Origin of the sequence: Thermogutta sp., from assembly GCF_039793925.1 — a bacterium.
Lineage (GTDB): Bacteria > Planctomycetota > Planctomycetia > Pirellulales > Thermoguttaceae > Thermogutta.
Window position 1 is genome coordinate 57,672 of sequence record NZ_JBAMME010000240.1, and the last position, 49,308, is coordinate 106,979.

Sequence of the window (49,308 nt, forward strand, 5' to 3'; positions counted from 1 at the left end):
CGCCGGTAGTCCTGCGGGTGTCGAAGGTTTTGTTCGATAGCCCCGCGGCAAAAGCTGGAATTGAGCCGGGGGATTGGATTCTGGCGGTCAACGGGCAACCGATCACAGAGGTGGAGGATTTTCTCACTGCCACGCTGCTGACTTCCCACCGGGAAATTCGTCTAACTCTGCGATCGCATCACGGGGAAGATCCACCCATTGAGAAAACGGTAACCGTGGAAGGGCCACCAATCAAACTGGGCGTGCAGTGGATGAAGGACGAGGCGGTGCCTAACGCGGTCATGATTACCCATGTCCTCAAAGGTACCCCCGCCGATTGGGCGGGATTGGAGCCGGGCGACTATATTTACAGTGTCAACGGGGATCCTGTTGACCCGGATCGATTCGAAGAAATGATTCAGGAAGCCACGCTCTCGATGACGCTGGAGGTCGAGCATCGAGGGAGAATTCGAGTTATTCAAGTGCCGCCTGCGGGTGCCAAGACGACCTCCTTGATGCCAGGTCTGGATCACGTGTTGGGTGTTCGGGCAACAGAAACAGCAATCAGCAATTTCTATCCGGGAAAGCGCGCTAGCCAATTCACGACTCTTTATTGCGATGGGACGAGCAACGTTGCTCTGAGTCCCTGATCTTGCGCCGGTTGAGGTTTGTCGTCCCGGTGGTTCCAGGGCCGGTTGCAGAGCGGAAAAAAGTGGTCTTACTGGTTTGTTTGATAAAACCGGTTTATCCCGAGTGCGCAGCAGCAAGTTCAGAACGTCCATCAGGTTGCCGCTCGGTGCGCTGTCCGAAAAAGCCCGGTCTTTGTGCTTTCCTCTTCAGTTGGCGATATGACTCGTACAAGGCTCACCGCCGTGATGTCCGTGCCGGGCGGTATTCTTCGAGACTTGTTGAAGGTCAATAAGTGCACACGCCGAGAGGTGAACTAGCGAGGATTGTCGGCACCACCGGGTAAGTGGTGGGGCAGTGTCAAAATTTGCCGCCGTGGGATGCCGGATGACCAGGAGCGCCAGCATCCCTGGGCGGGTAGTGCGTGTCGAAGTGCGGCGAGCGTCATCGCTGGAGTGATTGATGGTTGTGCGAATTCTTGGATGAAATCCCATGGTGCGGCCCCCGCTCTCCTCCGATTTGCGTGATTCAGACCGGTGGCAGGAAGGGGTGCCTTCACAAAATTCGTCGGAGGAATATTCCTCGGGAGACTTGTGGTTTCCCACTTTCGCTGATCTGTTCCCCAAAAAAAATCCATCTTGGAGTGTGGTGGCCATGGGAGCGGGGCTCACGGGGCTTCTTGTGGCTGCTTACCGGGGATTGGGATGTTCCCAACCACTTTGGATTTCGCAGCCCTTACCGGCGTTTGGGCTGGAAGGACCAGGGAATCTTGCCAGTTGGGTTTCCACGCTGGTCCTCACATGGACGGCGGTGGCCAGTTTGCTCATTTGGTGGACCCTTCATGCCAGTGAAACACCCCGGGGAGGGAGCTGGCTGCTCGCGGCTGTCTGGTGGTTCTATCTTGGACTAGACGAGTCGGCGGGCATTCATCTAACTGTTGGACCTATTCTCCATGAACTGTTTGGAGTGAATAACCCCGCATCCCCGTGGTGGTGGGTCGTTCCGTACTGTTTCGTCTTCTGTGCCCTTTTGACCCGTTTGACGATGGATTTGCGATACTCCGGGTGGGCTAGTTTCTGGATGACACTTGCGGTGGCGCTGTACGGCTGCTCGGGGCTCATTCAAACGGGGCTCATTCCCGATAATGCGGTCCCTGTCGAGGGAGTCATTGCTGAAGAAGTGGGGGAGTTGCTGGGACACTGGTGCCTGCTGTTGGCCGTGCTGAGCTTCGGCCGAGACACATTGTGCCGCATCCTCGAGGAATGCAATGACGTCGATCAAATCAGTGATTCCATTGATGAAGCCCCCCGTGACGAATCGCCGGAGGCCGCTGTGAGTGTTGCTCGAAGCCCTCAAAGCCTGCCGGGAGCCGACAACAGAACGCCGTCGGATTACCTAATCATCCATCCCCCTCACGGTCAGGGGCCACCTGTTGCAGTACCTCGAGAAGTGAAACGAGTCACGCGGAGAAGAGCTCGAACAACCAGCTCCTGTTCCGGCCGTCGATCCGATCTGGACCTGCCGCGGCCATTAGCGGGACCGCTTCCGCGATCCTCGCCGAGCAGCCGCACCTCGCCTGCCGAAGTGTCACCTTCTCCGCCGACGCAATTCCAATCTGGGGATGCTTCAGACCCACGCGCGGCGATGCCTTCCACGATATCCCCAGGTTCGACCAATGGCCCGATGAATGCCTTTCTGGCCGGGATGGCGTATGCAGAAGCACGGCAGGCAGGAGTGGTGACTCCTTCACCGACCGGCTCGACTCTGCCGAACACAACCGCTACGGTGGCACAGAAACGCCCCGGCCAGGTTGATGCCCGAGCAATTTCAGCGTCCGGACCCCTTGGCGGGGGTGCACCGTCCGTTTCGTCCCCGATTATGGGGAAGGCCGCTCATCAAACATACTCGCAGCCGATTGACCCCGCATCATCGTCCGGCAGTGGCACGAGTACATCCCCGACGAGCCAGGGCATGACGGGCCAATCGGGTTCCCGAGAAACTTCGGGTACGTCGACTTCTGTGCCCCAACTGCCAGCCCGACGGTTGACAAAGGAAGAAAAAAAGCGACTGAAGCAACTCTACAAGCAAAAGATGGCCCAAATCGAAGGCGATTAAATCTGCTACTTTGTGCAACTGTCCTAAGTCTCGTCTTTTATGCGGATTGCGTGGATAGTTTTTGCCTTGTGGGGTTTCCAAAAAGGGGCTAGAATTGCCTCCAATGTTAGTTTTTTTGCAAAACGGTGCTCTGGTAGCACTGGGTGTGATTATCTGCACATGCCACGGAGGGTGGAGTGTTGACGAGTTCTCGCATCTATTTCGGACTCGCTCTTGTTCTGGCGGGCAGCGTTTTCTTCGTAAATCTGGGTCAGGCTCGATTGTGGGATCGGGATGAGCCCCGCAATGCCGGCTGTGCCCGAGAGATGCTAGAAAGGCATGACTGGGTGGTCCCGGTTTTCAACGGAGAATTGAGGGACCATAAGCCGGTGCTGCTCTACTGGTTCATGATGCTGGCGTACAGCGTTTTCGGAATCAATGAGTTTGCCGCCCGATTTTTTTCAGCCCTTTTTGGACTGGGGACGGTGGCCATCACGTACGATCTGGGACGGCGTGCGTTTCGACCAGAGGTCGGGTTTTGGGCCGCTCTCATGCTGGCTACCTGTATGATGTTTCCGGTAGCCGCCCGTGCTGCCACTCCGGACTCAGTGCTCATTTTCTTTTCCACGGCGGCCTTGTGGCTCTACGCTCAGGGATACGTGCTGGCACCGTCGGGCGCCGGGGCAAGCCGCTCGGGAACTGGCCTGGTGTTGGCTAGTTATGCTTCGATGGGGTTAGCGGTACTCGCCAAGGGGCCCATCGGTTTTCTGCTTCCGGCGGGGATCATCGGCCTGTATCACATGGTCGAAGAGCCACTGCCGCGCGGGGACGGGCTGCCTCGTTTTGCACGATGGCTGGCTGGAATCCGGGAGTTGCTGCATCCTGCGCGCATTCTTGCTGCGGTACGGAAGATGTTTCTCCTTCCGGGACTTCTCGTGACGCTCGCGGTGGCCATGCCGTGGTATATTTGGGTCGGAATGCGAACCAACGGAGAATGGTTGAAAGGGTTTTTCTTAACGCACAACGTCGGCCGATTTCTTCATCCCATGGAAGACCATTCAGGGCCAATTTTCTACTATCCCTTGGTCCTATTTGCCTGTTTTTTTCCGTGGGCACTTTTTTTGATTTCAGCTTTGGCGCAGGGAATCAAGACGGCCCAATCCACAAAGCCGCCGGGAAGGTTTATGAGATTTCTGTTGATTTGGGCCGCTGTTTACATCGTCTTTTTCTCTTTAGCGGGGACCAAGCTTCCCAATTACATCACGCCTTCTTTGCCGGCTTTCGCGCTTGTGACCGCGTGGTGGCTCGATGCATGGCTGAGAGGATCCGAGAGCAATCGTCGTTCCCCTTATGCAGTGGCGTGGATCCTGACTGGGTCTGGGCTCGTCATAGCAGTGGCTATTCCCATAGCGGCCCACATTTTTCTACCCGGCGAGGAGATCCTGGGAATTCTTGGGCTGGTCTGGTTGGCAGGAGGAGTTGCCTGCTTGCTGGCACTGCGTCGCGGGCAAAGGCTGGGCTTCATGGTGGCGCTGGCTACGGCGGCATGGGTGTTTGTTGTGGGGCTTTTTGGAGTCGCGGCCGTACGAGTGTCCTGCCATCAGCGGTTTGATTATCTCGCCGACATTCTGCGCGAACTCCGAACCTCTTCGCAGGAGCCGGTCACGGTGGCCGCCTATGATTCACTGGAGCCAAGCTGGGTGTTTTACCTGGGACAGCCTATCCAGTTCCTACCCGCCTCACAGGGACCAGACCGAATTAGGGATTTGGCTAAGAGCGGGGATTTCTGCTTGCTCGTAACCCGAAAGCGCTACGAGCAAATCTGTGAAAAATTGGGGAGAGATCTCGTCCCCATCGCTGGGGTTCCCTACTTCCTCAAAAAGCACGAGGAGATCCTACTGTTGGGAACTTCGGAGGTTCTCGCGAAACTGGACCAGCCAGCCGCCAGGTCGGGGCCCGACCATACGGCAGAGGCCGCCCCAGCCGGAGGAACGGTACACCGTCGCTGATCGGACACACTCTGCTGGTGCGACCGCGTCCAAAGCGTGGGCAGCATCGCCTCGCAATATGAATCGGAAACGGCCGTTCTTTGATCAAATCTTGTCGATTGGGTAAACTAGAAAAGTAACCAGCTATTCTCATGGTTACAAGAAGTGATTGTCCACCCTCATCCTGGTTTCTGAGTGCCGGGTGAACCAACAAGATCAAGCTGAGGAAGGGCCAGCCGTTTTGGTGGGATTTCCTATTCCCGTAAACCAGGCGAGACGCGTTTGCGGCCAACATGTGGCAGCGGAGTGGGCCCTCCGCAGGCTTGGGTTGTGGCCTGTTGTTTTCTTTGTGGCGATGGGCGTGTTGGCCCTGGCAGCGGGTTTGCGTGCAGCCGTCGCGCAACAATCGACGAGTAGTGTCTTATCGGGTTGGATGACGGAACCTCCGATGGAGATCCCACAGCAGGTGCCGCCACCAGCAACCAGTCAGACTGGCCAGAGCGGCGCTCCTTCCTCGGCGAATGCACCCCAGAGCACTTCGGCAACAGAAACCGGCCAACCCGGGGCCGCGGCGGGAACATCGCCACCGGTTTCCCAGCCAAGCCCGCCCGCAGTCGAAGAAGTGAAGCCAGAGCAAATTTACCTGCGTGACTCGGACGGCAGCCTGAAGCTCATGCTGGGTTGGACAATGGCCCAATTCGAGGAACTGGTTCGCCTTCGTGACGCCCTCGAACAACGGTCTCGTCCGCCTGCCTATGCTCTGGAAGGGGTGAACATCACGGGCAAAGCTTTCGATCACTACGCAGAGCTTTTCATCGAGTGTAAAGTCCGTATTCTCACAGACACGCCGGTGCGGGTTCCCTTGGGACTGGAGCAGATTATCCTTCGAGAGATTCCGCGTCGGGCGGATGGAAGCCAGTTACTCATTTTTCGCAACCAAAATGATGGCGGTTATGTCGTGTTTCTTCAGGGGAAGAAGGACTCTCTTGAAGACATCACACTCCAAGCCTGGGTCCCTGTGGTTCAAAACGGGAACGATCGTCGACTTGTGCTCACTGTACCGGAAACCCCCGTCTCCGAGTTGGAGCTCGAGCTTCCTGTCGAAAACCCAGGCCTGACGGTCGGCCCCGGGACGACGCTGGTGGGAACAGAAACGACGGCTGCTAAGACCACCCGGGTGAAAGTTGCTGGTTTGGGACCAGGATTCGAATTGGCGTGGCATGGCGAAGCGACGCCAGAGAAGGAAAAACCGCCCATCCTGGAAAGTGCTGGGCTGGTCCTCATCCGCACGAGCGGGACAAATCTCGAGTTCGACGCGCGACTGACCCTTCGCACTTACACCACGCCGTTTGATCGAGTGCGCATCCGTTTGCCGCAGGGAGCGGCTTTGCTGCCCACGAACACTTCCGGCTATACGGTCACGGAAGTCAGTGGGAATTCAGAGGAAGGGGGCTTCGGCCGAGTGGTGGAAGTGAGTTTTCCAAAAAAGGTGACTGGGCCTGTGGAAGTCCGACTGAATGCCCGGCGGCCCGTGGATTCCCACGATTGGATGAATCTGGGCGGGTTCTCCGTCGAGAATGCCGTGCGCCAGTGGGGATACCTGGCAGTGGTGGTAACGGCCGACCAGACAATTATTTGGGGCAACTTAGTGGGTGTCCGTCAGATTGCGCGTCTGCCCAACACTCAAGAAGCGATCGAAGCCACAGGGAGTTTTGAGTATTATTCCCAGCCCTACACACTCGCCATCAAGGTGGTACCGCGTTTGAGCACGTTGTCCGTTTCGCCCCAATACCGGGTTGACTTCTCATCCACGGAACTGCTGCTGCAGGGTACGCTGAGTTGTGAAGTCCGCGGGGGAGAAGTGTCCACGATCGACTTGGACAGCTCTGGATGGCAGATTTCTGAAGTGACGCTTCGAGGGGAAGATCTCCCGCTCGTTCTCTCGCAGTCGGAAGGCTCTGTCACCACCATTGCCTTACCCCGGCGGATGTCGGGCAAATTCGAAATCAGCTTCAAAGCGCGCCAAGATGCGCCGCCACGAGGCGAGGTTTTTCGGTTGGCCTTTCCGCGCGTGAAAGCTTCCCGCATTCAGCCGGCGGAGCTGATCCTAGTGGCTGCACCGAACATTGATCTCCGACCTCATCCGCAGGAAAGTGAAGGAGTCATGACGGCGGCAGTATCTGAAAGCAATCTTGCCGTCCCCAACGTGTTTGCATGGCGGCTGACGAGCCCCGGTGCGACCCTGGTCGCGGAGTGGGATAGTCGGCCCCGAGAAATAACCGTGGAAATGGAAACACGAGTCCAGGTGCAGGGGAATCAGGCGGAGATAGAACAGCGGCTGCGGTTTCAGGTGGCCTATCAGCCGTGGGCCGAGCCGTGGCGGTTGACCATACCACGGGATCTGGATGGTAAAGTGGTGGCTCTTCTCGATGGTCGGCCGGTGGAAATCAAAAAGGCTGTGGGATCCCCATCTGCGAATTCTTCACTCGGGGCATTGCAGGACGATGGCGCTTCGGAATACCTGGTGACTCCGCTCACCCCAGTATTGGGCGTTGTTGAACTCGTGCTTCGGTACTCGTATCCTTTTCCCACGGCTGAGGCGGAATCCTTGAGCTGGCGGTTACCCCTGATTGAGCCGCGTGACGGCCACCTCTTGCGGCATCGTTTGACGGTGACTCTCCCGTCAGGATGGCGGGTGGAGCGCATTAATTCGCCGTGGGAGGCGCGATCTGACATCGTGCCAGTGGGAATCAAGTCCGCGACATTGGAATTCGAGACGAATGCGCCCGTGGGCGAGGCCGCTATTTTGCTGAGGGCTTCGGAGATCGCGGGCACGCGCTCAGTTGTTGTGGAAAGACTTCTCATCCAATCACGAATGGACCGTAATATGCGGCAGGACCGCTGCGTGATGGAATTCCGCACCGCCCGATCCAATCTGCTGATCCGGCTGCCCCGTACCGTTCGTGGAGATGTGGCACAAATTTGGCTGGACGGACGGGCGGTTCAGTCGCGGGTTTCGGGGCGTTCCGAAGTGATAATACCTCTTACAGGCACGGAGGGAGAAGCAGGCTCCGGTCAGGACACGGTGCATCATCTAGAGATATGGTACGAACTACCCCGGTTTCGCAGCGATTGGGGGCGGACGCGTCTGGAATTACCACAGATTGAAGATCCCGTACTTTTGCGGTGGATGTATTGGGAAATTGTCCTTTTGCCGGATGAGCATATTGTGTGGACTTCGTCGCCGTTGACGATGGAATATCGCTGGAGCTGGTTGGGGTATTTTTGGGGACGGGTCCCTTCCCTTACAGAAGAACAACTGGAGCAATGGGCGGGGGTGAGCGAAGGCTGGCTCCATGTGCCCGTGCAGGCTAATCGCTATCTTTTCAGCAGTCTTCGCACCGTGAGTGCTGCAGATGTGTGGACATTTCGACGGTCATGGATCGTGGCCGTTTGCTCAGGGGCCGTTGTCTTGCTCGGATGGGGCTGGATTTATCTCAGCCGGTCCTGGAAGCGTCTGGTTACGTTGGGAGTGATTGGTTTTCTGATCGGCCTTGGGTTCCTGCGGCCAGATGTGGCCCTTCTAATGGCCGAAGCATCTGCTTTGGGGATCGGACTGGCCATCCTCTCCTGGTTTCTTTATCGTGCCGTGACACCTCCTCAACCATCTCGAGTGGCGATGAGCGGTTGGGGAGAGCGAACCTCGATGGACACGGTCGTTTGCCAGCGGAGTCTCGACGATAACGCGTGCACCGTACCTTCCGGGGAGAGTGCCACCCACAGTCACGCATAGCCGGGAGGAACGAGAGGCCATGCGCAGCGCGAGTTCACTGAGGTCGTCACAGGCAGGAAGGTCACACCTGGGGCGATGGTGTTGCGCACTCCTGGTCTTCTGGCTAACAATTTGTTCTTTTGGAGCGCTTGCCGAAGAGGCTGTCGTTTCTAGGACTCCAAACCCTGAAAAGGTTTTGGGACCGATTACTCCTCTGCGCTTCCGGCGTGTGTTCGTTCCCCAAGATCGACTCAACGAGATTCGAGATCCGGTGCCATATTTCCCGCTTAATGCTGCTGAATTCGAACAGATGATTTCCCGGGCCAATAGTCAAGCTGCGATCCGCGGCCAAAACGGGGAAATTGTCTCTGCGGTTTATCAGGCAGTCTTCAGGCAGGACAGTTTGGTGGGACTGGAAGGCGAGTGGGTGGTGGAGCTATCTTCTGCTGTTGAGCAGGCTTTTATTCCGCTGGGGCAGCCGAATATCGCGATTGGCGACGCCACTTGGTCCGATACCGGAGGTGTGAACGTTCCCATCCTCACCGATTCGCAGGGGCGGCTCGGGATGCTCGTCAATCGGTCGGGCAAGATTCATTTTCGATGGTCGGCACGCCGAGTATCGCCCACGGCCGACACATCGGCAACAAGGTTCACCCTCGTTTTTCCCCACGCTGTCACGAGCGAACTCCGTCTCATTATGACGGAACAATGGCAGGTCTCTGTCGAGAATGCGCTTCTTTTACCGATGGGGGCTGTCCCCGGAGAATTGCCGGGCTACCGCCTCATGTTCAGCGGGAATCAACCGATTTCCCTTCTTCTTACCCGACCAGAGAGTGAAGAAAGGAATAAGCCGCGATTGGTTTACCGTGAAAAGGTGGCATACGATTTAGCCCTCCACGGGTTGGAAGCGACCTGGGTGTGGGATGTGGACGTGCTCAATGACGGCGTTGAGGCCCTCTACCTTGAGTTGCCAAGCAGCCTCCAAATCGCAGAGGCGAAGCTCGGTGACACGCCGCTCTCCTGGACTGTGGGAATGACGGACGATGGTCGGCCGCACGGAGTTCGCCTGCAATTTCCCGAGCCTCTTCGCGGCCACGGACGCACACTTACGCTCCGCGGGATCCAGGGTCTACCACTTGATCAAACGGTGACGCTTCCCTCCCTTCTGCCGGAAAATGCGTTCTGGCTATCGCGCCACGCCACCGTGGTGCTTCGTCGTCCGCTTCGCCTTTATGACCTCCAACTGAGCGGGGCGCGTCTGAAACAGGTGGTCACCTTACCCACTGCGCCAGGTGATATGGGGCTGGAAATTGTTGGAGAGGCACCCACCTCGGAAATTCGCGTGCACTGCAAAATTGGGACGGGAGAATTGGAGGCCACCACTCTGGTGAACTGGATCTGGGACCAGGAAACTCTGAAGGCCCAGATGACAACGGCCGTTCGCAGCAGAGCTGGCGAAATATTTCAGTTTTGCCTCCCCATTCGGCATGGTTGGAGTGTCGAGGAGGTAACGGCAGCGCCCGAGGATATTGTGGACGATTGGCGATGGGATCCTCCTGCGGACGACTCCGGTAACGGGACTTTGACGATCTGCCTGCGAAAGCCCCTTGCGTCGGAGTCATCCGCTGTTTTCAATGTGGTTCTTTCCTCAAAATTGCTGGAAAATTGCGAGCGGCTCGACCTGCGTGAGATCATGCCGGTCGCTTCCCAGGGAGGATTTGCGAAACATCAGATGTATGGGGCGATCCGTCTGGCGACCTCGTTGCGCGAAAATTTTCAAATTGATGCTCATCCGCAGCTCCCCCTCGTTCCCCAAGCTGTGGTGGATTTTCTTCGGACGTGGGCGGTCCTACCCGGAAATGCGACCATATTCGAAATTGGCTTGCCTCCACCAAAGTGTGAGTTTCACCGAATAGCGCGGCCCCGGCGGTTTCTGGCTCAGATTTCGGGCACTCTTGGTTTCCGGGGTAAAGAACTAAGCGTCAGATACGAGGTCTCGATTCAACCTGACCAAACCGATGTGGATCGCATCCGCGTTTTTTGGACTGCCCCTTCCGGGCGATCAACCTGGCACTGGAAGTGGCGGGATAACGACGGCCGCGAAGTTGCTCTGCGAACTGAACCAGCTAACGACGCTCGCCTGAAAAATACTGCGGAGGTGTGCGAGGTATTGCTTCCTCGCGCCATTCGCGAACCGGTTACCCTGGTCGCCGAGCGAGACTGGCCCCTTGAGCCCGGTCCCGTCCCGTTGCCGATTCTTCCTGAAGCCGTTCGTTTTCAAGGGGTGCTCCATTTGGTGGGGACGACTAGTGGGGAGGACCTTACTGGCCTCCGCTGGACAACAAAGGGTTTGCGGACGGTCGCCGACGAGCAGGGCAAGCCGCCAGCTTTGCCCGTTTTTGCCAGTTACCGCTACGAGGGCGGCACCACCCTGGGGATCAACGAGCTGCCCGAGTTGTGTCTGTTTCTCGAGCGGGGAAAGGTGCCTCTTCCCGTTTGGGCGATCAGTGCAAACGTTGCGTTTCGCCTGGACTGTCATGGCACGCTCGAGCGATGGCACGTTTTCAAGATTTCGTGTCCGCAAGGAGGTCGTGCCATTTTCACGCGATCCGCGAACGAAGGGAATCCGCTGGAGATGGCGGTAACACTCGACGGCCAGGCGGTGACGTGGCAGACGCGACCCAAGGAGGCCGGTTCAGAATTTGAGGTGGTCGTGCCTCCACAAGGAGGCGAACGCCGACTCGTCATCTGGGAGCGATTTGCAGATGGGAAAGGCTTCATCGCTGATTTGGCCCATTTGACTCGTCTGTTTCCTGATTTTCCGGTCTACCACTGGCGGGCCACGGTCTGGACACCACCGGCCTATCAGCCGCTATGTGACCGTGAGTTTCTCAGTTGGGGTTTTCACCCAAGTGCCTGGGCCAGCAAGCTCTTTGGGCCGTTGTGGCGTCCTCCGGAGCAACCCCTATTTATTCCTGATCGTTTGAACCGTGCCCTGTTTGACCCCACATTACCGCCGCCGGATTTGTCTTTTCAGCGAGCACAGCAATTTTTGGAATCCTTTGGGGAAAACGTGGCCGCGCTCCTGTCTGTGTCCGCCGAAGGGAATTCTCAGCCCGCGGCGTCGCCGGGACAGGTGTCTGCTTCTGCTGCAACCGCCGGAAAACGGGAGGCGCGGGATACTCCCGCGGTTCAGCCTTCTGGCAGAAAGGGACGTCCCATTTTTTGGCGAGACCTGCTTTCTGATGCGGTTGTGGAGAAAGTCTACGACTCTCCGCCGCGACTCCGTACGGTGATTTTCCTGGTCGACCGAAGAGCTTTTCAGGAGCTCGATCTGACCCCGGGGACAGAATGGGATCCGCAGCGTTTACCCAGCGGCGTCCTGAAAGATAATACTCCCGCAGCATTGGCCACAGCACTCCTGGAATCGGCAGGCCTGGTCCTCGTTATTACACCCCGAGCGGTAGTCCTGACTTCACTTACGGAGGTGGCACGTCATCGCAAGGACGTCACATGGGAGAGACCACCCCTTTACAAGCTGGCCGCAGAAAGTGACTGGGCGCAAGAAATTGAAATCTCCCGGTTGAATGAAGGCGGTGAGGGTTTCTGCCGTGTCCGGGTATGGAACGATTTGCCCAGCGTGGGACCGCTCACCCCGCTGGGCACTGCCGTGGAAACCGGTCTGGCATTTGCCCGTCAGGGGTGGAACGCCACGGCGTTGCCAGAAAAACAATTGGCAGAGCCCCAACCTTCGATGGTGCTCCTCATACCGGTGGACCTTATTACAGGATCGCGGTGGCTGGGCACGTGCCTTGTGTTCCTTGCCGTGGTGGCATTTCGAGTACCCCGGCGCGTGCTGCTGGGACTGGCCCTCACTGCCGCGGTTGTGGTGGCGTTTGTCCCCGACCTGTTCGCACCGGTTTTCTCGGGGGCTTTTCTCGGAACACTCCTGGCTTTCGTCGTTTCTCTCACGCAGGCAGGCTGGGAGGCCGTAAAGCAGTCGGGTGACACAGTTCCCCTTTCGCAGTTCCGGCTTGCATCTACGGAACAGCCCTCCCCACACGCGGTCGCTCCTCAAAATCGAGGCGACACGAGGTGGAGCACAGCCGGAATGGTTGTGTTCCTGATGGCATCACTTGTGATTCTCTCGGTTGGTGGAAAAGCTGGGCCCTCCTTCGCCCAGCAGCCGCCCGGAGCTGTTCCCGAGAACAGGACGGGGGGCGCTCAGCCCGCGCCGGTGCCGCCCGTTTATCGCGTTTTCATCCCAGTGGACGAGAACGGGCGTCCGGTGGGGCAGGAAGTCTACGTGCCGGAGGAGTTATACAAACAACTCCAGCGGCGGGTAAGCCCCGTCAACGAAACGCCACCCGGCTGGCAATTTATCGGAGCGGTTTATAGGGGTACGTTTTCTCCAGCGAATACTGGCGATCGTTGGGAAATCACTGATTTTAATGCGACATTGGAGTGTCTCCTGAGTGACGCGCCGGTTACCTTAGAATTTCCCCTCGGCAGCGACGTCTTGCTGCCCGGCGTGAATGAGGTCCTCGTAGACGGTCGGCCCACCGCAGCCACATGGAACTCGGGGCGCCTCCGTGTGACGATCAATGACCCCGGGCGACATCGACTGCGCATTCCATTCACAATCCAACCGTCTCAGCAAGGTTCCGTGACAGAGTTGACGGGAGCGATCCCGCCCATCGTCAATGCCCGGCTGGAACTTGCAGCTTCTCCTGATCTTCTCCGCGTAGAGGTACCTTCTGCGCTGGGACGTGTGGAACGCGATCCGGAAAGCGGAGCCTGGGCGGCCGAACTCGGACCCGCAAATCAACTGGTCATCCGCTGGACAACCGGACAACCGCTCTTCGGCGATGCCTCGCTGGAAAGCGATGTGCTCTACGTTTTGGATCTTCGGCCCGAAGGATTCCACTGGACGGTCCGTTGGAAACTTCATTCGTTCAGTTTGGCACGCAATCAACTGCAACTGGTGTGTGATCCCGATCTCACTTTGGTATCGCTCACTGCGGGGTCGCCTGTGCAGGTCCAGCCGCTTCTCGCCGGTGTGGATCAACAGGTGTTTAACGTCACCTTTTCGGGCCCAGTGCCCTCGGATCAGATCGTCACGGCCGAGTTTTCTCAGGCGATGCGCGAAGCACCGGGCGGAATCCGGCTCCCCACCGTGCATTTCACCGACATAGGAGTCGGCCGGCAGGACCTGGTAGTGAACGTAGGCACGGGTTTGAAGGTCATCGCGTCGCACTCGCCGCGATGGCAATCCGTCAATTTGGATGAAATCCAGGGACGCTGGCAACTTCAGGTCCCCGAAGGCGCCCTCGCCTACACCTGTTCCGAGAAGTCCGAGTTTTGGGGAGCCTGGATCATTTCGGACCGCCCGCGATTGCAAACGGACGACACCTTGCAGGTCACGGTCGGTGAAGCCGTAGCCCGTCTCGCATGGCAGGTGCTTTTCCCCAAGGATCAACCAATTCCTGGGGTACTTCATGTGAGGTTGCCACGCGATTTCCATTTAGACAGCATTGCTCTTTACAGGGGGGCTGTGGAAATCCCCATTGTGGCCTCGCAGGGCAAGCAGGGTGAATTGCTCCTTTTAATTGGCGCGGTTCCGGCGGGTGAGATGCGGCTGGTGGTGGGAGGAACGATTCCCCTTCTCCCAGACGTAGAGTGGTCCTGCCCGCGGTTCGAGCTTCAGGAGGCCGACTCCCGAAGTCTCACCGTTGTGGTCTTTCAGTCGTCGGGAGTGAAGGCAGAAGTTGTCCGCACCAAGCAATTCGAACCCCTTTCTGTGGCCTCCGGTTTGATCTTGCCACCCGCTGACGATTCACAGGTGGGAGCGTACGTCTCCCAAAGCCCGTCGACGGCTGACATTGACCTGCGGGTTCGCGTGCAGGAACATTTCTGGCCTGCTGAGGCCACCGTTCGAGTTTGGCAGCAAAACGCCCGGTGGTTCGGCGAGGTGCTCTGGGACCTCGATTTCGGAGACGCCACAGTTCAGGAACTTCCCATCGCATTTAGCCCGGGAGAGTGGGGGTCGCTCACCGTTTCTCCAACCGCCATGTTTGGTGCAACTCCCTCGGTTAACCCGGAAGCGGCCGCACACGCTTCCCATCCCGCATCCACTTCTGGCATCCTCACCTTTGCAGAGCCACAGAAGGGACGGGTGCGCCTCCGGATCGCAGGGGAAATCCAGCCGAAGAATGGCTGGCTGGCTGTCCCGCAGATGACAAGCCCTCAGGTGCGGTTACAAAGCGTCACCGTTTTGCTCCCGAAAAGATTGGCATGGGACAGTCGTCTGGCAGCCGTTTGGGGACTTCGCTCCCTGCCGCCGTCCGAAATACCGGCGGGCCATCCAGCGGGTGAAGAATGGATAGCTTACCAGACGGAGAGGCCGGGATTTTGGCCCCCCCTCAAGGTGCCACCAAAAGACCCCGGAAAACTGAATACCGTGGAGATCCTCCTGGCGATTAACACCCAACGGGAACTGCTGGGTTGGCTGCAAGCGCAACTGGAAAACGTTCCCGAAGGCGAAATCACGACTGCACCGCTCCCAGGCTGCGAACTTATCGCCGCGTGGGTGGATGGAATTCCCATCCCCGCCTTTGTGGACGACAAAGGCCGGTGGCACATCCCGATCGACGCGGCTCAGCCAACCCGCTATCTGGAGTGCCTCTTTTATCAGCGTTGGGAATCCGCTTCCACGCGGGCAACACTCCCCGTGGTCCATTTCGAAAAACTGGCCGGTCCGGAGCGAACCTTCATGTGGGTGGAGAGCCCGTCCGCATATCGCCTATACGGAGATGGACTTTCCGAGCTGGGCCTCCGAGAGTACGAATTCACGCGAGCTCGTGGGCTGGCCGACGAGCTCACCGAGGCGTCCTCGCACACGACATCGCTAGCGCTGGCTGGTTTGCCCCGGGTGGCAAGACGTTTTTTGTGGCTACGGGATCGCGCACGGCGGTCGATTTCTCTGAGTCCCGCGGGCTCTGGCGTGAATTCTGCCGAAATCCGCCTCCGCAACATGGAACTTCAAACCACCGATACGCTGCAGTCCCTGGTCGGAGTGGAGGCACTATCTTTATCCCCGGGGGAATCGGTAGCAGAGCAGATCTTCTCGGCACCCCCTCCCCGGGAGAACCGGCGGCAGGCATTCCTCGGGGAATCAGAGCCCAAAGCCATAAGTGTGGAGCCGATCCCCGCGCCTGTGGACTGGTGGAGCATTGGGGCAGCCATTGGAATATTCGTGCTGTCTGTGGGACTGCTGATCGTAACATTGCGATGGTGGCATCCTCTCGCCGTTTGGGTGATGCGCTTCGCACACGCAGTCCTCGCAATGGTGGGTGTCATCTGGTGGTTGTTCCTTCGGCCGAGTTTTCTGGGCTGGTTTCTCATCCTGGCGGCCGTGTTCCTGCTCATCCGATCGCGCTGGCAATGGGTGCCTCAGGAAGAGGCAGAAGTGCCTCTCATTGTGCACCAGCCGGTTGCAACCAACGACCGTTCGCCATGACCGCATCCCAGTACGTGTATTAAATTATTCCCCTGCAACAAGATCTGCCATCCCGCTAAGTCCTGCCAGATTGCGGAACGCGATTTGCTCCCGACAGCAACAACCTGGTCAAGTCCAGGTCGTTCACCATGGGTGGCCGAATCGCCCGGGCCGAGGGGTGATGAACATGGCCGGGCAGTCGTGCGGACAGCCCATTTCCATACACTGTCCAAACGCTTCGAACATCGTTAGGAATCGTTTTAAACATCGTTATGACTCGCAAAGTCGTGATCTTTCAGAATGCGCCGGGGGAACCACCCGGACAGATTGCCGATTTTCTCATGTGGGCTGGTGTGGATTGCGAAATCCTCCCCCTTTATTCTCACGTGCCCAATGATCTGGACTGGGATAACCTGGCCGGCGTGGTCGCACTGGGCGGTCCGATGAACGTCGATGAGGTGGACAAATTCCCCTATCTTGCCCGTGAAAAGGAATGGCTAGCACAGGCCGTGCGGCGTGAAATTCCGGTTTTGGGGATCTGTCTGGGGGCCCAACTGCTTGCCCGTTGCTTGAATGCCCGGGTTTATCCCAATCCCGTGAAGGAAATCGGCTGGTACGAGGTGAGCTTTACACCGGCCACGGCAAGTGATGCACTCTTCTCCGGGGTCCCATGGCGGGGAATCGTTTTCCAGTGGCATGGGGACACCTTCACTCTTCCCGAAGGCGCCTTCTTGCTGGCTACCGGCAGCGATTGCGTCAACCAGGCCTTTCGCTACGGGTCCTGTGCCTGGGGGCTTCAGTTTCATCTGGAAGTCACGCCGGCCCTCGTGGAAGCCTGGATGGACTCCGCGGAAGCAAGTGGCGAGCTGGACCAGGTCGGTGTATCGAAACAGAAGATCCTCGAACAGACCCGCCATCAGTTCGCGCGGATGCAGCGCCTGGCAGAACTCGTCTTTCCGCGTTTTGCTCGGCTGTGCGCATCGGGGACTGTCCGGTGATTCCCCGGTCACGTTTCTTTCCTTTTGCCCCATCCTCTCATCGGTCCCCGTGGATAGGGTTTGGGCTTGATCAGCCGGGTAACCCGCTCGCGAATCATTTGTCCTCCAGTGGGTCGTCCTTTCCCTCTGCCGTTTTTTCTTGACTGTGCTCGAATCGTGACCTAGGGTCCAGTAGCTTCCCAAACTTGCCTGGTTGCTCGAGAACAAGGAAGACTCTGGCAAACCGGTGCGGTTTGGGGAGAAGGAGAGTTGGGTTGTCGGTCAGCAGGGATGGTTATATTCACATTCTCATTTAGCAGACGGGGGTTAAGTATGACGCTCAGATTGTCGCATTTGAGTCTCAAGGCAAAACTGCTGGGTGGGTTTCTCGCCGTGGCCGGTGTCACGGCCGTGGTGGGCGGGCTGGCCTATTATGGGCTTTCACAGACAGCGAAAGGCGTTGATGATCTGGCGAACCAGGCGGTTCCCAAACTGAAGCTGACGGCCCAAATGGGGCATTGTTTTGAAGAGGAAATGCGGCAACAACGGACACTCCTCAATCTGGATTTGGACCAGGAAACCCGCCAGCGCCATTACGCCCAGTTAGAAAAAACTCGCGAAACGTTCCGTAACGCCATGAAGGAGTACGAGCCGCTGCGGCAGCTCGACGAAGAAGCCAAAATCTGGCAGGAGTTCAAGGCCGAGCTCGATCAAACTATGCAAGCCAACGATAAGTTCTTCGCCCTCTCACGGCAGTTCGACGAACTCCTGGCCAGAGTCCAGCCCCAAGAGAGCGGCAAAAGAGAACTGGTTGCTCAAACAATGTATCAATGCCGCTACTGGACGATGCGAGTAGGGGTCGATTTTCAAGGCATTTTGCTGGCCCTGAAGAATGCCTTGTTGCGTGCCAACGACGGAGAGGCCTACAAAAAAGCAATGGAGGATTATGCTGCGGCAAAAACGCAGTTTGAGAATTCTGTTGCCGAGCTGGCCAAGCGGATGCCCCGCGTCGGCCTGAGCACCGAAACGCTCGACTCATTTAAGAAAGCGGTGCTCGATATGTGCGATGCCTACGAAAAGGCCCTCGCCAAATATGATCGCAATGATCCCCAATTCGCCGACAAGGTCGATGCAGATGTGAAGGGAATGGGTCAAAACTGTTTGGCCATTTATAAAAAGCTCCAAGAGATCGTGCACAATGACATCAACAAGATTGAATCTCTTGCCGCCGAGATGCGGCGCCAGGCCTTGGACGTTTGCCGGATCCACATGGATGACCAGCAGCAGCGGCTGAATAAGATCTGCGATTTGTGGAAGGCTGAGGCCAAGCGGATGGCCCAGGAGGGCCTCGCCACGGCCAAATTTGCCAAGACGCTAGCCCTGGGAGCGACGGGCGTGGGCGTGATTGTGGCTGTCATTCTGGGGTTTGTCCTGGCGACAAGCATCATCCGGCCGGTGAACAAGGTCGTCACCATGCTCAGGGATGTGTCTGAGGGTGAAGGCGATCTGACGAAGCGACTGGAGGTCACGAGCCACGACGAAATTGGCCAGCTTGCTCGTTACTTCAATGCCTTCTGCGATAAGCTGGAGGCGATCATTCGTGACGTGGCGGCCAGTGCGGAGCAATTCAACGAAGGCTCGCGGGTGGTCTCCGAAGCCTCGCAGACACTCGCCAGCGGTGCCCAGGAACAGAGCGCCAGCGTGGAGCAGGTGAACGCGACAGTCCAGCAGATGGTGCGGATGATTGAACAGGTGAAGGAGGCCGCCAGCGAGACAAATCGCTTGGCCCAGCAGGCCCAGAATATTGCCCGCGAGGGAGGCGAGGCAGTGCAGAAATCGGCTGAGGCGATGCAGCTCATTCGGGCGAGTTCACAGCGCATCGCCGAGATTATCCAGGTCATTTCGGAGATTGCAAGCCAGACGAACTTGCTAGCCCTCAATGCGGCGATCGAGGCTGCCCGGGCGGGTGAGCACGGGATGGGCTTCGCCGTGGTAGCCGACGAGGTCCGAAAGTTGGCTGAGCGGTCCAACCAGGCAGCGGGTGAGATCACAAAGTTGATCAAGGAATCGACCGCCCGCGTCGAAGAGGGCGCCCACCTCAGTCAGAAGACCGAGGAGTCCCTGGCACGGATCGTCGAGAGCGTGGGAGTCACTAGTCAGAAGATCGCCGAGATCGCCAGCGCGGCGGTGCAGCAGGCGGCGAGTGCTGAAGAGGTCAGCAAAGCGGTGCAGAACATCGCCCAGGTCGTCGAGCAATCGGCGGCGGGGAGCGAGGAGCTGGCCTCCAGCAGCGAAGAACTGTCCGCCCAGGCAGCAGCCCTCCGCGAACTTGTCGGTCGGTTTAAAGTACGGGCAGCCACCGCCTGAAGGGTGTAAGCCGCCCTTACACCGGTCCCACCTGCGGGGGTGACTCTCGCGAGTCACCCCTCATTTTTTCAGAGCAAACAGATTCTTCATCTCACCAGGAACTGCGGGCGTGGCATCGGAGGGACCTGCTTGTCAGGTCCGTTCTCACCCCATTCGATCAATATTGGAGGGACGTCCTTGTCACGCCCGTTCTCGGCATCGGAGTGGAGATTCGGGCGTTTTTTCAGTCGGAAAGAAAAAGTGGGGGTTGGCCAGGCCTCGGCAAGCTTGTATTCTGCTGGGCTTGGCGTATACTGGGGTTTATGTTTTGTCGGGAATACCGTGTTGGACGGGATTGGCAGGCGGGGATGGTGCCCACCAAGCCACCCTGGTGATCCCGCCATTCGTTGGGGCGTGTTGGGGGTCGTGTAAAAATACCGGAGTCAAAGCGATGTCGGTCGGCGAGTGGGTCAGCGGTCAAGTCTTTAAACTCGTTCATCGTCACAACCTCGTTTATAACACCTGCTGGGAGGATCCGCGATTAGACCGCGTGGCCCTCGACATCGGCCCGGACGACACAATCCTGGTGATCACTTCCGCGGGTTGTAACGCCCTGGATTACGCGCTGTTGGGCCCCCGCCACATTTACGCTGTGGACATGAATCCCCGTCAGAACGCTCTTTTGGAGTTGAAAATGGCGGGGATTCGGCATCTCGATTTTGACACGTTTTTTCAGATCTTCGGTCAGGGACGTTGTCGCGGGATCAAGCAGATTTATGAGCAGCATCTGCGACGGGACTTGAGTACCTTTGCCCGCCGCTATTGGGACCGTCATATCCACCGGTTTTTTGGAAAGAAGCGTTCCTTTTATTTCCGAGGGACGGCGGGAACATTTGCCCGGGTGATGAACACGTACATCAATAAAGTGGCTCGTGTGCGCCCATGGGTGGATCGGATCCTCGAGGCCAAGACCCTCGAAGAGCAGCGCGAGATTTACGAGAAGTATCTGAAAGAACAGGTGTGGACGCCGCTTTTGCGGTTTCTGCTCAGCCGGGACGCCATGCTGTCGCTGGTGGGTGTACCCCGGGCGCAGCGCAAACAGATCGAAATGTACTATCAAGGGGGTGTGGCCAAATACGTCCAGGATTGCGTGGAAGCGGTGTTTGCCAAGCTGCCTATTTCAGACAACTATTTTTGGCGGGTGTACATCACAGGGAGCTACACGCGGGAGTGCTGTCCAGAATATCTCAAGGAAGAGAATTTCTACAAATTGAAAGAGGGACTCGTCGATCGCATCACCACACACACCAACACGGTGGAAGGTTTTCTCGTCGAAAACGAGGTCGCCATCAGCAAATACGTGCTCCTCGATCATATGGACTGGTTGGCTGGACGGTTCTTTCCACTCTTGGAGGCTGAATGGCAGGCGATATTCGATCGAGCCAGGCCGGGAGCGCGGGCGATCTGGCGGAGTGGAGGGTTGCGGACCGACTTTGTGGATCGTGTGCGGGTCCACATCAATGGTCGGACGGTCAGCTTGGGAGAGCAACTCACTTATCATCGTGAGCTCGCCGAGCAGTTGCACGCCCGGTGCCGTGTTCACACTTATGGAAGTTTCTACATTGCCGATTTGAACACCTGAACAGTCATCGGCCGATTATCACGAAAGCCTCTCCGAGATGGGTCTGTGGAGTGATCTGAAGATTCTGTATCACATGGTGTTCCGCCCGGGACGTGGTCGCGACCATGCCGAGCGGATGGAAAGTTTTTATGGGCCTCAGGCCGAGGCATACGACAGTTTTCGTCGGCGATTGCTTCAGGGACGCGAGGAGCTCTGGTCGAAACTGGGCATTCCTGAAGGAGGAGTATGGGTTGATTTTGGTGCGGGGACGGGCTCGAATGCTGAATACTTCGGCGAGAACATAGAGCGCCTGCGAAAAGTGATTCTGGTCGATCTCTCAAAATCTCTTCTCGATGTGGCTCAGAAACGCATCCAGCAGCATGGCTGGCGGAATGTGGAAACCCGCCTTGCGGATGTCACGACTTTCACCCCTGAGGAGTCCGTGAACGTCGTGACGTTTTCGTATTCGCTCACGATGATTCCCGATTGGTTTGCGGCTGTGGATAACGCGTGGCGTATTCTGAAGCCCGGTGGGCGGATTGGGGTAGTGGATTTTTATGTCTCGCGGAAGCATCCCGCCCCCGGAATGCGGCGGCACGGCACGTGCGCCCGGCTCTTCTGGACATTCTGGTTCAATTACGACGACGTTTTTCCATCTCCAGACCATATCCCGTATTTGCGCTATCGCTTTCGGGAGGTTTTCCTGGAAGAACGTCGGGCCAAGGTGCCGTATTTGCCTCTGGCGCGGGCTCCCTATTACATTTTTATTGGGGAAAAGAATACCGATTTGACGCCCGATCTGCCGGTTTGATGGGTGTGAGTTCGGAAATGGCTGTGGGCAGAAGTGAATCTCCTTGGCATGCAAAAGGACTATTCTGTATAGGGTAGCCGCACAATGGCTTTTGTTCTGAGGCCAGGTCTTTTGCACACCAGGGTGACCAAAGTGGCACTTGGGGGGTCTACAGGAGGGGGTGGGTTGCCGGGAGATAGGACGGTAGAGTAACGTAATGGCTATTCAAGCGGGAGCTCATTGACCATACGATACTCCGGTTTTTCTGCGGGAAGGAGTCCATCACGATGACCCCGGGTCGTAATCGCGTGGCGCTTGCTTTGATGGCGCACCCGGATGATGCAGAGTTCTGTTGTGGCGGTACGCTCATTCGGTTGCGGGAGCTGGGCTGGGAGGTGCACATTGCCAGCCTGGCGCCGGGCGATTGTGGAACGATGACCGAGAATCGCTGGGATATTTCCAGTCGCCGGACGCGAGAAGCCACGGCCGCTGCCCAACTGATCGGCGCCACCTATCATTGTCTCGATGAGCACGACGGATTCATCGTGTACGACAAGCCCACCATTCAAAAGGCGGTGGATCTGTTTCGACGAATTGCACCCGGTCTGGTGTTCACTCACGCCCTGCGGGACTACATGATGGATCATGAAATGACAGCCCTGGTGGCCCGAGCGGCCAGCTTTCTGCACGGTGCTCCCAATGCCTCGGCCTTCCCGCTTAAGGAGAATACAGCCGTCCCATATCTCTACTATTGCGATCCACCGGAGGGGCTCGATCCTTACGGCCAGGTTATCGCCCCGACGACCTACGTTGATATCTCCGCTCAGTTGGAAAAGAAGGCGGAAATGCTGGCATGCCATGCCAGCCAGCGGGAATGGTTGCGATCCTACCACGGAATGGATGAGTACATCGAATCGATGCGGCGGCACGCTGTGTTTCGCGGGAAGGATGTGGGCGTCGCCGCCGCTGAAGCCTTTGTGCAGCATCGAGGACATGCGTATCCCCGAGACGATATTCTGTCGGAACTGTTTCCGCTGAGGCGATAGTTTTCTGGTGCGATTGGTGGGTGATTCATACACATCACCCAAACCATCTCAAGGGGCCGAGGTGTGGTGGGTCACACCCAATTAGTGACGGGAAAGGCGGACCGGAGAAAACGGTTGAACACGCGGTCAGATGCATAGCCCTGACCCAATAGAGAGGGTATGCAGTGGTAAGCGCCGGGGCTTTGGCAGGCTCATGGGAATGATAGTCAATGGGCGGGTGTGGGGTTTCACCATAAGAATCGGCCGAGGGGAAAACCATGGCGAAGAAAAAAACACAAGTAAAAACAGGTGCAGCCGCCGTGACGGCCAAAGATTTAACGCCGCGGGAAAGACAGGTGATCCGGCTTATCAGTTTGGGCTGCTCAGTGAAAGAGGCGGCCGCCATCCTTAAACTGGCGCCGAGTACCGTGGACAACCACAAATCAAACGCAATGAAGAAGTTGGGGGTTAATAAGTTGCCACTGGTCACACGGATGGCAATCAAGTTGCGCATTAGCCCGCTCAACGATCGTCTTACGCCCCTTGAAAAACGCCGAAGTGGGCGAAAGAACGATGGCTGGAACTGATGCCCGCGTGCCGGTGCCACGATGGGTGACTGGCGACGAGCTTTTCGCCATCTTGTTTCTAGTTGGCTGGGGAAGATTGGGCAGGTCGCGAATCCGGATGTGAGTCTTGCGGTTGGGTTGGCTCGTCCTCTGTTGGTGTACTTTCCTGGACGGCTGGCTTAGCGCTGTTGATTGGCCTTACTAGGACGAGGCGAACGTGATATGTCGTCGTCTCCTTGTTTGGGAGCGCACCAAGTGGCGGCATCGGTCTACCTTCCGGTTGTGCCACTTTTGCAAGGGGTGCAGCTTGGCCAGGAAGGCTCTCCTGTTGGCTTCCGTCCACACCGGCGGAAAGTTGTCGGGCTCCGGGAATCACGGCCCTCTGCTGAGGACCAGGAGGGACCGCACCTGTTTTCACCTGGGATTCCGTTTCAGAGATCGCCCCAGGGGCCAATGGTTTGCCCACCGCAGGTGCCCTCACCTGAGCGAGTGAAGCGAGCGACTCGGGCAACTGGATGTCTTTCACCCAGGAACGGCTTCCAGCCAGCTCATCGAGGACCGCCTTGAGCTGTGGCTCCGTAGCCGAGAACTCAAGTACGGCGACCTGCTGATCGTCTTCGCGAGTTAGCTGGAGATGGATTCCAGGTGGGAGGCCGCTCTTCTCGTCCGACGCCACGAACTGGTCGCTTGCGGAACCTCGCTGAAGGTGACCGGCGAATTCCCAGGGATTCCCGGTCACAGCGTTGTCGGGGATCGCTTCACGCCGCGCCACCAAGCGTTCCACAAGTGTCTGCAGGGGCGCATCGGGGACCAACCGGCAGCGAATTTCCGCGGTCAGCGTTTGTACTTGTGACGCCCGATCGGCTGCCGGTTGCCGAACGCTCCGATCAGATGGCCCGACTGGGCGGATACCCTCGATCACCAGAGGCCCGGGGGGAGCGTCGCTCCGCCCAGCGGGGACGGAGGCGATCGATTCGCCTGACGGCGCTCCGGGGACTTCGGGAGCCGAAGCAATCGGAGCATGTTCCGCCCTTTCCATCTGAGAAGCCGGCCCAAACTCCTCCCTTAACTCGAGCGCCTCTTGAGCTCGGCGCGGCGCGGAATCGACGGAAGGGCCGCCTCCCATAGAGGGTGCCGCTTTCAATTCCGGGACGGCCTTCTGAGCCAAGACAGGAGAGCGAACGTTTCCGAATTCCTGCTCCTGCGGCGCCATGGGGTGGAAACCCACCTCGCGGGGGCGCCTTTCAGGGTACAGAAGGAGAATGGCCAGCCCGATAGAACCCGCCAGAATGGCCCAGCCAAGATTTCGTGGACGGAAAATCCGCCGGGCCAGCGAAGACAGCTCTTGCAGCTGACCTCGCTTCCCCCGGATCGGTGTATTTCCGATTGCTTTGGAGGGGACTCCTTCGAGCAGAATTCGCTGTTCTGCTGTCTCCAAAACGACGGGGGCAAGATTTTGCGGGCAGCGAACGCTCGGTAGGCTGGCAAGAAGGTCCCGCTGCCTGCGAAGCCGCTCAAGAAGCTGACGGGCTTCCGGATCGCGCGAGAGCCACTGCTCGACGTGGAGCAACTCCTGGGGGGTTAACTCCCCGTCGAGGTAGGCGCTCAGGAGCTCTTGATCAGGCTTGCGCGACATTGGTATTTATCCAGCGCGATCCGAAATTGATGTACCCGCCATATCGGTGAGTCAAAAATGCATCGGGATGTTCAGCGGTGGATTTCGATCGTTAGTCGGCTTTGACCGCAAGGGCGAGGAACCCAGTTTACCGACCCTTTCGATCTTTACCGAATTTTCACTGCCGAATCTTTGACGCATGATCTGTCGGGTAAGTTCCCGTGTTTTGGATCCGATGTCAAGGGTAATTCGACTTTTTGATCGCCCGGTTGGTAAGGATACCGCTGAGGCCGTCCTAACAATCTCACTGGACCGGGTAGTCGGGATTGCGCTTACCCGAGTAACTGATTCGCTCGTCGAAAAACCTGACAATCACCTCAATTACTTTGGCTGCTGCGACCAGTCAGAATAACTCGTTCTCCCATGCCTTTAATCTTTCATAGAGTTCCATTCGGGCACGGTGGAGGAGACTCCTTACAGTTCCCACCGGAATATCCAGAATCGTGGCAATTTCCTCGTAGGAGTACCCTTCCAAGTCCCTTAATGCAAGGATCGCGCGATGGTCTTCCGACAGGGTGGCGATGGCCCGCCTGACCCGCTCGCAGCGTTCCTGAACCTGAAGTTTTTCTATGGGGGATTGGTCTGGGTCGGCCAGTTGATGTCCCTGGTCACTGGTGAGTTGATCGAACGATTGTGTGGATTTGCGCCGCCGATGATGAGTGGCCGCCACATTGAATGCAATTCGGTACAGCCACGTGTAAAAGGCGCTGTTTCCCTGGAAAGAGGGGAGGTTTAGGAAGGCCTGCACGAAGGCCTCCTGTACCACATCGAGGGTTTCATCGGCATCACCCACCACGTGCAGCATGGTGTTGTAGAGCCGGTCCTGATATTTCTGGACCAGCTTGCCGAACGCAGCAGGGACACCTGCCAGAGTTTCTCGGATCAGATCCTCGTCCTCTTTCACTGTCGTTCCATATTCCCGGTCTGCCCGCCGGATTTTTGGGCCCTGACGCCGTTCCGCCTTGTACCCAGCGATCGTCTATTCATCATGAGGCGCGGGAGAAGGTCTGTCAAACGGTCCGAGCGATGACGCGATTAAGCCGCCGATCGGTGCGGGTCAGATCCCGCGTCATCCGTCGAGAAGAGAACAGCCGCATTTTGCCCGGCACTTTCGGATCCCCGCTCGCCCGGACAGGACGACGTGTCGTGAGCGGGAGTTCCGTGCCAAACTTGGACAAGTCCGTTGCGTTCGATGCGGTAGGTGATGCCGCGCCAGGAGACCGATCGACGCAGGCCAGCAGAAATGCTGAGAACGAACCCGAGGGTAGCAATGAGCGAGTTGGCCACCCGATCCCACCAGAATATCCTTTGGAAAGGAGGCTGGTGGGCGAGTTGTGGAAAGTAAGCGCTGGCTGCTGCCGCACGGAATTCTGCCCTGACCCAATTCAGAATGAAAAGGACGCTAGCTGTGGCCAAGCCGGTCCATCGAACAGAATTCCCACCTAAAACCGTTGCGCTGATAGCTGTCCAGAAAACGAGGATGTGGTAATTTCCTACCAAGGTGTCGAACAGCCACCAGGCGGGCAGGACATGCCGGAGCAGGAAATACTGGCGATGGATAAAAGCGATCATTTCTCGGATCGAAGAATAGCACGCGGTGGCGACAAGGCAGGCGGGTTCGTACTGCACTCGCAAGCCGCGACGCAATAAAAGGCGAGCCACCACGAGATCATCACAGATTTGGCCTTCCCACGCGTCCCGAATGCCAAGCTTTTGAAAACTTTCTCGGGTGGTGGCCCAGGTTCCTCCCCAAACAAGATTGGGCGTCTTGCCCGCCATCAGCATGGCGTAGGCTGCGTTGAGGGAAGAGACGACCGCCTCGCGGAAGGTCCCCTGCGTGGGAACAAACCAGCGGTAGCCGGTGACAGCGGCCGACCGAGACTCTTCCAATCGGCTTACGAGAGCCCTTAACCAGCTCGGCGAGGGCGAGGCATCTGAATCGGCAAACACCAGATATCGGATGGACTCGGGAATCGCATGGGTTGCGGCGCGAAGGTTATGAACTTTTTGAGCCTCGTTTGTGGCCGGCCCTGCCACCACCAGTTCGGCCGGAACGTGCGGGTGTTCACTGATGAGACGCTCAATCACGCCCAGGGCCGGGTCATCTTGTGATTGCACGACGAATCTGAGGGAATAGTTGGTGTAATCTTGAGAGAAAAAACCGGCCAGATTCTGTTCGAGATTGTGTTCCAGACCGCGACAGGGGATGATGACCAGGGCCTGACCGGTGGGGTGACCATAGGCCTTTTTTTGGAGTCGGCGCGCTGCGTAACGATAATGCTCAAACGCCTGAAGGGCGAGGAGCACCAGTTGAACGGCAGCCAGGACACCCGCCAAGATTAAGCCGAGTGAAAACCCATCCATGGACTGTGCCTTATTGGAACTTGTTTCCCGTTTTCCCACTCCGTCTTTCGGATCAGCATAGGCATGAAAGGGCGCAAGTGTCAACACGAGAGGTGTGATCCACCAGGGTAAAACTGGACGAAGTCCTTAATCACGGGGATCTGTGCCAGAAAAAGAAGCTCGCCGGAAGCGCGGAGGGGCTCGGGGCCGCCACAAGCATTTGACTTCGGATGAAAGACAGGCAACCCACAGTCGGGTAGACTGGATTGCGTTAGGTTGCCCCCGACGAGCTACTAGGACTTTCGGTATGGGATGCGGGAGGTTCGTCCCGAGGAGCGTTAAATGGGCTTTCCGCCGACGGCCGGTTCGTTTCCGGGACCAGGACAATACGGTTCATTCGTGGGTTACCAGTGGCACCGGAAGGCGAGCCTAACAGGGTTTGTGCCGACGAACCGCTCCGTTGCTGGCGGATTGCTTCCCATTGTTCTAGCGTCATGAGAACTTCCCGAGCTTGTGAACCATTGTACGGTCCGACGATGCCGTCTTCCTCCATGTAGTCGATGAGTCTGGCCGCTCGTCCGTACCCGATGCCTAGGGCGCGCTGGAGAAGCGACACGCTTCCACGCCCTTCCCGAATGATGATATCTACGGCGGCTTCATAGAGTTCGTCGCGGGCTGTCAAAGCACCTTTTTGGCCCTGCTCCGGCAGGGATGGTTTCAACTGAACGAGCTCCTGGACGTACTCCGGTTCGTGGACGGCCACCGCATCAATGACGCGATTGATTTCGTCGTCGCTGACGTACGTGCCCTGACCCCGAATGAGGGTACTGGTACCTGGTCGCAGGAACAACATGTCGCCGTTACCCAACAGTTTTTCGGCCCCCATTTCGTCGAGCACAACGCGACTGTCCACCCGGCTGGCTACCTCAAAGCAAATGCGGGCGGGCAGGTTAGATTTGATCAACCCGGTGATGACGTCCACGGTTGGTTTTTGTGTGGCCAGCACGAGGTGAATTCCCACCGCCCGGCTTTTCTGTGCCAGCCGAATAATGTGGGTTTCCACCTCTTTGGCGGCGGTCATCATGAGGTCGGCCATCTCGTCAGCAATGATGACAATATAGGGCATATGGGTGGGGATTTGGGCGCGTTCCTCGTCGGTTTCCGGGCGCATGCGGCGCATCAATTCTTCCTCGCCGAGCTGGTTGTAAACGCTGAGGTGACGAACTCCGGCTCGCGCGAGAAGGGCGTACCGTTCCTCCATTTTTTCTACGGCCCAGGCCAGGATGGCTTCCGCTTTACGCATATCCGTAACGACGGGATGCATGAGATGCGGTACCCGTTTGTAAGGGCTGAGCTCCACCATTTTGGGATCGATGAGAAGGAGCCGCACTTCGTCAGGTGTCTTGGTCATCAGGATGGAAAGAATAATCGAATTGAGACAGACGCTTTTGCCGGTTCCCGTGCGACCGGCAATAAGCAGATGCGGCATTGTGGCCAGGTCCACCACCATGGGGTGTCCGGCCACGTCCTTGCCGAGAAATATCGGAATCCGCATGGCCTGGTATTTGCCGTGGCTTTCCTCAATAACCTCCCGAAGACGAACGATTTGCCGCTCGTTGTTGGGCACCTCAATCCCCACCGTGTTTTTGCCGGGAATGGGTGCGACGATCCGAACACTGGGCACGCGCAGGGCGATGGCCAGATCATCAGCGAGAGCCGTAATCTTGCTGAGCCGCAAACCGGCTTCCAGTTCCACCTCAAATTGGGCGATGACAGGACCTGTCTGGATCTCTACTACTCGCACGTGATAGCCAAAGTCGGCGAACGTCTTTTCCAGGATTTGGGCTTTTGCTCGAACTTCCTTTTCTTGCTCTTCAAACCGGAAAGGCTCGGGCTCCAGAAGTAAATCGATGGATGGGAGCTTATATTGCACCGGTCGCATTGCGCGGGCATCGGACTCAATCTCTTCAAGGAGCTCCTCGCGAGGAGGTTTCGTAGGTTTGCGGATGCGGGGTTCGCTCACCCTGCGTTCCGCCGGTTTGGAACCGCTCGGGGACTCCTCCTCTGTTCCCTGTGCCAGAGTAACCGGAGCGACCTGGGCTGGTTTTTTGACGACAATGGCGCGGGCACTGTCACCTTCGCTCTCGACATTCCTCCGCTCGTCCCCAACAGCGGGAGTAGTTTGTATTTCGTCGGAAGTTGTAGTTTTCGCTTTCTCCAAGGGGGCCGTCCCCTCGAATGGTCTGCGGAACACGCCGTAGCCTTCCGCAACCACCAACAATCCGCGGAGAATCCCTTTAACCGGCCAGAAAGCTGCCGCGGCAACGGCGCGAACCAGCGACAGATCGGTCCACAGGAGGAACCCCAGAGAAAACATTCCAAAGAACGTTCCCACTGCTCCCAGATAGCCGAACCGCTGTTCCGCAACGTAGCGGACAAGGAAACCAAGGTAGCCGCCAGGGCCTGCGATGCTTCCTGGACTCCATGAGTGGAACACACAGTCCGTCAGCCCCAGGAGAGACACCAGCGACACGAGCCAGCCAGCGATTCGGGTGTTAACGCGCGTGACGGGCTGTCGCATTAGCAGGGTTATGCTGGTAATGCAGAGACTGACAACCAGATACCACGCTCCAAGTCCCAGCCACTCCAAGAGGTGGAAGGCAACCGTGGCACCCATCGGACCACAGACGTTGGACACCTGCGTATGAGAGGGGAAAACGAGATCACTGGGGGGATCTGCGGGGTCGAAGGTGATTAAGCTCGCCCCCAAAAACAGTGTGATGGCAAGGAGCACGAGGGCCAGTAAATCTCGGCGCAGTTCAGAGTGAAACGACATAGGAGTTTGGACGACCGACTGGGCGAGAGGTGGCTTCCAACGAGGATGGAATACCCCAGAGGCGCATCGGCAATCGACCGTCTGCAGGAAAAGGCAATCTGGCTCAAGCGTCTGTACCAGTACGCTCGTTTCCCTTTACGTGAGCCACTTGAGCCTTGCCATGGTAAAAAATTTTCCAGTCCGCGTAACACGGGTAATCATCTCTATTAATACATTCGCGGAAAACCGTATTCTTCCCTCCTTGCCAGCCAGCGTCCGAATGCGGATATTACCGGGGTGAATCAAATCGCTCCCAGAGCGAGCCTGGCATCCAGCCCAGAAATGACCCTGCTAGGTTTCCGTTGTTACCCTTCCAAGTATCGTCCTTCCGGAACGAGGAGGCAAAGCATGCGAATGAAAGTTGTGATGGGTTTGGTCTTTGTTGTCGGCACGTTTGCGAGCGCCTGCGGCGAAAGTATTTGGCAGGAAGGGGAACACCCGACTTCTCACAAGATGAATCGCCACCCTTGGTGGTACGATCAGGTGAAGAAAGACTTCCTTTCCGGCGGCGATTGGATCAGCAATTTTTCAGAAGAGAAAGAAGGAACCGTCGAATACCGAATCGGTGTGCAAGATGGCGGAGAGTACGTACTGTGGCTACGCATCAATCCGGTACGGACTCGAGTGTCGCTGAGCATTGACGGTGCCGGTTGGCGGGAACTCGATCTCTCCAATGCCTTAGAGGTCACGAACATCGCCGCGGACGGCAAAATTGATCTGCGGTTCATCGGCTGGGTCAATGCCGGGCGGGTGACGCTTGCTCGCGGTGAACACACTATTGCCTTCCGTTTCCATGGAGAATTACAGCACCACGGCGGTTTAGACGCCTTTGTTCTCACCAACGAGCGGTTTTCACCCAAGGGGCTGGCTAAACCAGGTTCACCGGAAACCGAGGCGGATGTCGTGACGGAGGCTGGAACCTGGCCCTTCCAGCCCAATGAAGATCCGATCCGGCCCGGAGCACTCGTCGACCTTCGGGATCTCAATGAGCCAATCGCCGGCGAAAAAGGTTTTATTCGCCTGTCTCCTGATGGAATGAGTTTTGTTCGCGGAGACGGGCAGCCCATTCGTTTCTGGGGAGTCGTGGATTACGGCTGGCGAATGGAACCCGACAGGATGCAGCGACATCTCCGCTGGCTGGCCAAACTGGGCGTGAATATGGTCCGGGTGCACGCCCAGTTATGCGTGGAAAAAGAGGGAGCCCGATTAACAGATGTGGATGAAAAGGTCATCGATCAGATCCAGCGGTATGTGGCGGAGTGTAAAAAGCACGGCATTTACGTGACGATCTCTCCCTACTGGTCGCACACGCAGAAGATTCCGGCAAGTTGGGGACTCGATACGTACACGGGCCACTCCGGGCCGGAGGGGCTCATCTTCTTTGAAGAAAAGCTTCAAAACGCTTATAAAACCTGGGTCAAAGAACTTTACACGCGTCCCAATCCCTACACTGGCATCCCGCTTTCGCAGGATCCCACGGTGGCGATCATTCAAGTGCAAAATGAGGATAGTATCCTCTTCTGGACTTCTCAAAACATTCGGGAGCCGTTTGCCGGCAAGCTCCGCCAACTGTTCGCGCGCTTCTTGATAAAGAAGTACGGCTCACTGGAAAAGGCTCAGGCGGCGTGGGGTGGAGCTAAACATGACAAAGACCGTCCTGAAGCTGGTGAAATGTGGATGGAAATCATCTGGCGGATGACCTCTCAGGCGCCAAAGCCAAACGTCGCCTGGGCAAAACGGCTGGCTGACCAGCTCGAGTTTATGAGCCGTCTGCAATACGACTTCTACGCTGACATGGCGAAGTATTACCGCGAAACGCTGGGATGCAGGCAGCTTCTCAACGCAACTAACTGGCGGACCGCCGATCCCGTGTTGCTCGAAGATTGCGAGCGCTGGACCTACACCGCGATGGATGTGTCGGCGATTAATCGTTACACGGGAGTCATTCACATCGGTCCCAATGACGGCTGGCGGATCGATCCCAACCACTTTTATTTGAGTCAGTCATGCCTGCTTAATCCGGACGAGTTTCCCGGCGCTCTCAAGCAAACCGTCGGCCAACCGATGATCCTCACCGAAGTGGCCTGGGTTCACCCCGGTTTGTATCAAACGGAGGGGCCGTTCCTGGCCGCAGCATACATGTCGCTGACAGGGGTGGACGCTTTTTACTGGTTCTCGTATGGCGACGAATTTTGGACAACGGATCCCGTCTGGCCATGGTGGAAGGTAGGCGGACTCAACTCTCTCAAAAAATGGGAAGGCTCGGTTCCAACTCAGGCGGGAATGTTTCCTGCGGCCGCTCTCGCCTATCGGCTGGGATACATTCGGCCGGCAGAGGGACCCGCTGTTTATGAAGAGCGAAGTCTCCAGGGAATGTGGGAGCGTCGCGTGCCCATCATCGCGGAAGCGGGGAAATTTGATCCGAATCGGGACCCGGGGGATTTCGCGCCCCAATCGCCAATCAAGCAGGAGGTGGATCGGCTGGCGTTCTTTGTGGGACCGGTTCATGTTAAGTTCGGCGGCGAGGAAAAGAACAGCCGGGTGGTTGATCTATCCCGCTATATCGATCGAGAAAAAGGTCTCGTCCGCAGTATGACGGGGGAAATCACGCTTGATATCCGCAACGGGGTGTGCATAGTGGATACGCCCAAATGCCAGGGGTGCACAGGATTTCTCAAGCGTGCGGGTGGGCGATTCGGCTTGGATGATGTGACGATCACCACGGACAACGATTATGCCACCATCATGGTCGTAGCGATGGACAATCGCCCGCTGCGGGATTCGGAGAAGGTCCTCGTTCAGCTGGGAACCACTGCTCGAATGACCGGCTGGACTGAACGTGATGCCACCTTCGAGTCGGGAGGGCAGAAGCTCCAAGGCAAGCAGATTCTCGATACGGGGCGACCGCCATGGCGGTTGGCAGATAACCGGGTCAAGCTCTCACTGAATAATCCGGCCCTGCGACGAGCTATTGTTCTGGACGTGGATGGATATCCCCGGCACGAGATCTCTCTGGAGCGTCAAGGCGGCGAGGTTATTCTCGATGCTCCTCCGGACTGCCTCTATGTGATTTTGACAAAATGAACGGTAAGCGCAGCGACTTAAACTGGCGAGCCGAAGAAGCCAGATTTACGGGGGTAGTTCCCCAGGCGTAACCCAGGATACCATTAACCCGAATAAAAAGTTTGCCTGGTTGAGGAGAAACCTTTCCGAGGGGGCCTTCGACGCCCTGCGGGAATCTTCCGTGCGCTGGGAAGACGGCATGGAACAAGAAACAACCAGTCCCCGCCACCCGGGCCGATTGATCCGTTCCACGTTCCAAGGAGCCCTATGATGAGCCAACCCCGCATCGTGTCGTTTATCAATTACAAAGGTGGAGTGGGCAAGACGACGACCACGTACCACATCGGATGCAGTTTGGCAGAACACCACGGCAAGCGTGTGCTACTCGTAGATATTGATCCGCAGTCCAACCTCTCGCTGCTGTGCATGGCTTACGAGAAGTACGACGAATTTCGCCGTCAACAGGGAACGATTCGCGATCTTTACCGACGGTTTCGCGAGGGCCGGTATCCGCTGGATGCTCGCGATTTCATCGTTCGCAACGCCGTGCAGGGGGGCGGAGAACCCATCGAAGGAGTCGATCTCTTGCCCTGTGATATCGATCTGCTGGGTGAAGACCTGGGTGGACTGGTGCCGACGGTTTCAGCGGCCCGGGCGGCCAGCGGGTACGAGGTTCTCCGCCAGCTCGCCCAAAAGCTACTCAACGAGTGGGCATTTTTGCAGCAGGTCTGCGAGGAGATTGGGAACAGCTACGATTTTATTCTCATCGACTGTCCCCCGAATCTCTACATGATGACGCAGAACGCCATTCGGGCATCGCACTACTATATGGTGACGCTGATTCCTGAATTTCTTTCCGCAATCGGTCTCGAAATTCTGGTACGAAAGATCGACGATATCAGAAAGAAAATCGCCCATGTGGGTGCTCTCGCGGGGTACGAAAATGTGCCTACGGCGAGCCTCGGCGGTATTATTTGGGTCAAAAAGCGAAATACCAAACAGCATGACCGGACGATTGAGAAACTTCGTGAAGAGGAACGCTTTCGACGTCACGTGTTTAATTGTGGAACGACCGAGCGAACCGGCTACAGTGAAGCCGCTGAGGCGCAGTGCCCGGTTTGGCGAGCTAAAATCCCGTCGGCCCGAGAAGCCGCACAACTGGGAGAATACGAGAGGATCACAGAGGAATTCTTGAAACGCTGTCAGTAAAGGCGAAGGATTCGGTATGGGCAAGAAGTCAGGTGCTTCCATTGACGCGGTTCTTCAGGACTTGCAGTCCGTTATTGGCATGTTGCCGGAGGAGGCGCAAAAGAACGAGTTTTTGACCGTCCTCCAAAGGATGATTAACGTGATGAGTGAGCTGAGGGAAGCGATCGCGCGGGTTCCTACCCGGGAGCGAGTCGCCTCCGAGGGGATTCCCGAGGGACTCAAACGCATCAGGGACTTTATGAAAGCCTTTGAGTCCGGTAGCACGCGCGGGCGAAGTCGAAGCCAGGCCAAGACGGTGGACGAAGCCAAGATCGCGGGATTTGTGGAGCAACTTCGGCGGATGCCGGAAGCCGAGCTACGCGTACTCGTTCAGAAAACAAAACTCGGTAAGCCGGAATGGATTGCTGCCGTTAAGCAAGCAGGAGGCTACACCACCAGCAAGGACACGATCGACACCCTAAAGCATCGACTGGTGCAGGAAATTGTCAACCGCCGAACGCATGAGGGAATTTTGGGCGATGCTCAACCGTAACGTGTGCGGATTAATCCTGGCGGAAAAACACGTGTTCCGACTGAAACTCAGATTTTGAAATATGACCCACGGAGGCTTCAATCTTCCCTTTTTTGACAAGGGCTGTTATGCTGACCCTGTGGGGCAAAACCTCCAGCGTGAATTTTTTTAGAGCTGCCCGCGCATCTGCCTCTTGCGGAAAAACCAGGAGTAAACCTCCATGGAATCGCAGAAGAGTGAAAGCATCAGGACTAACAGGCGACGATTGACCCGACGTGAGCTTCTGAAAGCGACGGCCCAGCTCACCGCTGTGGGGATTGTGGGATGCAATGGTGTGTCGGCGTCGCCCGACGAATGGGTCAGCCTGTTCGACGGCCGTTCTCTGGAGGGCTGGCGCGCGTCCGAAAACAAGGCAAGCTGGAGGGTAGAGGGCGGCTGTCTGGTTGCAGATGGCCCGCGCAGCCACCTTTTCTACGAAGGCCCTGTGGGCAACCACAATTTCCGAAACTTTGAGCTCGCCCTGGAAGTCCTCACCAAGCCTGGCGCGAACTCTGGGGTATTCATCCATACGCGTTATCAGGAGAGCGGGTCGCCCACCGCCGGGTACGAAGTCCAGATCAACAATTCATATCCCATGGTGGGAGAAAACCCGGAGTTTCGGCGAACCGGGGGGCTATTCGCCATTCAAGACGTTTTCAAGGCTTTCCTGCCCGATGATCAGTGGTTTCGGATGCGGATTTTGGTGGTGGGCAAGCGGATTCGCGTGTGGGTGAACGAGTTTCCCATGGTCGACTACGTGGAGCCTGCCGTTCCACCCCGCGCGAAGAATCGTACGGAGCGGCGACTTTCCCAAGGAACAATCGCACTTCAGGCCCACGATCCAGGAAGCCGGATTCATTTTCGCAATATCCGCATCCGCCGTTTGCCAGATGATGCGAATCCGTTCGCGGAACCGCGCCCAGATGTTACCCCGTACGGCATGACCGAGGGATTGATTGACCGGCTTTCGATGCTGGCCATTCCTGCCACTGACTTTCATATACACCTCCGTGGGGGTATGACCGTCGACAAGGCCATCGAACGGCAGGCCGTGACAGGAATTAACGCCGGTGTGCTGGAGAATCACGGTCGTGGTTGGCCGCTGGACACCAACGAGAAACTCGCTGCTTTTCTGGACGGCGTGGCGGATAAGCCGGTCTTTGTAGGGATCCAGGTCAACGATCGGGATTGGGCAGAGGCGATCGACCCCAAACTTCTGGGTAGATTGGACTACGTTCTTGCCGACACGATGATTATGCCCATGCCGGACGACAGCAGCCCCCCTGTCAAACTCTGGCTGACCGACCAGTACACGATCGACGATCCCAAGGCGTGGATGGAGCGATATGTTCGGCATAATTTGCGTGTGCTTTCGGAACCGATCACGATTCTAGCCAATCCCACCTGGCTTCCCAAACCGATTGCCCATCTTTACGACGAACTATGGACAGAGGAGCGAATGAGGCTGATTATTCAAACCGCGGTCGAGCGAGGGGTGGCCTTTGAAATAAACGCGAGTGGCTATCCGCCCGAGAAGTTTATTCGTCTTGCTAAAGAGATGGGAGCCAAATTTACTCTGGGGACGAACAACTTCGATGACCGACCGATATCCCTCGCGCGTTGCTTTGACATGATCGACAAATGTGGGCTTCGTGGGCGGGACTTCTTGCTCATCCGACCGAAGGCGCGCTCGAATGCCCCCAGATAGTGTTGTTGGTCGAACAGGTGGTGTGACGGAACGCAACGTGACTTTGTTTATGAAGCAGCCGCAGCGTGGATAGGATGCTCACAAAAAGGCAGCTTGCTTTCCGGGGTATCGTGTTCCTGTCGCTTGTGGCAGTGGGTCTGGGTGTAGACCTCGTTACGAAGGAGTGGATTTTTCGGCAGTTGGGCATGCCTGGTGAGAAGCCAGTGTGGTGGATTGTTCCGGGTGTGTTCGGCTTTCAGACGAGCCTCAACGAAGGGGCCCTTTTCGGTATGGGACAGGGTTTCGCGCCGTGGTTTGCCGGTCTCTCGGTGATTTTTGCGGCGGGAATCCTGGCCTGGCTATTCATCGGCGGAGCCGCCAGGAGCTGGTGGCTGTTGATCAGTTTGGCAGCGGTCACCGCCGGAATTTTCGGAAATCTTTATGATCGCTTGGGGCTCCACGGGCTGAGATGGCAGGAAGGGAACCCCCTCCATCCGCCGGGTGAGCCGGTTTATGCCGTCAGGGATTGGATCCTGGTGATGATCGGCTCCTGGCCGTGGCCGAATTTCAATGTCGCAGACAGTCTTCTCGTCTGCGGCGTAGTCGCGCTTGTGCTCCATACGCTATTTTTTTCTGGGGACAGCGCGTCGGAGGGGCCAATTCCTAATGCACCGCCCGCCTGATGCTGGCACCGATGGAGGGGGCGACGTCTCCGGTTGGCGGCTTTCTCTCGGGGTCTGTCCGTCAAAGGGTAATCTTTCTTGGCGTGCCCGTGTTGGAGACGAGCGTTTCTAGAAGACCTTCAACGAGGGTTATACTCGACAGGTTGTACGTGCGAAACTTGAAAAAAACAGGCCAGTTGCCGTGAACAAGTTGGGTAAAGCAATTCTTCGAGAACGTCTGGGTCTCCCTTTCCGAACGAAGCTTGAATGGTATAGGTGGGGACGCCCTCTGGGTTTCGCCGTGCTTGTGGGCGTGTGCACCGGTCTGTCTGCAGTTCTATTCACGTGGGCTCTGGAAAGTTTTCAGAAATTTGTGCTCGGGAACGTACTCGGCTACCAGATGCCACCCCAGCCAACTAGGGATCCGGCCGCCCCGTTTATCGCCCCACGTGGTGGGTGGCTGGTGGTATTCATCCCAGCTTTAGGGGGGTTGGTGTGCGGCCTGATCATTCGCTTTTTTGAGCCCGAGGCGGAAGGCCACGGCACAGATGCGATGATCAAGGCGTTTCATCGACTGGCGGGGAAAATTCCGGTCAAGGTCCCGCTCGCCAAAGCCGTGACAAGTTTGCTCGTAATTGGGACAGGCGGGTCGGCAGGGCGCGAGGGGCCCATCACACAAATTGGTGCTGGCGTGGGTTCGGCCGTAGCTCAGCTCTTCAAACTGGGTGATTGGGATCGTCGAATCCTCATGCTGGCGGGAGCGGCCGGCGGACTGGGGGCGGTGTTCCGGGCCCCTCTCGGCGGGGCGATGTTCGCCGTGGAAGTTTTGTACTCGGGTACAGCGATTGAATTTTCCGCACTGGGCCCCGCCTTCGTGGCTTCGGTGGTCGCTTACACGGTCTTTGCCGGTGTTTTTGGTCAATCGGTCATGTTTTATTTGCCGCGGACACCGGATCCAGTGACCGGGCTGAATCCCTGTGTGTTTCACGGAGCCCACGAATTACCGTTTTATTTCGCCCTGGCACTTCTCTGCGTAGGCGTCTCCTTCCTATTCAGCGAAGGCTTTTACACCATCCAGGACCGTGTATTTCGAAAGTTACCGGTTCCTTTGTGGGCCAGGCCAGCGATTGGCGGATTGGGTGTGGGGCTCCTTGTCCTCGCGGGATTCCCGCACGTGATGGCTGGTGGATACGGTTGGATGCAAAAGGCGATTCTGGCGAGTCCGGACTTGCCGTTTCGGCTGGCGTGTACCCTCGTGCTGATGAAGATCCTTGCCACGTGCCTTACCGTGGCCTCGGGCGGAAGTGGGGGGTTGTTCGCGCCTTCATTGTTTGTGGGGGCCATGACAGGTGCCGCTTTCGGTTGGGGATGCCAGGCCCTGTTTCCGCATGTGGCGCCACCTGTTCCGGCGTGCGTCCTGGTGGGGATGGGAGGCGTCCTCGCCGCCACGTTTAAGGTTCCCCTGGCGGCGCTGATTATGGTCTCGGAGTTGACGGGTTCGCACGACCTGCTCGTCCCGATGATGCTGGTGGGGGCAGTGGAAATGACGGTCCTCCCCGGAAGAATCTCTCTTTGTCGCGAACAGGTGCCTTCCTTTGTGGACAGTCCGGCGCATCTTGGTGATTTCGTGATTGATGTTCTGAAAGAAATGCGAGTGGAAGAGGTGTGCCCTCTGGACCGGAAGCCGGTTGTCATCCGCGAGGATATGCCGCTGCCCGAAATCCTCCATATTGTGGCGGAGACGCAGCAGCATGCGTTTCCGGTGGTTGATCGCGAGAAACGGCTTGTGGGCGTCATTTCGCTGCATGACTTGCGGACGGTTCTGGCAGGGGACGGAGCTGGGAATCTCGTGCGGGCAATTGACCTGGCTGTACCAGTCAGGCCAGTGACCCCGCGCGATGATTTGCACACGGTGCTCCAGGTGCTTGCGGAATCTCATCTCGAAGAGGTTCCCATTGTCGCGCCCAACGATCACGGAGAGGTGATCGGTTTGATTCGCCGGGAAGTGATTCTGAGGGCCTACGATCGGCGGGTGGCGGGCCTTCAAGCTGGATTGATCCCCCGTTCCGGTACCTCCGCATGAGGCGTCGCATGGACAGATTGGACGCCTGACTAGGTCGAGCTGCGCGGATTTCGGCTGGGTGGGTGCCGGTCTGAAGACCTGTTGCCCACCATTAACCACACTCTTCGGGGACCACGGCAAACAAGAGTTCCTCCGTTTTGCGGCACCGGGCGATAAGCTGAGCCGCCTGTAAAAGGTGTGTGTGGGCACTCTGTTCGGCAATGTCAGGCGGGAAGAATCCGAGGATGTGACCGAAGAGGGCAAGTGTCCAATCTGAGTGGGGCTGATATGGGAAGATCCGCTTGTTGTACGCCGCTCTGAGCGAAGCTTTCATCAGCTTCCACGTTTGCCGCCGCCTCGCTTCAGTTTTAATGTGTCGATAATCCTCAGCGAATTCGTCCAACCGGTACGCGTCCACAGCCAGTGACTGGACATCTCCAAATGATCCGAGTATTCCCAACAAAAGGTCGTTCCATCGGTCTGTGCGCTCGCACAGTTGGAGAAGTCGCTGGGCGTCGGCGCGAGGAAGGTAGTCGGGGCGATTGAGGGCTCCAAGGATGCGGCCGCGCAGCTCCAGGTGGGAAAGGTAAACATTGTGTACGAGCGAAGCCGGGTAATCGTTGCCCGTCTTCTGCTCGTAGAGGTGGAGAACAGCCGTCCAAATGCGGGTTAATAACTCCTGGGTGATGATTTCTTCCGCCAGGCCGCCCCGCTGGTAACGGAATGGGTAGTCCAAATCGTTTCGCGGCGGAGTCTCGAGGGCCTTCAACTGGCGTGTCCAGTTGTCGATTTGCGCTCGGGCAGCCAGCCAGAAACTGTCGACCGCCGTCTTGGGGACCTCGAAGTTCTGCCTCTCCCATAATTGGGGACCGTAATCCATCAAAAAGATGACCAGGTCAATGATGTCCTGATTATGCATCGGCTACCACCCGTGATGCGATATCAACACACTGACTACTGATTTATGCCGGTGGCGAATTTCTGAGAAAAGCTCCCGCAACCGGTGTGCCAGACACCACGACCCATCGATGCTGTGCAAACGAGAATCTTCGTGTGGACAGAGTGTCACGGTCCCTCCCAAATTGCGCATCTTATGGGCTATGACGAATATTCCCTGAACACGAGCTCCCTTTCGGCCGATGGAATAGAAAGAGAACAGGGCTGCCGGCTCCGATGGTAGGTGCTCAGGGGCTGGTGGAGGTGGAAGGGCCGGACGGCTCTGTGCTGGCAACGATTGACACAGATCCGTTGGTTGTTACGGTTTCAGCGATAACACAGGGGGAAGAACATGTTCCGCCGTATCGTGTTGCTCGGCGCTTTAGGGATTTTGCTGGGGTTCGTTGGCGTTCGAGAGGCCGCGGCCCAGCAGGCATTTGGACGGCAATGGGCGCGAACGTACAGCACCCAGGACTGGCAGCGGTTTTACCACTATCCGTACGTGTACTATCCGCAGAATTTCTACGGCCCGGACTATTTTAAGAGCTCAGAGGATCTCTACTACCGCTATCCGCCAGAAATGCGGATTCCGGTTTACAACCGAAAGTGGCAGAACTTTTATCCAGAACCCCGCCGCTACCACCAGGGCCATCACTTTATCCTAGACGTTTTCTGAGTTTTGCGGTCTTGGCTAAGAGTACGCACCCGTCGGCCCCGCGAACACGCGGGGCTGTTTCCTTACACTGTTCAGGCTGGACAGAACCAGTCCAACCTAGACAGGGTGGCCGAACCCCTACTAAACGGTGTCATTGCCGCAGCGGCCTAATCGAGCTTTCGGCGGAAAGCCGCTGGTAGGAGAAGTCCTACCACTCCTTAAGGTTCATTGGGTGGGCGGAGGACTTTCTCGATTACCTCGGCGTAGGCTAGGACGGTCAAATAATTTCTCAGCCCATAACCAGAACACCGCAGGGCCTCCGGCGAGAAGTCGCCCATGAATTTTTGTGGATTGCTCGGATGGACCCCATCACCGGAGATGAGGGTCGGCACCTCATAAATCTCGTAGCCGCGGAATGCCTCGCTGGCCCCATCCCAGTCGTTTGGGCGACGTTTGAGAATTTCCGCGTGATAATCGATGAGCGGAGCTCGCAACTCATTTGCTATTTCACGAACGATTTGGGCAAATCGCGCCGCTTTCTCCACACGGCCGTGTCGCGGGGGAATTGTCGTCAAAATGACCACGGTACCGTTCTGGAGGCATTGTTGAGCAACCTCCTTCAGGCTATTCCTGTACTCGTCCTCGGAAAGATCATTCAGGTCATTCGTGCCCCACATGATGATAGCCGTCTCCGGATTGAGTTTCTTAAGCCACTCATGGATATGTTCTTTGCCCCACCGGACGGTGGTTCCGCCTTCGTTTCCGAATTCGGGACCTCGCCAGTCGCGCCAGCATTCCGGTCGCATGTACTCCTTGACGACAGCCAAAGCATGGGCCATCTCCGGGGGGAGGTTGCGGCATTCGTAGGCCAACGGTGCCCAAAACGCAAGGCTGACCGTGATGGAGTCGCCAAAAAGGGCGAGGGTTCCGGGTTGGCCGGTGAATCGGGCGTGGACCTCCCGCATGGGCTCCACCCAGGCGGGAAGTTGCCCTTGCTCCCGCGGGTGGGAAATCTCGGTAAGACCACCCGTACACACTGCAAGTAGGAGTGCCCACCACATTTTTTCAGTCCCCCACGCGTGAAAATGAATCTTAGAGGAACCACCCGCCTGTATTGTGAGGTCTTTCCGATTGATTGCAAGATAGATGGTTATTGGACTTGTGAGGGTGACATCGGTTGGAACAATTCTGCGGAAGAAAACGCGCGAGAGTTTGGTGGGCTTCTCATTTCGAGGGAACACGTTTCGAGGTCGAAATCATTGAGAAGGGAAGAAAGAACGGTGTGGGTGAAGTCGGGCATTCGATTGCTCAATTGAGACGAACATCGTCATAGGGCTTTGGAAAGCTCTCGACCTAGCGCTTTTGGACAGCGATGCGTGCGAGCGAGTTTCACAACTACTGGGAAGAATCGCGGGTACCCTTGGCCAGCCTGATGTTCGTTGCGCCGTTACTGGTGTTTTACGAATTGGGAGTGCTCCTGCTCGGTCCGGAGGCTATCCGCAACGGGGCTGAGGTCTGGCTCCGGCAGATTCTTTTCACGATCGGCCTGGGACAATATTTTTTCCTGCCCGCTTTGACAGTTGGAATTTTGCTAGCGGCCCACTATCTTTCCCGGCGACCGTGGTATGTGCGGTCGGTAACGTTGTGGGGCATGCTGGTGGAATCCCTTTTTCTCGCAGGCTGTTTAAGAGTCCTGCTCGGACTCCAGGCTGTTGTTTTCCAGCATTTTGCTCAGCATGGGCTGATGGCGGTGGGGATCAATATCTGGTCCCGTTCTGTGGCTGAGCGAGCGGTCGCCTTTGTAGGCGCCGGCGTTTATGAAGAATTGGTTTTCCGCCTGATTCTTCTGAATCTGGTGGTGGCGATGGCCCGGATCTTTCACCCGACACCCACAGCCACCATGTTTTCCGGCGTGGTGGTGAGCAGTTTGCTTTTCGCCGCTGCCCACCACGTGGGGACGTTCGGCGAGCCGTTCGAGTTGTTCACGTTTCTTTTCCGGTTTGTGGCAGGGATCTTTTTTGCCCTCCTTTTTGTATACCGGGGTTTTGGCATTGTTGCCGGGGCCCATGCAGCGTACGACTTGCTGGTGGGCCTCGTATGAAGGAGCTGATGCCCATCAGCTTGCAAGGGTGCGCGCACGCCCCGAGAGCCAAGCGAGCTCTTCATCGACCCGGCGATTGCTCATCAGATCATCGTGGTGGAATCGATTACTTTTGTTCCGGGACGATGGGCACGTCGATGACGCGGAGTTTGATTTCGTCCGAATTTGCTCGGAGCTCGGGTGCGTACATTGCGTAGCCGCGGGTGGGAAGGGCGGAGAATTTACCCGGGATTTCCGCCCGCATGCGGTAGCTCAGACTGTATCGGCCACGCTCCAACGCCCGGCAGAAGAACACTACGCGGTTATCCCGGAATTCCACGTAGGTTCCCGGCGCGTCGCGAGTGTAGCCGGAGCGGAGTTCCACCGGTTCGAATCCAGCCGGTTTCATGTCCTCGAACACCAGGTATTCGTAGTCGTTTTTCGTTTCGAGGATGAGCTCGATTTCGACAAGCTCACCACTCTTGACCTCGGCGAGATTCTCGAGTGGCTCGCGCTCGTACTTGGCGACGCGCTGGTCGATGACCTGGCCCCGCGATCCGGAAACCTGGGCCGTTTTCGTCACCGGTTTGAGACGGTAATAGCGCCGCGTGACTTTGATCTCGAGTCCGGCAGCGGGGATGAAATCCTCCAGGGTGAAGTAACTGACATAGGCGTTGGCATAGAGCGGCCCCTGGCCTTTGCGGCGGAGTTCTACGGTGTGGTCGCCTTCCTTCAGATCATCAGCGGTCAAAACGAATGCATTGTCAAAGTCGAAGAGATTTTCCGGTGTGATTTCCACGGCTTTGCGCAGTTCGCCGTCAAACCACACCTCGACCGTCATGTTGGGTTTCATTTCTCCGCTTGCCCGGAGGAAATCAGCAAACGCCTCAATCACCAGGGCTGTATCTCGGGTGGAATTCCAGTATGTGGCGTGCTTGCGATTATTGAGGAGATACTTCACCAGCCGCGGAGCCAGTTCGCCTTTGGGATCGGTTCGTGCCAGCAGTTTGAGGTAGTAGGCCATTGCCTCGATGTCGTTTCCGTACCAGTACCACCAGCTCCAACGGCTCAGGTTCAGCCAGGCTGTCTGATTTTCGTCATCCTTTTCCACGTACTGGCTGATGTTACGGAGTACCATGTCCAACTTTTGACGGTCTCCCTCTTTCTCCAAAGCCAACCCGAACATAGCCAGAGCGTAGACGGAGAGGTCCAGTCGATCACGATACAGGTAATTCTTCATGTCCGGGTTTGGTGCGCCGGCGTCCACGAGCACCATGTAGACGAAAGCGTCGAGATTATCGGCTTGCCCTTTCCATGGGACGCCTTTCGCTTTCTGCTCGGCATTGCGGAGCATTTCGAGTTGCTTGCCCTGGTAACGCTTGAGCCATTCGACTCCGCGTTCAATGACGCCGGGAACAATGGCCACATCGTTTTGCTGAGCGATCTGAAGACCGTGGACAACAAGGGCCGTCAGATGCGGAGACGCCCATTCACCCCATCCAGAGAACCATCCCCAGCCACCGTCGGAAAGCTGCATTTCGGTAAGACGCTGGACGCCCTCTTTTACAATTCGGTCGAGCTCAGCCTTGTCAAAGACCGGATTCCTTTCAAACCGTTTCCACTGCTCAGCCCTTTGCTTGGGATCACCCAGTTCCTGGGCATTCAAATTCACCCGTTTTTGACGGATTTTTTCGAGATCGACTCCCAAGTCGATAAGCACCTTTTGGGTAATCACCGCTGGCAGAAACCGGTTGAGTGTTTGTTCTGTGCAACCATAGGGGTAGTCGACAAGGTAGGGCAGCGCGTCGATCATGGCACCGGCAAGGGTGGGGGAGAAGTGAACTTCGAGGCGTGTGGTTTCCGGACGTCGCTGCGCGGGGACAGTGATCTTGAACTGCACGCGATCCTGGTCTGGCCGAATCCATCCCGAGTAGGCCACCATTTTATCCATGCCATGGACGTAGACAGGGAACCGCATTTCCATGGCATCGGATTCTTCGTCGGTGAGTGCGGCCATTCTAATGACGGCTTCACCTTCCCGGATCACGCACACTCGCCAGTCCACTCGCACTTCATCATTGGGTGCGATCTTGACTGTGCGAACGAGTTCGTCGAGGGGCTCGAGGGTGTTTCCTTCAAGCTCCAGCTTCACTTGCGCCGCTTTTTCTGACTTTAAGTAGTTGTGAACGTTGGCGGACAGCACAACTTCGTCAGTTTGAACGAAGAAGCGTGGGGCCTGAAGACGGATGATGAGGTTTTTACGCGTGACGACATCCGTGGCTGCTTCACCCACCCTGGTGCCGTGGCCCATTGCCCAAACCTTGACGCGCCAGGTGGTGAGATTTTGCGGCATTTTGAGTGTGACTTCGGCGGTGCCGTCTTCCCTTGTTGTGAGTGCACCAATCCAGAGTGCCGTATCCGCGAACTCTTTGCGTATGGTGGGTTCCACCATGGGAGTTTCCCCGCCCGCCGGCGCACCGGCAGCGGCCCGATCCGCTTGTTCCAAGGCCATGCCATTGGCAGCCTTTGCCATGGGGGCCATGGGTGCAGCAAATCTCGCCACTCCTTCTGCCAAGGGGGCTGCCCGACGATGTTGCAATTCGTAGGCTACGCCAGGTCGACCGAACGCGCCGCCCCGGCCCAACGCTGTTGCAGCGGCCAGCTCTTCAACCACTGTAGCGCCAAAGATACCGAGGTCTTCCATCACGGGTGTGTTTGGCGGCACGAGATTGCCTGATCCTTTTGCCAGGCTGTGCATCGTCTGCGGATGATGAGAACGGCGCCATTTCCAGAAGAAGGCCTTAATCTCTGGTATGTTGCTACCACCGGAAATGTATTCAACCGATTTGTCATAAACAGCAACCACCGTGGAACCGACGAAGGGATTTCCTTCCAGATCGGTCAGTTTGATGCGGACGGTGGCCTGCTCATCAGGTAAATACTCGGTTTTGGAAGGCGTCAGCTCCACGTTCAGCACGCGCTTTTCCGGCGGGACAATGATTTCCCGTGTTTCGGTAAATAATTTCCCATCATAGACCGTCATCGCTTCCACAAAAAAGTTGGGCATGTCCTTCGGAAGTACCTCTACGGGAACGATCGCGGTTTTTCCATCGAGCCGTACCAGGGATGGTTTGAGATACACTCCGTTGGCGGGCCGAATGAACAGAAGCACGGCGGCATTGCGCTGATTAGCGTTGATCTGCAGCTGAACTTTTTCGCCTGGCCGATACTCCGCCTTATCGGGAATAAGTTCCAGGTCGTTAAAACGGAAATCTTCGCTGGCGCGGAGGGACTCCCCGATGATTGTGAACACATAACCGCCTTCAATGGTGTGCCCTTCAGAATCGGTGACCTTGTGTGACAGACGGTACTGCCCGGGCTCCGCAGCTTTGATCTGGAGCGTGGCCATCCCCTGCTCGTCGGTGGGAAGGTCCCACGTGCGCACTTCCGTTTCCACTGGCTTGGCCTCTGGGTAGGTGATCCGATACAGTGTCAGACGGCCGGATCCCTGGACGGGACGCCCATCCGGTGTACGTGCGGAGGAGTGAACCGCAATTACGTCACCGGTGCGGTAGTACCCGCGGGATAGCCACAAATAAACTTTAAAAGGCCTCCGCGTGACGAGTATTTCTCCGGTGCCGACAATCGTCCGGCGGGATTGATCGGTGACTTCCGCAGTGATCGTGTACCGGTGATCCTCGTCCGGATGGAGCAATTTTGCAGGAGCCGTGTCAATGGTGAATTTCACCGTTCCGTCTTCGCCAATTGCCACTTCCTGCTCGCCGACCAATTCAGGGGGCTCCGGCGCCCATGGGATCCAGAACGGTCGCGGGCGGACGCAACCCCATTCATGCCATCCGGGGTACCACACATAGTCGTAGGCAAACCACCAATAACCTGGTCCATAGAGCCAGTCGAACGGCCGTGGTGGATACCACCGCTCCGTGTACCCGGTGCGTTCGATCTTATATTTCACCCGGGCGTGTGTGACTGGCGCGCCAAAGTAGTATTTGGCCTGGATGGTTGCTTCGACCTTTTCGCCCAAAGCTACCGGTTTTTCAGGAGCCTGGACAGTCACCTCGAATTCCGGCTTTTTGTACTCTTCTACACGGAAAGTTGCCCCGCCCCCGAATCGCCGATTGATTGGCCGGGCATCCACGACCTCAATCCGATAGACACCTAAAGTAGCGTCTGAGGGGATTTCCCACTCGCCTTCCACGCCAGCGTAATCGTCGGTTTTTGCCCGCTTTTCCCAGAGTTTCTGGCCCTTCGGATCAAGCAGCCGCAAAATCACTTCCTGACCCGCAAATACCGAAGTGTCCGGCTGGTCGTACTGGGCCTGGCGGATCCAGAATTTGTAGTGGACCTTGTGGCCAGGACGATACACAGGACGATCGGTGATTGGATAAACTTTGACCGCGCGATATTGGGCGTCGTAGTACTGACCGGTCCAAAGGCCGGTAAAGCCGAGATAAGCCAGGCGGCCTTCGGGTGCCCGGGCGATAATCAGCCATTGAAAATCGCCAGGCAGTTGATCCGCGCTTAAAACAATCTGCCCTTGTGGATCCGTGTATTCGGCAAAATTTTTGATTACCAGGCGAGGACGGTTTGCCCCACCGCCGGGCCATTCCTGACGCCACCCAAAAAACTCCACATTAGCTTTGGAAATCGGTTGACCGGTGACGGCGTCGGCGACGTAGAACCATGTCCCTTTGTCGAGCGGTTTTTGTGCAATGATGGTGTCCGCAATCCAGAGCACCACAAAGCACTCGTTGCCATCCTTCATCTGCGCTTTGAGAAGATAGGCTCCTGCTTTTTGCAAGGGCGTGGCGACCGTGATACGGCTGTCGAAATGGTTGGGCCTGGGTTTGAGCGGCAGGGTCCAGGTAGCCACGACTGGGCCGAGATACTTCTCCTGCGGTTTCTCGAGGAGCCGGTAACCCAGGTTTTGGACGTCAAGATCTTCCCATTTCAACTCCGTGGGTAAGCTCTTGAGGTAGTTTTTGACATCGGCCAGGAGTTGGTCGATTTTGATTTCGTAGGCAGTGAAAGTCACCTCATGGCCGTTCCGGAAGCGATACTCTACTGTGGCTCCTTTGCCTGCCGGCTGCGTTCCGATCGGTTCGAACCGTCCCCAGTTGCCCACAATTTGATTCAGTTGTTCCTGGGCGGCCTTTCGCTCGTCCCCCGTGGTTAGCTCGACTACGCGTTTCCAGTACCCGGCTGCTTTGGGATACTGCCGGCGATTCTCGAATTCCTGTGCCAAACGTCGCAGAACTTCTACCCGATAGCTGCTGTTTTCCTTGTCAGCGATTTGCTGCCATATCTTGATGTAGTTGAATTCATCCGGCAGTTTGAAACGCTTGATGCCGATGGCTAGCCGAGCAATTGTTTCGTCCTCACCCAACGTGTGGAGAGCCCATGTTCCTGTCTCCGTCGAGGTCGTTTCCTCGTTGTCCAATCGGTTGAAAAACCAACCATAATCGGCCAAGGTTTGCACGCCGAATTGTGTCCAGAGGAACTCGGAGAAAATGAGATCCACCTCATCCGTCAGACGGGGATCCATTTCCTTGGCCTGGACAAGGCACCACCGCCATCGCTCACCATCGTTTTGGGCATCCGCAAAAGTCTTTGGAATGGAGTAAAAGATCGGGTTGCCCTGCTCATCGACAGGGGCATGGCGGGGCGCACCGCCGCGCTCCCATCCTTCCTCGTAGTCGGGAAGCTCATCAAGATTCGTCAGGGCCTGTAGCCTCCAGGACTCGCCCCAATCGCGGCCGAAAAGAATGACATCCGCAAATCGCCGGTAGAACTGTCCAGCATCGGAATGGTTGGGCTCCTCCGCAACCAGCGGCATCGCTTGGCGCATGAGCTGGAGTGCCCGAACTCTGTCCCGCTCCCAACAGTTGACGACCTTTCCCCGTTGCCAATCTCCAGAGCGCGTAAAAACGTTGTCGATGATCACTCCGATGTGCGGCAATTCCATGTAAAGTTCCGCCGCCCGCTGAAGCAGACGCCAGTTGCGGCCGTGAACTGCTACGGTTTTTTCCAACAAACCGTCGATTTCAGGAACGCGGTTGAGCCGCACCAGACATTGCCATGCGAGGGAGAGATCTTCAGGGACTTCCCGAGGATCAGTCTTGGGATCCACAAGCCTTTGTTGGAAGAGCTCGAGCGCCTCCTTGAACTGCCCATCTTTAAACAACTGCCGTGCTTGCCCACTTTCGT

26 protein-coding genes (1 of these 26 cut by a window edge) are annotated in these 49,308 nt (G+C 57.1%); 19 read left to right on the forward strand and 7 right to left on the reverse strand.

Going from position 1 to position 49,308, the window contains the following annotated elements:
* The 11 genes from ABJK56_RS11290 to ABJK56_RS11340 all read left to right on the forward strand — a co-directional run.
* On the forward strand, positions 1-629 hold the 3' portion of the coding sequence (locus ABJK56_RS11290) for a M28 family peptidase (protein WP_347244770.1). It extends 1,063 nt beyond the left edge of the window; the window shows 629 of its 1,692 coding nt (coding positions 1,064-1,692); its start codon lies beyond the left edge, outside the window; its stop codon occupies positions 627-629.
* 631 nt (positions 630-1,260) lie between these two features.
* A complete protein-coding gene (locus tag ABJK56_RS11295) occupies positions 1,261-2,721 on the forward strand; it encodes a hypothetical protein (RefSeq protein WP_347244771.1) in 1,461 nt (486 codons plus the stop codon).
* A gap of 179 nt (positions 2,722-2,900) precedes the next feature.
* The gene (locus ABJK56_RS11300; protein WP_347244772.1) at positions 2,901-4,709 is read left to right on the forward strand and encodes a glycosyltransferase family 39 protein; all 1,809 of its coding nucleotides are present in this window, start codon (positions 2,901-2,903) and stop codon (positions 4,707-4,709) included.
* Positions 4,710-4,890: 181 nt separating this feature from the next.
* Entirely contained in the window at positions 4,891-8,481 is a 3,591-nt protein-coding gene (locus ABJK56_RS11305) for a hypothetical protein (RefSeq protein ID WP_347244773.1), read from the forward strand.
* Positions 8,482-8,500: 19 nt separating this feature from the next.
* Positions 8,501-15,979: a hypothetical protein gene (locus ABJK56_RS11310; RefSeq protein WP_347244774.1), complete on the forward strand. Its 7,479-nt coding sequence runs from the start codon at positions 8,501-8,503 to the stop codon at positions 15,977-15,979.
* Between the two features lie 251 nt (positions 15,980-16,230).
* Positions 16,231-16,956 (forward strand): type 1 glutamine amidotransferase, encoded by a 726-nt coding sequence (locus ABJK56_RS11315; RefSeq protein WP_347244775.1) that lies wholly within the window; start codon positions 16,231-16,233, stop codon positions 16,954-16,956.
* A 312-nt stretch (positions 16,957-17,268) separates the two neighbouring features.
* Positions 17,269-19,302, forward strand: coding sequence for a methyl-accepting chemotaxis protein (locus tag ABJK56_RS11320; RefSeq protein ID WP_347244776.1), 2,034 nt, complete (start codon positions 17,269-17,271; stop codon positions 19,300-19,302).
* Positions 19,303-19,732: 430 nt separating this feature from the next.
* Positions 19,733-20,923, forward strand: coding sequence for a BtaA family protein (locus tag ABJK56_RS11325; protein ID WP_347244777.1), 1,191 nt, complete (start codon positions 19,733-19,735; stop codon positions 20,921-20,923).
* A 37-nt stretch (positions 20,924-20,960) separates the two neighbouring features.
* Positions 20,961-21,713 carry a class I SAM-dependent methyltransferase gene (locus ABJK56_RS11330; protein ID WP_347244778.1) on the forward strand — a complete coding sequence of 251 codons (753 nt, stop codon included), beginning with the start codon at positions 20,961-20,963 and terminating at the stop codon, positions 21,711-21,713.
* 266 nt (positions 21,714-21,979) lie between these two features.
* The gene (locus tag ABJK56_RS11335) at positions 21,980-22,738 is read left to right on the forward strand and encodes a PIG-L family deacetylase (RefSeq protein ID WP_347244779.1); all 759 of its coding nucleotides are present in this window, start codon (positions 21,980-21,982) and stop codon (positions 22,736-22,738) included.
* 257 nt (positions 22,739-22,995) lie between these two features.
* Entirely contained in the window at positions 22,996-23,304 is a 309-nt protein-coding gene (locus ABJK56_RS11340) for a LuxR C-terminal-related transcriptional regulator (protein WP_347244780.1), read from the forward strand.
* 58 nt (positions 23,305-23,362) lie between these two features.
* On the opposite strand, the gene ABJK56_RS11345 is transcribed toward ABJK56_RS11340, so the two are convergent.
* The 4 genes from ABJK56_RS11345 to ABJK56_RS11360 all read right to left on the reverse strand — a co-directional run bounded on the left by ABJK56_RS11345 (position 23,363) and on the right by ABJK56_RS11360 (position 30,137).
* On the reverse strand, positions 23,363-24,919 hold the full coding sequence (locus ABJK56_RS11345; protein WP_347244781.1) for a hypothetical protein: 1,557 nt from the start codon (positions 24,917-24,919) through the stop codon (positions 23,363-23,365).
* A 382-nt stretch (positions 24,920-25,301) separates the two neighbouring features.
* Entirely contained in the window at positions 25,302-25,862 is a 561-nt protein-coding gene (locus ABJK56_RS11350; protein ID WP_347244782.1) for a sigma-70 family RNA polymerase sigma factor, read from the reverse strand.
* A 131-nt stretch (positions 25,863-25,993) separates the two neighbouring features.
* Complete coding sequence (locus tag ABJK56_RS11355) at positions 25,994-27,322, reverse strand: glycosyltransferase (protein ID WP_347244783.1); 1,329 nt, start codon at positions 27,320-27,322, stop codon at positions 25,994-25,996.
* 250 nt (positions 27,323-27,572) lie between these two features.
* Positions 27,573-30,137 carry a DNA translocase FtsK 4TM domain-containing protein gene (locus ABJK56_RS11360; RefSeq protein WP_347244784.1) on the reverse strand — a complete coding sequence of 855 codons (2,565 nt, stop codon included), beginning with the start codon at positions 30,135-30,137 and terminating at the stop codon, positions 27,573-27,575.
* 387 nt (positions 30,138-30,524) lie between these two features.
* On the opposite strand from ABJK56_RS11360, the gene ABJK56_RS11365 reads away from it, so the two are divergent.
* The 6 genes from ABJK56_RS11365 to ABJK56_RS11390 all read left to right on the forward strand — a co-directional run bounded on the left by ABJK56_RS11365 (position 30,525) and on the right by ABJK56_RS11390 (position 39,430).
* A complete protein-coding gene (locus ABJK56_RS11365; RefSeq protein ID WP_347244785.1) occupies positions 30,525-33,260 on the forward strand; it encodes a hypothetical protein in 2,736 nt (911 codons plus the stop codon).
* A 246-nt stretch (positions 33,261-33,506) separates the two neighbouring features.
* Positions 33,507-34,448, forward strand: a complete 942-nt coding sequence (locus ABJK56_RS11370) for a ParA family protein (protein ID WP_347244786.1) — start codon at positions 33,507-33,509, stop codon at positions 34,446-34,448.
* A gap of 16 nt (positions 34,449-34,464) precedes the next feature.
* On the forward strand, positions 34,465-34,980 hold the full coding sequence (locus tag ABJK56_RS11375) for a hypothetical protein (protein ID WP_347244787.1): 516 nt from the start codon (positions 34,465-34,467) through the stop codon (positions 34,978-34,980).
* 199 nt (positions 34,981-35,179) lie between these two features.
* A complete protein-coding gene (locus ABJK56_RS11380; protein ID WP_347244788.1) occupies positions 35,180-36,706 on the forward strand; it encodes a family 16 glycoside hydrolase in 1,527 nt (508 codons plus the stop codon).
* A gap of 74 nt (positions 36,707-36,780) precedes the next feature.
* Complete coding sequence (locus ABJK56_RS11385; protein WP_347244789.1) at positions 36,781-37,368, forward strand: signal peptidase II; 588 nt, start codon at positions 36,781-36,783, stop codon at positions 37,366-37,368.
* Positions 37,369-37,549: 181 nt separating this feature from the next.
* Entirely contained in the window at positions 37,550-39,430 is a 1,881-nt protein-coding gene (locus ABJK56_RS11390; RefSeq protein WP_347244790.1) for a chloride channel protein, read from the forward strand.
* Between the two features lie 91 nt (positions 39,431-39,521).
* On the opposite strand, the gene ABJK56_RS11395 is transcribed toward ABJK56_RS11390, so the two are convergent.
* Complete coding sequence (locus ABJK56_RS11395) at positions 39,522-40,328, reverse strand: hypothetical protein (RefSeq protein WP_347244791.1); 807 nt, start codon at positions 40,326-40,328, stop codon at positions 39,522-39,524.
* Positions 40,329-40,697: 369 nt separating this feature from the next.
* Here ABJK56_RS11395 and ABJK56_RS11400 point away from each other — a divergent pair, with 369 nt between their 5' ends.
* Complete coding sequence (locus ABJK56_RS11400) at positions 40,698-41,021, forward strand: calmodulin-binding protein (protein ID WP_347244792.1); 324 nt, start codon at positions 40,698-40,700, stop codon at positions 41,019-41,021.
* Between the two features lie 197 nt (positions 41,022-41,218).
* Here ABJK56_RS11400 and ABJK56_RS11405 read toward each other — a convergent pair whose 3' ends face one another.
* Positions 41,219-42,061, reverse strand: coding sequence for an SGNH/GDSL hydrolase family protein (locus tag ABJK56_RS11405; RefSeq protein ID WP_347244793.1), 843 nt, complete (start codon positions 42,059-42,061; stop codon positions 41,219-41,221).
* Between the two features lie 311 nt (positions 42,062-42,372).
* On the opposite strand from ABJK56_RS11405, the gene ABJK56_RS11410 reads away from it, so the two are divergent.
* Entirely contained in the window at positions 42,373-43,101 is a 729-nt protein-coding gene (locus ABJK56_RS11410) for a CPBP family intramembrane glutamic endopeptidase (RefSeq protein WP_347244794.1), read from the forward strand.
* A 106-nt stretch (positions 43,102-43,207) separates the two neighbouring features.
* On the opposite strand, the gene ABJK56_RS11415 is transcribed toward ABJK56_RS11410, so the two are convergent.
* Positions 43,208-49,285, reverse strand: coding sequence for an MG2 domain-containing protein (locus ABJK56_RS11415; RefSeq protein ID WP_347244795.1), 6,078 nt, complete (start codon positions 49,283-49,285; stop codon positions 43,208-43,210).
* Between the last annotated feature and the right edge of the window lie 23 nt (positions 49,286-49,308).

Coding starts and splice junctions, on each gene's coding strand:
- ABJK56_RS11295 (WP_347244771.1), top strand. CDS start 1,261: ATGGGAGCGGGGCTCACGGGGCTTCTTGTGGCTGCTTACCGGGGATTG.
- ABJK56_RS11310 (WP_347244774.1), top strand. CDS start 8,501: ATGCGCAGCGCGAGTTCACTGAGGTCGTCACAGGCAGGAAGGTCACAC.
- ABJK56_RS11315 (WP_347244775.1), top strand. CDS start 16,231: ATGACTCGCAAAGTCGTGATCTTTCAGAATGCGCCGGGGGAACCACCC.
- ABJK56_RS11320 (WP_347244776.1), top strand. CDS start 17,269: ATGACGCTCAGATTGTCGCATTTGAGTCTCAAGGCAAAACTGCTGGGT.
- ABJK56_RS11325 (WP_347244777.1), top strand. CDS start 19,733: ATGTCGGTCGGCGAGTGGGTCAGCGGTCAAGTCTTTAAACTCGTTCAT.
- ABJK56_RS11330 (WP_347244778.1), top strand. CDS start 20,961: ATGGGTCTGTGGAGTGATCTGAAGATTCTGTATCACATGGTGTTCCGC.
- ABJK56_RS11335 (WP_347244779.1), top strand. CDS start 21,980: ATGACCCCGGGTCGTAATCGCGTGGCGCTTGCTTTGATGGCGCACCCG.
- ABJK56_RS11340 (WP_347244780.1), top strand. CDS start 22,996: ATGGCGAAGAAAAAAACACAAGTAAAAACAGGTGCAGCCGCCGTGACG.
- ABJK56_RS11345 (WP_347244781.1), bottom strand. CDS start 24,919: ATGTCGCGCAAGCCTGATCAAGAGCTCCTGAGCGCCTACCTCGACGGG.
- ABJK56_RS11355 (WP_347244783.1), bottom strand. CDS start 27,322: ATGGATGGGTTTTCACTCGGCTTAATCTTGGCGGGTGTCCTGGCTGCC.
- ABJK56_RS11360 (WP_347244784.1), bottom strand. CDS start 30,137: ATGTCGTTTCACTCTGAACTGCGCCGAGATTTACTGGCCCTCGTGCTC.
- ABJK56_RS11365 (WP_347244785.1), top strand. CDS start 30,525: ATGCGAATGAAAGTTGTGATGGGTTTGGTCTTTGTTGTCGGCACGTTT.
- ABJK56_RS11370 (WP_347244786.1), top strand. CDS start 33,507: ATGATGAGCCAACCCCGCATCGTGTCGTTTATCAATTACAAAGGTGGA.
- ABJK56_RS11375 (WP_347244787.1), top strand. CDS start 34,465: ATGGGCAAGAAGTCAGGTGCTTCCATTGACGCGGTTCTTCAGGACTTG.
- ABJK56_RS11380 (WP_347244788.1), top strand. CDS start 35,180: ATGGAATCGCAGAAGAGTGAAAGCATCAGGACTAACAGGCGACGATTG.
- ABJK56_RS11385 (WP_347244789.1), top strand. CDS start 36,781: ATGCTCACAAAAAGGCAGCTTGCTTTCCGGGGTATCGTGTTCCTGTCG.
- ABJK56_RS11395 (WP_347244791.1), bottom strand. CDS start 40,328: ATGCATAATCAGGACATCATTGACCTGGTCATCTTTTTGATGGATTAC.
- ABJK56_RS11400 (WP_347244792.1), top strand. CDS start 40,698: ATGTTCCGCCGTATCGTGTTGCTCGGCGCTTTAGGGATTTTGCTGGGG.
- ABJK56_RS11405 (WP_347244793.1), bottom strand. CDS start 42,061: ATGTGGTGGGCACTCCTACTTGCAGTGTGTACGGGTGGTCTTACCGAG.
- ABJK56_RS11410 (WP_347244794.1), top strand. CDS start 42,373: ATGCGTGCGAGCGAGTTTCACAACTACTGGGAAGAATCGCGGGTACCC.